We start from the raw sequence: 57,092 nt of genomic DNA, 5'->3' as shown, positions 1-57,092 counted from the left end.
CTTGCACCACGGCTTTGGCTTTCAAGGCCAAGATTCGCGCCACGCTGGCCTCGACCTGCTCAACGGCAATCAGCCCCTGTTTCACGGCCTGCGTCAGGGCCGCCACGGCGCCTTGCTGGCGCGCTAGCGTGTGTGACACCAGCGCGATATCCGCCCCAGCGGCAATCGCCTGCACCGCACCCTGCACCGTGCCATCGCCCGCGGGCCAGGCCGGATTGAGGGGACGGCGACCAATCGCATCCATCTCGAGGCAATCGGTAATGATCAGGCCCGCAAAGCCCAGCTCTTCGCGCAGCAGGCCGGTGAGCACCGCGCGCGAGAGTGTGGCCGGCGTGTTGGGGTCGGGCTCAATCGCCGGAAACACCACATGCGCCGTCATAATCGCATCTACTCCAGCCGCAATGGCCGACTTAAACGGCACCAGCTCCACGCTATCGAGCCGCGCGCGGTCATGCGGCACCAGCGGCAAGGCATAGTGCGAATCGGTGGCGGTATCGCCATGGCCGGGGAAATGCTTGGCGGTGGCCGCGAGCCCCGCGCGCTGAATACCGCGCAACGCCGCCAGGCCATACACGCTCACCGTGGCGGCATTTTCGCCAAAGCTGCGCACACCAATCACCGGGTTTTGGCGGTTATTGTTGATATCAAGGCTGGGGGCGAAATTAATATTGATCCCCAGCTGGCGCAGCTCATCGGCCGCGTAGTAATGCAGCTGCTCGCAATCGGCCGGGCTGCTGCCGCGCACCGCATGCGAGGCATAGCCCGAAGCATAGGCCATGGGCGAAGGCAACGGGGTCATGCCTTCTTCAATCCGCATCACCATACCGCCTTCCTGATCGATACCGATCAAGAGCGGTATCGTCGACACTTCGGCGTTGATTTCCTGCAGCTGCCGGCATAGCGCCGCCACCTGGCGGGGTGATTCGATATTGCGGCGGAACAAAATAAACCCGCCCACCCGCTGCTCACGAATCAACGCCGCGCTGGCGGCATCGACCGTCGTACCCGGCAGGCCCACCATCACCAGCTGGCCCAGTTGCGCTTGCAAGGTGGCACTGATCATCTGAAACATGCTTCACTCCCGGCGGCCAAACCGCCATTACGCCGGGCCTTAGGCCGCAGCAGATTGTGCTTGAAGATGGGCAAGCGGCATCACCCGAATGGGATTACCCGCCACGGCCAGATTGGCCCACAGCCAGTTCAGGTGCGCCACCAGTTGCGCTCCGCCGGCATGCGGGCGATCTTTGCTGGTATGCGCATCACTCACCACCGTTACCCGATACCCCAGGGAGGCAGCGCGCCGAACGGTCGTATCCACGCAGAAATCCGAGGCATACCCCGTGATCCACAACACCTCGATCTGTTCAGCGGCCAGCGTGGGCTGCAAGGTGGTGTCCAGAAAACTATCGGCCGAAGTTTTGGCAATCACCCAATCTGCAGGTAAACGCGCCAGCCCCGGATGCAGCGCCCACTCAGGTGAGCCCTGCGGCAAATCAGCTTCATGGTGCTGGATAAAGATCACCGGCAGCTGCCGCTGTCGCGCCAGCGCGATGGTGGCATTAATCTGCGCCAGCGTCGCGGCCCCGCGGGTGGCCGGTGGAGTTGATTCAATCAGCCCGGTTTGAAAATCAATCACCAGCAAAGCTGTCCGCATCTGTGCTTACCCGTAAAAAAGGGCAGCCGCGCTTGGCGCCTGCTGCCCTGAGTTCTGCTAATGCTCACACCAAGGTGAGCCGCCGCTTAGGCCGCCAGACGGCGCAACACTTCGTCGCGACCAATCAGCGCCAGCACAGCATCCACCGATGGCGTATTGGTAATGCCGCACACTTTGGCGCGCAGTGGCATACCCACTTGCGGCATTTTCACGCCTTGGGCTTTGACGAAGTCTTTGATAAACGCCCCCAGCGTCGCCGCATCCCAGCTCGCCAATTGCGCAGCTTCAGCGGCAAATACTTTCAGGCGCTCTTCCGACTCGGGGTCGAGATGTTTTTCCACGATCTCGGCGGTGGGCGTCAAGGCCTGATAGAAATACACTGCCTGCTCGGCCATCTCGACCAAGGTTTGGCTGCGATCTTTCAGCAGCGCGCATACCTCGGCCAGCGCTGGGCCGCCCTCGGTGGCAATGCCCTTGTCGGCCAGGAAACCGGCCACGCGCGCGGCCAGTTTGGCTGGATCGGCGGCCTTGATGTATTGGGCATTGATCCACAGCAGCTTGTCGCGGTCCATCCGGCTAGGGCTGCCGCTCACGTCTTGCAGATCAAACCACTCGACAAACTGCGCCATCGAGAATACTTCGTCATCGCCATGGCCCCAGCCCAGGCGGGCCAGATAATTGAGCAGCGCTTCGGGCAAGATACCCTGGCTGTCGTAATCCACCACCGACACGGCATCCCGACGTTTTGAGAGCTTCACGCCCTGATCGTTATGAATCATTGGCAGATGGGCAAACACCGGCACGGCGGCCCCCATCGCTTCATAGATCACGATCTGGCGCGGGGTGTTGTTGACGTGGTCGTCGCCACGAATCACATGGCTGATGCGCATATCGGCGTCGTCCACCACCACACAGAAGTTGTAGGTGGGCGTGCCATCCGGGCGAGCGATAATCAGATCATCCAGCTCGTCGTGGCTGATTTCGATGCGGCCTTTGACTTGGTCTTCCCACACCACCGAGCCACCGATGGGCGTTTTGAAACGCACTACGGGTTTGATATCGGCAGGGATAGCGGGCAGCGTTTTGCCCGCTTCGGGACGCCAAGTGCGATCGTAGCGGGGCTTTTCGCCTTTCGCTTCCGCCGCGGCGCGCTGGGCTTCCAGCTCTTCCTTGCTGCAATAGCAGTAATAGGCAGTACCATTGGCAAGCAATTGCGCGATGACTTCTTTGTAGCGCTCCATGCGCTGCATTTGGTAGAACGGGCCTTCGTCGTAGCCCAAGCCCACCCAGTGCATGCCATCGAGAATGGCGGCGACTGATTCAGGGGTGGAGCGCTCCAGATCCGTGTCTTCGATCCGCAGCACAAACTGGCCACCGTGTTTTTTGGCATACGCCCACGAGAACAAAGCGGTACGCACACCACCAATATGCAGCAGGCCTGTAGGAGATGGCGCGAAACGGGTACGAACGGTCATGGCGACTAATCCGGCAAATTCCAAAGGCGCTATTGTAATGCAAAAGCGCGTGCTCGCCGCCACCTGCCAAAACAAAGGGCGATACACCCAGGATGTATCGCCCTCTAGACTATATATTGATTGGCTTAGCGCACAATACTCTGCATGTCATTCCCAGCCATCGCCAAGCGCTCGGGGCGATTGGGCTTGAGTGTACTGTTAATTTCCAGCGGCAGGTTTTCTGGATTCAGCACCACCACGGTTTCCGAGACCACGGGCAGCACGGTTTTGCTCGGCGCTTCAAAGCGCGCGAGGATGTCGTAATACGATTGCAGGCTTTCCACAAAGATCACCGGCTCGCCACCGCGGGCGTAGCCATATTTCAGCGTGCTGAAGTATTCGGGCTTGCGCAGCAGCGGCAGTACCGATTTCACATCCGCCCAGCTGTTGGGGTCTTTCTTCATCCGCACCGCCAGCGTGCGCGCATCAATCAGATGGCCCATGCCGATGTTGTAGGCGGCCAGCGCCAGCCACGTGCGATCAGGCTCGGGCGCGCGATCAGCCAGGGTGTCTTTCAAGAGCTGAATATATTTGGCGCCGCCAATAATGCTCTGATAGGCATTGGTGCGATCGACATTCATGCGCTGCGCAGTTTCATTGGTCAGCATCATGATGCCGCGTACGCCGGTGGGCGAGACCGCTTCAGGGTTCCAGTGCGACTCTTGGTACGACAGCGCCGCGATCAGGCGCCAATCCAGCCCGGTGGTGGCTTCGGCTTCTTTAAACCATTTTTTATAGCGGGGCAGCGTGTTTTGAATGCGCCCCAGATAGGCCAGCGCATCGAGCTGATCTACGCGATTTACGTGCCCGTAGTAACGATCCAGCAGACGCCGCAGCGAGCCATCGGCCAATTGCGTCTGGAAAAACTCGCTAATCTTGGCCTGCAGCTCGGTATCTTGCTCCGGCATCACCCACGCCAGCTGTTGCCGGCTGGCAATCTGGCTGGAGGTCATGATATTCGGGTAGTAGTTTTGCGCGACTTCGGCCGCATGCGAATCCACGAGCGCGAATTCCAGCTTGCCTTGCGCCACTTGTTCGATCAGCGCTTCGCTCTCGCCCGCGCCCACCACTTCCCAATGCAGGGCTGGGGCCGTTTGCTTCAGCTTTTCCAGTGCCGGCACATACTGCGGCAAGGTGCTGAGCGTCGCCAAGCCTTCCTTGATCGCTTTCAGTGCGGTTTCTTCGCTGGTTTTACCGCTGAACACCAGCCGCGCTTCCACGTCCTGATAAGGCGTGCCATAAATCAGGCCAGAAACCTGATCCAGTGGGCCACCCACGGCCAGATGCGCCTCACGGCGCTGCAGGCGCGCCAGCATATCGCTGTAGCTGCTGCTGACCTGGAAACGCACTTTCAGCGCGTTGCGTTCGGCAAATTTGGAAATCAGGTCGTATTCCAGACCGGCATAGTTACCCTCGGCGTTCACATACAGTGACGTCGGGCCGTTTTGCACCAGCACGATGAGTTCTTTCGAGTCTGCCCACGACAATGCGCGCTGCGCCGGAGCTTGTTCCATCTCCCCGCAACCAAACAGTAACAATGTGGACAGTGCTAGCAAAAACCGCTTCATGCCTTCCCTTCGCTAAATTCGAACGGACGGATTTTGCCTGCATGCCCTTGAAAATACAAACAAAAATCCCTGCCAAACATTACCATTGGCTAATAAAGCCAGTTTTCCTACCGGCAAAAAGCAAGACAAAATCAAAATCAGAGAAATAAATAAGAAAGCAAAAGCAAATTTCTTGTAATTATTTATTGTCAGCCTGGACAGCAAGACGGAAAGCGCAGCGACCTGCAGCTTGGGCGGCGGTGAGCGTGAATGACAACGGCAAGGGCGAAGATTGCTAGCCAAACTGGTGATTGCTGGCTTTGCTGACGGAAACTGCGCGAAAAGTCAGCCTCACTTACATGATGTAAGCATTTTACGACTTGCCAAGCCGGCGCATTTACGCTTGCAAGACCGACAAACGGTAGCTCCTTGACAGGGCTGTCAGGGAGCTTTTTTTCGGTAAAAAAATGTACGAGCGCGAAAAAAAGACCTTTCGCCTAGGCAAAACAGCGATTTTTTGCTTATTTTTTAGGCAAAAATGGGTAAAAACAGCCGATCACCCGCAGTGAGCGCGCTCACACCCGGCGAAACTGAGCGCTTATTTTTGGCAATATTTCGCAAAATCGGCCCGCACCACCTGCTGGCGCTGCTGCATCTTCTGGATATCGTAGGATTTGTTATTGGCTTTACCGGTTAAACGCCGGGTAATCAGCTCATCTTCCTTCGCGAGCTTGGCGCAGCGTTGCGCTTCGAGCGCCGCCAGCTTGGCCGGATCGGCCTGATAATATTGTGGTGTCGAATTGGCCTGCGCGAACGCGCTCAGGCACAGTAAAGACAGACACAGACGACGCAGCAACATGCGGGGCAACTCCGGCAAAAAATAGAATTAAATAATACGCGAATTTGGCAGGCACTTCGCCCCGCCCTGCGCCGGGCTGTACTTAGGGCAAACGCGCCAGAGCCGCCTGCCACTCAGCGGTGAGCGCTGGCCGCGGCAAAGGCTGGCCATCCCAGCTTGCCACCGGCAATAAACCCGATAGCGAATTACACAGCCACAGCCCTTGCAGGCCGGCCAGCTCGGCGCGCGAAATCGGGCGCTCACTCACCGGCCAGCCCAGCTCAGTTGCAGCGCGCCAGCTTTGCGCCCGCGCCACGCCGGCGACCCCGGCGCTATCTAAGCGCGGGGTGCACAGCACGCCATCCAGCAGCACCCACACATTGCTCATCACCCCTTCGATGAGCAAGTCTTCGCGATCAAAGAGCAAGCCTTCGTAAATGGCCGGATCCTGCCATTCGCGGCGGGCCAGCACACTCTCAAGCCGATTCAGGTGTTTGATGCCAGCCAAGGCTGGCTGCCAGCTGGCGCGAGTGGTGCAACTGCGCACCGCCACGCCAACCTGCGCGTATTCAGCTGGGTAGCTCGGCAAAGGGCCGAGCTGAACAATCCGGTTCGGGGTTAAATCCGCGGGCGCGGCATAGCCACGGGCGCTCTCGCCACGGGTGAGGATAATTTTCGCGGTTGCGTCTTGCGGGCCCTCGGCTAGTAATTGCTGCAACTCTGCGCGCAGCAAAGACGCGGGCGGGCATGCAATCCCAAGGCAAGCCGCATCGGCCGCCAGCTTGGCCATCTGCTCGGCCCACCAGCAGGGTTGGCCTGCTACGACTTTAATAGTGCGAAAAACGCCGTCGCCATATTGCAGGCCGCGATCGGCCAGATGAATGTGCTCGGCTGGCTGGCCATTGAGCAAACGCCGCAGCATGGTTTTATCCTTCAACGCCCAAGGCGCGTAATAGCCCGCGCGCTTTGTGGCGGGTTTCCAGTAATTCGCGCTGCGGATCGGAATCCGCCACAATGCCGGCGCCACAGCGGAAATATAACTGCTGGCCGCGCTGGATAAAGGTACGGATCAGGATATTCAAATCCATACTGCCATCGCGATTGATATAGCCCAGCGAGCCGGTGTAGCCCAGCCGCGGCCGATCTTCCAGCTCGCGAATAATCTGCATGCAGCGCACTTTGGGGCAGCCGGTAATCGTGCCGCCGGGAAACAGCGCGCGCAAAACATCTGCCGCAGTTATACCCGCCCGGGTATAGGCCCGGATATTAGATTCGATATGGTGCACAAAGGCATACGTCTCGACGGCCATCAGCTCATCGACTTTCACGCTGCCAGGTACGGCGATCCGCCCCAGATCATTGCGTTCCAGATCCACCAGCATAATGTGCTCGGCACGCTCTTTGGGGGTATTAAGGAGTTTCTCTTTCAGCCGCGCGTCTTCCTGCGGATCGGGCGAGCGGGCAAAGGTGCCGGCAATGGGTCGCGTTTGCACCACGCCGTCGCGCACACTCACCAGCCGCTCGGGCGAGCTGCTAACAATCTGCGTCGTGCCTAAATTCAAATACGCCGAAAACGGCGCCGGATTGGCCACACGCAAATGCGCAAACACATCCAGCGGCGCACCGGCGGCCAGCGTAACATCCCAGCCGCGCGAGAGGTTCACCTGAAACACATCGCCGTCATAGATATATTGCTTGGCCCGCTCGGCACCGCAGATAAACGCCTCGGGCGCGTCTTCGCTAATTGCGGCAATCTGTAAAGGCTGGGCTTGCCAGGCCTGAGCGCTGGCGAGCAAGGCCTGCAACTGCGTTAATTGTTCGGGTGTTTCGGCGATCAGCGTAGCGCGCTGAGTTTCCCGCTCGATCAACACCGCCGCCGGGCAACGCAGCAAGGCGCCCAATGGCGTGGCGGCAAATGCCTCGCCGGCGCTGGCGTACTCACGCGTGGGCACGCTCGGCTCGAAGGTTTCCAGTAATTCATAGCCGGCGTAGAGCAACCAGCCACCATGAAACGGCCATGGGCTTGGCTCCACGGGCGCGATTGGCAAGGCCGCCAAGTCGGCCACCAGCTGGGCGCCTTCATCGGCGGCATACAGCCGCTGGCTTTGCGGTAAAGCCGGCAGAATATCCCAGCCCTGGGTGCGGGCTGATTGCAAAATAGCCGGAAACGCCTGCGGGTGGCTGGCCACCAGCGCCTGCAAATCGGGCACCTGATCAAGAGGGGAAGTGTAAACAGCGTGCATGCGCGCATTGTAATGGCAAAGCGGCGCGCGGACGATACGGATCTTCCGCGCGGCAACAGCGTAACCTGCGCCCAAGGCATGCGCTAGGGGCTTGCGAAAGCGCCCGCTCGCCACCACACTCCCATCATCTGTGCTAACTCTGGAGCGCCCGATGCCACTCAGATTCGCCCTTTTCGCCTGCCTGCTCGCCCCAAGCCTCTGGGCCGCCGAGCCCGCGCCGGTGCGCAGCGTGCCGCAATTGGCACTCGAGCGCTACGCAGGCCAGTGGTATGAAATTGCCAAACTGCCGATGTTTTTTCAGCGCCAATGCATGAGCAACACCACGGCCAATTACAGCTTAAACCCCGATGGCTCGATCAAGGTGGTCAATCGTTGCCGCAAAGAAGACGGCAGCGAAATCGATGCCACCGGCCGCGCCACCGTGGTGCCCGGCAGCCAAAATGCCCAGCTGGAGGTCAGTTTTTTCTGGCCATTTAAGGCCGACTATTGGGTGATTGGCTTGGCGAATGATTATCGCTGGGCGGTGGTGGGGCAGCCCTCGCGTAAATACTTGTGGATCTTGGCCCGCACCCCGCAACTGAGCGAAGCCGATCTGCAAGCTGCGCAACAGATCGCGGTGAGCCAAGGCTATGATTTACGCGAATTAAGCTACACCCCACAAACTAAGGGTATAGCCACCGAGGGTACAAAATAAAAGGATCTGTGAGCAATACACTACCCAGTGTATTGCTCACCCAGCGAGTTGATCGCCCTAGCTGGCCGCCTTAGGCGGCCTGCCGATCGAGTGCATCGGCGGTATTGAGCAGTGATTCCATCGCGCGCTCGAACAGCGGCGCTTGCTCCAGCCAGCGGGCCCGGCCCGTTTTGAGCAGACGCTTAAACACATTCACGCCCAGAATCGATGGCGGCGCGTCATCGCCCAAGCGCAATAGCAAGCGGGTTTCGTTCGGGCTCATCCAGCACAGCTGGGCAGGGCGCAGCTGCCCGGTTAGATTGATTTCCAGCGGCACCCCATCCCGCAGGCGGGCAAATAGCGCTTCGTTGCTCAGCTCTTCCGGCTCGTTGGCCGCAACAGTACCCTGCACTACCGAGGCCAGCGCAGCTTCGGCCGCCTGATCCATAAAGCCGATTTCGGCTTTCAGCTCGGCAATGGCCTGATCGAGCAAGACCGGATTCACCTGTTCCAGCTCTTGGCTCGGCGCTGCGTCTTGCGGGTCTTTTGCCTGCTCGCTGATGTAGTCGGCCATCTGCGCGCGCAACTGCGCCATCGAGGGCACTTCCAGCGCGGTGCTTAAAGTGCCGGCAATCGCGGCGCGATGGGCATCGATCAGATAGCTTTTAAAGCTTTGTTGCTGCGCAGCCGACCACGGGGTGAGTTTTAAGCCTTCACTCAAAACGCCAATCAGCCGCGGAATCATGCCTAGCAATTGCTGTCGGTCTTCGCGCTCGATTTTCGGCGCGATGCTCCAGAGTAATTCCGGCACAAAAATCCGAAAGCGCAATGCTTGCACTTCATCGGTGCGCTCCGCATGCTCGATCGCATACGGCCACAGATTGATCAGAAAATCCTGCAATAGCGCATCAAGGGTAAAGGGTGCCAGCGCTTGCGCGGTTTGCGCGGTGATACGGGCGTAGCGCAGGGTGCGGCTTTCGGCGTTTTCAATCGCTTGGCTGGCGCGTTGGGCGGCATCGTCCAGCGCACGCAATTCGCGGGCGATGAATAGATCCAGCTCATCCAGCATGCGCGCAAATAGCTCAACGCTTTCATCATCGTTGCCCAGCAGTGCTTCGATAATGCGACGAATTTCGCCGGTAATCCGCTCGGCTTTGGGGTCGAGCTGCTGCAAGCCCTGAGCAATCGAGCCAATGCGATTGACGAGCAAGCGGGCCGGATGGTGTTTTTGCGAAAACAGCGCCGGGTCTTGCAGCGCCGTTTTCAGCACCAGCCATTGCAAGCGCCCCAGCTGGGCGCGGATTTCGGCCGGCACTTGGCTGTCGCGCAAGATAAACTCAAACAGCATCCCCACCACATCAATAATCATCTGTTCATTGATGTCTTGGGTGGCTTCGGTGAGCTCAGTACGTTGTTCCAGAATCAGGTTGCGCACCTGACCCTGCGCATCCAGCGGCGCCTCTTCGGCTTGGCCATGCCGCAGCTGGCTAATTGCCGAATCCAGCGTGGCACTGACCACCTGTCGGCCTTGCTGCATTGGCATATGTCCTGCCAGCAGCTGCCGAATCGAACTACCGATTTGTCGCACCGAGCCTAACCAGCCCGCCACCACCCGGCCAGCTTGCGCCGCCAGATCTTGGCCGGGTGAATAGGCCGGCTCTTCATGCGGATACAGAGCGTGCTGGCGCATCATGTCCGACCATTGCTCCAGCCGGGCACTGGCCCACGCCCCGGTTTGCACCGGTGCCGATTCGTTGGGTGGCAAATAGCTGCCATCCATTTGCGAAACAGGCCCACTGGCAAAGCCATTGGCTTGGCTGGTGTCGACCTCGGTGCCATGATCGAGCCGTGGTGCGGCATCAGCCTGTAGATCGGCATTCGTCATATGCCGCATCTGCTGCGGATCGGGTAGCTGGCGCACTTTGAGTTGCAGTTGCGCGGCAATACCATGTGCCGCCAGCAGCTCATTGAGCCCGGCGTAAAGTTCTGCCACATGCTTTAGCAGTTGCTCGGCAATGGTATCGCACAGTGGCTCTTGTAATTCGGGCTCAATGTGTAATTGCTCCAGCGCGCGAGTGAGCGAGCGGGATAATAAATAGGGGCGGAACGGGTTTTCACGCTCATTGATGTCATCCTGCCCAAACAGGATGGCCATGCGGATATTCAGATCGCGCAGCTGCTCTTCGGCCGCGTTGCGCAGGCGGGTGGTGAGTTCATCGATTTTGAGCTCACCATCAAATTCGCCCGCATCCACCAGCGACAAACTGGCACTGGCAAACGAGGCGCTAAAGGATGGTCGGAAAGTGCTGTAGGCCGTTTGAAAACTGCGGTTCAGCAATTGCTCCAGCCCATCGGCCAGCTCGATTTTCCATCCCGCCTCACGCGTCATCACTGCGGCGCGGGCGTCGAGCATTTTGCGCTGTTCGCTCAAACTGGTAGCGCGATCCGCTTTGATAAACAGCGCATCGGCCGTTTGCGTCAGCATATCGGGCAAGAGTAAACCGTAGGCGCGTAAAAAAGCCGCGCGCGTAGCGGTTAAGAGTTCATTCCTATCCATACCTATCCATTTTTTGCGCAGCGAAACGAGGATGGGATAGCCCCGTATTTTGTGTTGTAGCCCGTTTCGCTGATTTTCTTGTCATTTTTTGAGTGCGCCAAGATTGTAAGGAATCCAGATTGCAACTTGCATGTATTGCACGCACTAACCGACCAATGGTATTCGACCATAGGCTGAACGGCAGGGCAATAAAAAAGCCGCTCAAAATGAGCGGCTTATTGGCAATGATACCAAGCTGATGCGGGAATCAGATTTTGCGGAACACCAGCGTACCGTTGGTACCACCAAAACCAAAGCTATTCGAGATGGCGACATCAATCTTCATCTCGCGGGCGGTATTGGCGCAATAGTCCAGATCGCAACCGGCTTCGAGGTCTTGCTCGAAAATATTGATGGTAGGTGGCGATACTTGGTGATGCAAGGCCAGGATCGAATACAAGGCCTCAACCCCGCCTGCCCCGCCCAACAAGTGGCCAGTCATGGATTTGGTAGAGTTCACCACCACGTTTTTGGCGTGATCACCCAGCGCAATCTTCAGCGCATTGGTTTCGTTCGCGTCACCCAGTGGCGTTGAAGTGCCGTGTGCATTCACATAATCCACATCGGCGGCGTTCAGGCCAGCATCACGCAGGGCGTTTTGTACGCCGCGCGCCGGGCCATCCGCATTCGGTGCGGTAATGTGGTGCGCATCCGAGCTCATGCCAAAGCCAACCAGCTCGGCATAAATCTTCGCGCCACGTTTTTTCGCGTGCTCGTATTCTTCCAGCACCAATACGCCGGCGCCCTCGCCCATCACGAAACCATCGCGGCCTTTATCCCATGGACGTGATGCCGTTGCCGGATCATCGTTGCGCGTTGACAGCGCTTTCATGGCAGCGAAACCACCGATCCCCAGCTTAGAGATCGCGCCTTCCGCACCACCGGCCACCATCACGTCAGCATCACCGTACTGAATCATCCGCATTGAATCCCCGATACAATGCGCGCCGGTGGTACACGCCGAAACGATACCGTAGCTCGGGCCTTGATAGCCTTTGATGATCGACACGTGGCCGGCAATCAGATTCACCAGCGAGCCGGGAATGAAGAACGGGCCAATTTTACGCGGGCCGCCGTGCACAACGTCTACGCCTGTGTTTTCAATCAGGGGCAGACCACCAATGCCGGAACCGATATTGACACCGACCCGGGTTTTGTCCAGATTGGCCACGTCATCCAAGCCCGCGTCGGCCACGGCCTGCAAGGCTGCGGCGATACCGTAATGAATGAACACGTCCATGCGACGTGCATCTTTCGGGCTGATGTATTGGCCAATATCGAAATCTTTCACTTCACCAGCGATCTGACACGCCAGATCGCTCGCATCAAAACGAGTGATCATGCCGATGCCGGATTTGCCGGCCAGCAGGTTGGCCCAACCCGTAGCAACATCATTGCCGACGGGGGACACTTGACCCAAACCGGTAACAACTACTCTGCGTTTAGACACGTGGGGGTACTCCGCTTAGGTTTGCCGGGCTTGCCGGCTAACACAGAATGCTGATCGCGCCAGCCAAGACTGGTTCAAACAGCTGTTTCTGCGCCAGATAAAATAAAACCCCCGCTACGGCTAGCCATAGCGGAGGTCTGGAATCACCGAGATTACTTGTTCAGGTGGGCGTTAACGTAGTCAACGGCTTGTTGAACAGTAGTGATTTTCTCAGCGTCCTCGTCAGGGATCTCGCACTCGAACTCTTCTTCGAGGGCCATAACGAGTTCAACGGTGTCGAGTGAGTCGGCGCCGAGGTCGTTTACGAATGAAGAATCAATCTTAACGTCAGTTTCAGGCACGCCCAGTTGCTCAGCAACAATCTTCTTCACGCGCTGTTCGATGTTTTCCATGGATTTAGTTCCCAAGCCTTAATTAGCTTAATTCAGAAAAATGCGTTCGCATTCTACCAAAAATTTGGCGCTGCAAACAGTTACAAGGTGCAATAAGTCGCAAATTTACCTGTTTTCCGGCAAACGTGCTACCGCAGTTGCGGTTATTTTAGTTGCACTTCATCGGCTTAAACCGCAAACGGAGGCGATTCTAACCGATTAATTCATAAACATCCCACCATTTACGTGAATGGTGTTGCCGGTGATGTACGCTGCCTTGTCCGAGGCCAGGAAGCCCACGGCATCGGCGATGTCTTGCGCGTCGCCCAAGCGACCCAGCGCAATATTGGCAATCAGATGCGCTTTTTGCTCGTCCGGCAGACCACGGGTCATGTCGGTGTCGATAAAGCCTGGCGCAACCGCATTCACCGTCACACCACGGCTGCCGATTTCTTTAGCCAGCGATTTAGTAAAGCCAAACAGCGCGGCTTTGGCGGCGGAATAGTTGGTTTGCCCGGCATTCCCGGTTGCACCAACGACTGAAGCGATATTGATAATCCGGCCCCAGCGCGCTTTCATCATATTGCGCATCACGGCTTTGGATAATTTGTAAACCGGCTTCAGATTGGTATCCATGATGGCATCCCACTCTTCGTCTTTCATGCGCATCAGGAGGTTATCACGGGTGATCCCGGCGTTATTGACCAAGATCGCAATCGCCCCGAATTCTTTTTCGATGTCGGCCACGATGGCGTCACATGCACCTTCTTCGGTCACATTCAGGCGTTTACCCGCGCCGGTCGCGCCGGCTTCTTTCATGTAGGCGCTGATGGCTTCTGCGCCACTATCGCTGGTGGCCGTACCCACCACAATTGCGCCCATCCGGGCCAGTTCCAGTGCAATGGCTTGGCCGATTCCGCGTGAGGCACCTGTCACCAGCGCCACTTTACCTTGCAAACTCATCTTTAGCTCCCTATTGGGGGTATCACTCTACAGACCAATTATTTCAATCCATACAGAGCAATACCCTAAGTATTATTCAGCGCTCAGCAAAGCGTCCAGCGCAGCACCATCCACCAAGGCGACCGAATTAAGCTCTGGAGCGATCCGTTTATTCAGACCCACCAATACTTTACCCGGGCCGCATTCTGCCACTAGATCAACGCCGTCGGCGACCATTTTCTGCACCGTTTCGACCCAGCGCACCGGCTGATACAGCTGACGCACCAGCGCATCACGAATCTGTTCCGGATTGCTGTAGCTCGCCACATCTGCGTTGTGCAACACCGGAATCACCGGCGCTTGCAACTCGATGGTGGCCAGTTTCGCCGCCAGTTTCGCCGCAGCTGGACGCATCAGATCACAATGCGAAGGCACCGATACCGGCAACAGCAGCGCACGTTTAGCACCGCGGGCTTTACACGCCTCGCAGGCCCGCTCGACCGCCGCTTTATGCCCGGCAATCACCACTTGGCCAGGCGAATTGAAATTCACCGCCTGCACCACTTCGCCCTGCGCGCTTTCCGCGCAAGCGGCGATGATGTCGGCGTCGGCCAGATTCAAAATCGCGGCCATCGCGCCGGTATCCGCTGGCACGGCTTCCTGCATGGCTTCGGCCCGCAGGCGCACCAGCTCCAGCGCGTCGCCAAAACTCAGCACTTCGGCCGCCACCAGCGCACTGTATTCGCCCAGGCTATGCCCGGCCAGGACGGCGGGCTGTGCGCCACCACGGGCCTGATAGGCACGCCATGCGGCCACACCCGCGGCCAGCATCACCGGCTGGGTATTCACAGTGGCGTTCAGCGCTTCGGCCGGGCCGTCGCTGACCATGGCCCACAAATCTTGCCCCAGCACGCTGGAAGCTTCATCAAATGTGGCTTTCACAATCGGCATTTCTGCCCAGCCGGCCATCATGCCGACAGCTTGCGAACCCTGACCCGGAAAAACAAAAGCCAATGACATCGCTCACTCCTTGGTTGTGGCGGGCTAACCCACCCTAAAACAATTGTTTGAAACCCAATAAAAACGGCGCTGATGGCGCCGTTGGATTTAGTACTTGGCCAGAATAGCGCCCCAGGCAAACCCGCCGCCAATCCCTTCCATTAACAGGGTTTGGCCGCGCTGGATTTTGCCAGTGCGGATGCCATGATCCAGTGCCAGCGGAATCGAAGCCGCCGAAGTATTGCCTTGCTGAGCCAGCGTAACAATCACATTGTCCATGCTCATGCCCAGATGTTTGGCGGTGGATTCGATAATGCGCACATTGGCTTGGTGCGGCACCAGCCAGTCGATATCGCTCTTTTGCAAGCCTGCCTCAGCCAGCGTAGCCTCGGCCACATCGGCCAGCGCCCGCACGGCGAATTTGAAGACGGCATTGCCTTCCATATAAATCCACGGCTCACCATCGAGCACGCCTTGTTTCGGGCGCGCCGCGGTTTTCAAGATGCCGTTATAGCGGCCATCGGCGTGCAGCTTGGTCGCCAGAATGCCCGGCTCAGCAGACGCCGTGAGCACCACCGCGCCCGCGCCATCGCCAAACAAAATGCAGGTGGCGCGATCTTGCCAGTTAATTAGATTAGAGAGCTTCTCGGCCCCCACGACCACCGCGCATTTAGCCGCGCCGCTTTTGATCATGGCATTGGCCGTGGTCAGTGCATAGGCAAAGCCCGCGCAGACGGCCTGCACATCAAAGGCTGGAAAGCCATGCAGACCGAGTTTGTCCTGCAACAGACATGCCGTTGATGGAAAAATATTATCCGGCGTGGTGGTGGCTACGATCAGCAGATCGATGTCTTCCCGTGCGATGCCAGCGCTTTCGATGGCCCGCTCCACGGCGATCAGGGCCAGGTCGGAAGTTAACTGATCATCCGCTGCGATATGGCGGGCCGAAATCCCGGTCCGGCTCACAATCCACTCATCGCTGGTATCCACCGACTGCGCCAGCTCGTGGTTGGTGAGGATGCGTTCTGGCAGGTACGAGCCCGTGCCGGCTATGCGGGAATAAATCACAACGCCCCCTTGGCTTTATGCGTTCGGAACAGCCGCATCTGCGGCTTGAAGGTGCTGCAGCTCTTGCTGCACCTGATCGGTAATACGCTGAATCAGACCGGCGCGGGCTTCCTCAACGGCCTGAGCCAGCGCCCAGTAAAATGCCACTGAATCGGCACCGCCGTGGCTTTTCACCACGATGCCGCGCAAGCCCAGAAACGACGCGCCGTTATAGCGACGCGGATCGAGCTTGCGTTTAAATCCTTTCAATACCGGCATGGCCACCATGGCCATCAGCTTGCTGAGCCAGCTGCGGCTAAATTCGGCTTTCAGATAGGTACTGAACATTTGCGCCACGCCTTCAGAAGCCTTGAGCGTGATATTGCCGGTAAAGCCATCACAGGCCACCACATCCACGGTGCCCTTGTAGATGTCATTGCCTTCAACATAACCGGCAAAATTCAACCGGGTTTGTCGCAATAGCTCGGTGGCGGCCTTCACCACTTCATTGCCCTTGATGTCTTCCGAGCCAACATTCAAGAGGCCCACCGTTGGGCTAGCGCTTTGCTTGATCGCGCCATACATGGCTGAGCCCATGATCGCAAACTGCGTCAGCTGCTCTGGCGACGAATCGACATTCGCGCCCAGATCCAGCATCAGCGTTTCGCTGCCTTTCATGGTCGGCATCAGGCTGGCAATCGCCGGACGATCAATCCCCGGAATGGTCTTGAGCACAAAGCGCGCCGTGGCCATCAAGGCGCCGGTATTGCCGGCGGACACGCACGCATTGGCCTCACCCGACTTCACCAGATTGATCGCCACGCGCATCGACGAGTCTTTTTTGTTTTTCATGGCTAGCTGCGGCGATTCATCCATCGCCACGACTTCGGATGCCGGATGAATGCGCAGGCGCGGCCCCACTTCGACCTTGTGCGCGGTCAGCTCGGCGGCCAGCGCATCCGGCAGGCCCACCAACACGATATTCACATCGGGGTTATCGCGCAAAAAACGCAAGGCGGCCGGCACGGTAACATGCGTTCCGTGATCGCCACCCATGGCATCTACTGCAACGGTAATGTCCATCTGAAATCCCACCCAGTCTGACGCTACGTCCGACCGGAAAATACCAAGAAAAACCAGCGCCGAGGCTTTTCACACGGAAAAACTCAGGCTGGACTGGTCACCTCATCATGAGATGAGCGCACCAGTGTACTCGCTTGTGCTTGTAAAACGACGAACGGCGCAAGCGAGAGGTCTCACTTGCGCCGCTAGGCTAAGCAAAGCTTAGAGAGGCAATCAAAGCCGCGAATTACTCGCCTTTAGCCTTGATTACGCGACGGCCTTTGTAGAAGCCGTTTGGAGAAATGTGGTGTGGGCGATGAACTTCGCCAGTTGCTGGATCAACAGATACAGCTGGAGCTGACAGGAAGTCGTGAGCGCGGTGCATACCACGTTTAGAAGGTGATTTTTTATTCTGTTGAACGGCCATGTTAATACTCCTTAATACTCAGTTGTCATTCCGCTTTCCTGGTTTTCAACTGAGCCAGGACTGCAAACGGATTCGGTTTATCGCTCGCCAATTTGGCCAGCGCGTCTTTGTCACTGCATTGCGTATGCGTGGGCGCAATCGGCAAGGCCAGCAAGATTTCGTCTTCGACCAACGCCTCAATATCCAGCGCTGGATCAATCAGCATACCTTCCAGGTCTTCATCGATGGCTTCCGCCTCGTCGATGTCCGCCTCGCTGGTAAACTGAGTCAGTACGGTCTCGCTATGCAGCGGCCACGGCACCCCGGTCAGACAGCGTTGGCAGACCAACTGCAAATCACCTGTTACTTCCAAATAAAGCCACAAGCGTTGCAATCGATCCACGCCGCCTTCGATATGCCAGTGCACTTCACCTGACGTATCGGCCAGCTGATCGTGAAGGCGGGAAAGCTGGGCAAGTGGTATCGAACCCTTGAGTTCTTTAGCTTCTTGCGCAAATTCCGCGCTATGAATCACAGTCATCTTGGCTGCCGCGTAGAACCGGAAACCGCGCATGATATAATGCGCACCTACCCGTGTCAATTGCGCGTCGACCGCAAAAGGTGAACATTTCTTATGCAAAAACAAGCCCATCCTGCGCCCCGGCTGGTTCTGGCCTCGACCTCGGTTTACCGCAAGGAGTTACTTAGCCGTTTGGGCGTACCCTTTGAGGTGGCCGCGCCCGAAGTGGATGAAACCCCGCTGCCCGGCGAAACCGCCGCCCAAACCAGCGAGCGGCTGGCCATTGCCAAAGCACAAGCCCTGGCCGCGCGCTTTCCCGCCAGCCTGATTATCGGCTCTGACCAAGTGGCGCTACTGAATGGCGAGCAACTGGGCAAACCCGGCACGCACGCGCGGGCCGTGGCGCAATTGCAAGCCATGCGCGGGCAAAGCATTGATTTTCATACGGCCTTGGCCCTGCATAACACCGCCACAGGCCACACCCAGAGCGTGGTCGACATCACTCGCGTCACCATGCGCAATTATACCGACGCGCAGATTGAAAGTTATTTACAGCGCGAACAGCCGTACAACTGCGCCGGCAGCGCCAAAACCGAAGGTCTGGGTGTGGTGATGATCGCCAGCATCGAAGGCCGCGATCCGGCCGCCATCATCGGCCTGCCGCTGATCGAGCTGGTGAGCATGCTGAACGCCGAGCAGTTCGCCCTTCTTTAACCCCAAGGGTATTGCTCTGCAAGCAATATGAATCAATGCCCGCAGGGCAATACCCTTTAGCCAAGCGAAACCATCATGGCCGGCACCCTTTATTTAATTCCTGTACCGCTGGGCGGCGACACCCTTGAGCACATTTTGCCGCCCGAGGTGCTCCACATCGCCCGTACGCTGACGCATTTTGTGGTGGAAAACGCCAAAACCACCCGCGCGCATCTGAAGTTATTTGGCACTCCGCATGAATTACGCAGCCTGAGCATGGCCGAGCTCTCGGAGCACACCAAGCCACAGGAAGTCAGCGCCCTGCTGCAACCACTGCTCGATGGCCACGATGTGGGTCTACTCTCCGAAGCCGGCTGCCCCGGCGTGGCCGACCCGGGCGCGCGACTGGTGCAATTGGCGCATCAACGCGGTGTTCGCGTGATGCCACTGGTCGGGCCATCGTCCTTGCTACTGGCGCTAATGGGCTCGGGCGCCAATGGGCAGAAATTTCGCTTCAACGGCTATTTGCCGGCCGATGCCGGCCAGCGCCTGCAAACCATCCGCCAGCTGGAAACCATTTCCGCCAAAGAAGGCCAAGCCGAGCTTTTCATCGAAACGCCCTATCGCAATCCGGCGCTCTTTAGCGCGCTGCGCGATACCCTCAAGCCCGGCACCCGGCTCACCGTGGCCTGCGATCTCACCTTGCCCAGCCAGGAGATCCTCACACTGGATATCGCCAGCTGGAAAAAACGCCCCGAGCCGCAACTGAATAAGCGGCCAACGGTGTTTATTCTTCAGGCCTGAGCCAGCGCCGTAGCGCCGGCAGCATCGCCTGCCGCGGCGCGGATGTGAATATGTCCGCGCCAAGCTGAGCCACAGCCATTAAGCTGGCGCGCTCAGGAGAATCATCATGCCCAAACACCCTTTTCCGCTCATCCCAGCCAGCGCTTGCGCGCTGCTCTTTCTGGCCTTGATTGCTTTTTACCCGCAACTGGCATGGCTGGATGCGGCCGTTGGCCAAGCCCTCTATGGCGGTCACGCCGTAACGATTAGCGCGGCGCGCGGCTTGCAAGCCTTGGGTAGTGGCTGGGGTGTGGCTGCACTGGGCGCTGCGGCCGCGCTGGGCTTAATCCGGCATTGGCGCGATCGGCCGGCGGCATGGGGTTTGCTGGCAGCGCTGGTGGCCTGCGGCGCCAGCAATCAGCTGGCCAAGCTGTGGCTGGCTCGCCCCCGGCCGGAATGGGGGCCGCTACTGGCGCAGGCCAGTGGCTATTCGCTCCCCAGCGGGCACGCCATGGCCGCCAGCACCTTGGCCGCCGTGCTGGCCAGCATTGCCAGCCGGCATCGCCCCGCCAAACAAGCGCTGTGGTGGAGCCTGGCGGTGACCTGGGTTTTGGCCAGCTGCCTGGCCCGATTGGTACTGGGCGTGCACTACTTCACGGATCTACTGGCCGGCGTGGCGCTTGCCAGCCTGGTGGTGCTGGGCTTTCGGCAGTTTTATCTACAACAGGAACGGGGTATCTCGCTGTAGGCTCAGTGCTCAAAGCGATAGCGCTCAATACCCTGCTGTAGCTCACCACCTAGGCTACTGAGATCCTGCCCGATGCTGCGCATCGTGCTCACCCGCTCCATGCCATCGGCCAGTATCGCAAACAAGCCCTCCAACGCTTGCCGCTGCTCGTCCACACTGGCCAGCTGCGCCGCGATTTCGGCTGCAATCTGCCGGGTGGAAGCGCTGGTCTGCTCGGCGCTGCCGCTAATGGCCTGAATACGCTCGGTGGTCTGCGCCATTTGCGCCAAGCCGGTTTGGGTGCTGGCCATGATCTGGCCCATGGCTTGCTGATTGGCCTCGATCAACTTGGCCAGCCCCTGAATAATCAGATTGATTTCGTGCGTAGCTTCGCCAGTACGCTGGGCGAGTTTGCGCACTTCGTCGGCCACCACGGCAAAACCGCGCCCTTGCTCGCCCGCGCGGGCGGCCTCAATCGCGGCATTGAGCGCAAGCAGATTAGTCTGCTCGGAAATCTCGCTAATCGTGCCGGTAATGGCATGAATTTGCTGCCCCGCGGCAGCCAGCTGCACCACTTTATCGCTGGCCGCGGTGGCCTGCCCGGCAATGCTTTGCATTTCGGCTTCGCAGCTCATCACCGCCTGCAAGCCCTGCGCCGCCTGGCCGGCGGTGGCTTCCACCTGCTGCAGTATCTGCACCGACAACAGCTCGACCTGCAGCGAATTATCATTCAGCTGCTCGGTTACGGCGGTAACGGTATTGGCGCGCTGTTGGCGCGCCTCGCTAGCGGCCAGAATGCCATCCCCGGCTTGCGTCATCTCGCTGGCGGCCTGCCGCACGCCCTGTGCCAGCCGAAATAGCAGCCGCATTTGCGTCGTGAGCTGCTGCTGCAACACGACCAAGCTGGCTAGCACACTATGCTGATCCTGCCCGCGCAAGGCCGGTGGCGCGGGGCGTAATTCACCTTGCGCCAATTGCTGCGCCAGACCTTTGGCCTGTAAAGGATCGCCGCCCAAACGCTGCAACATTTCGCCATACAGCAACCACAGTAAGCCCGTCATCAAGAGTAAGCCCACCAAGCCCAGACCCAGCAACACCTGATCGGCAGTCTGCACCGCCGCACGCAGCTGGCTGGCCGTTTCACCGGCAAACTCATTGCCCTGCTTCACCACCGCATCAATACCGCGCCGATGCTGATCGTAGATGTTTTCCAGCCGCGCCAGCGCGGCCAACATCGCCGCCTCATCACCAGCTTTGGCGGCAGGCCAAAGCTGGCTGTGCTGCAGTTGCCAGAATTGCTCCCCCGCCGTTTTCGGCGCCCCGAGCAAAGCATTACGCAAAGTGGGATTAAAGCCTTCCTGCTCAGCCCAATAACGATTGCGCGTCTGGTATTCGCCCTCCAACCGTTGCAAGGTCGCCAACAGTGCATCACGCTCGGCAGCGGGCGCACGCACCAGCTGATGACTGACCAGCATGGCCTCCACCACATACAGCGGTGGCGGCAAAATATCGGCGACCACATCCTTGCCCAAGCCCATCCGATCAGCGGCAGCCGCCGTGCTATGCAATGTGCGATAAGCCATGCCGCTGAGCACCAACACCAGTACCAGCGATAAGGTCAAAATCAGCGCCAGAAAGCGCCGCAGGCTAAGTCGAGCCAACATGAATTCACTCCCACCTTGCAGTTTGACGGTGTACGTCAGAAAGACCCCATACAGAGTGTGGTAGTGCACTGCAACAGCAGTGTCAAATTCGTCCGTGCGCGGCCGGCACTAGCTCGAAAGCTCCGGCCACAATGGCAGAGTATAGCCCTGCGGCACTTCGCGCTCGGCATAGCGCACACCCAAGCCCAGCAAACGCACGGGCTTGGCGCCGCGTGTCCAGGCTTGCTGCAGCAATTGAGCGTACAGCGCCGGCGTAGGCTGCGGCTGGATGCATTCCATAGTGGTTTGGGTGAAGTCGTGAAATTTGATTTTCACAAAGGCTTTATGGGGGGTATCGGCCTGTGCGCGGCTCTGGCGCTGGCTAAAATCAGCATACAGGGTGGGTATCTGCGCTAAACACGCAGCCAGATCAGGCAAATCCTGCGCGTAGGTGTGCTCCACCGATAATGATTTGCGCTGTTCGCGCACCGCCACCGGCCGCTCATCCTGCCCGCGCGCCTGCCAGTACAGCGCCTCACCCAGCCGCCCCAGCACCCGCACCAGCTCGGCCTGCGGCCAGGCCTGCACATCGGCACAGGTATTAAGCCCCAGCTGGCTTAAGCGCGCGGCGGTGACCTTACCAATACCCCATAGTTTGCCCACCGGCAGGCTGGGCATAAAATCGGCGACATCCTCGGGCGTGATCACAAACTGGCCATTGGGTTTGCGCCAATCACTGGCGATTTTGGCCAAGAGTTTATTCGGCGCGATCCCGGCGCTGGCGGTGATGCCCACTTCAGCCTCGATCCGCGCGCGGATTTCCTGCGCCATCAACGTGGCGCTGCCCTGACAATGACTGAGCCCGGTGACATCGAGATAGGCCTCATCCAGCGATAGCGGCTCAATGCACTCGGTGTAGTCACAAAAAATCGCCTGCACCTGCTGTGAGGCGGCCTTATAGCGGGCAAAATCGTGCGGCAGCAGCACCAGCTGCGGGCACAGCCGCAAAGCCGTGCGGGTCGGCATGGCCGAATGCACACCAAAGCGGCGGGCGGGATAATTGCAGGTGGAGATCACCCCGCGCTGATCGGGCGCGCCACCAATCGCAATCGGCTGACTGCGTAATTCGGGCCGGTCGCGCATTTCCACCGCCGCGTAAAAGCAATCGCAGTCGATATGAATAATTTTGCGCACACCCGCCTCCGCGGCCAAAAACCAAAGTGTACGATCGTTCACCTTATTGGGCAAGCCATGCTGCCGCTGATCAGCCCGGCGGGCACCCTACCGCCCCGGGTGCGTCCAAGCTATTGATAATACAAGTGCTGCTGTTTGCCGGAGTGGATCATGGCTTCCTCAATATCCCCGCTAAGCTTGAATACCAGTGCCGCCCAGATCGAACGCGGGCGGGTCAATGTCCGGGTGGCCAGCGCCACCACGCCACAGGAAAAAGTCGACCTCCGCGGCGAAAGCCCCAGCGCGCCGCTCACCTACAGCAATCCGAAAAACCCACGCATTGTGCCGCCCGATTTAGAAACCCTGCTCACCGAATCGGCACGAAAAGTGGATGAAATGCTCAATCTGATTCGCCCGCTGGTCGAGCAGCAGGGCCTGCAGATCAATCTGGTGGCTAGCGGCCAGCAGCGCCTGCAAGTGGATCAGGACACCATCGATGCGGCCAAGGCCGCGATTGGTGAAGATGGCGAATTCGGAGTGCGCAAAGTGGCCGAGCGGATTTTAAGCTTTGCCAAATTTGCGATAGGTGATGATCCAGCCCAGCTGGATAAAATCGAAGCCGCTGTCGCCGATGGCTTTGCCGCCGCCAAGCAGGCGCTGGGCGGTACGCTGCCCGAGATTAGCGAGCAAACCTTCCAAACCATCAAAGATGAATTTGCCCGCTGGCGCAGCGAAGGCATTCCGGCCGGCGATACCGTGAGTTTGCCCCGCGCCAGTAGCGATACCCCTGCCAGTACCAGCCCTAATACCATCCAAACCAAGGCTTAGCAAGCTATACCCCAGAGCAAAACAGACCGCCATGGCGGTCTGTTTGGTTTGATGCTGTCCGCGACTGCTGGAAAGCAACGGCTGCTGAATCAGCGATAGATGGTTTTGCTACGCACGATGTAACTCAACCTTGGCCAGCTGAGGATGGATCGGCTGCGAATCACTCCGCAAATCGATCAGCGGCGCGACCGCTTAGCCCAGCTGCACTTCGATATTGTCGATCAGCCGCGTAGTCCCGAGGCGAGCGGCGATCAGGATCACCAGCTGTTTATCCCCGGCGGCCGCGGGCTTGAGGCTAACCGCGTTGCGGGTTTCCACATAATCAATCTCATGCCAGCCGCGCACCCGCAGATCGGCCACGGTTTCGATGGCCAGCTTGGAATAATCGCGCTCGCCCGCCTCAATCGCCCGCTTCATCCGGCTGAGGTGGTAATACAGCCGCGGCGCTTCGGCGCGCTGGGCTTCATTCAGATAACCATTGCGCGATGACAGCGCCAGCCCATCTTCGGCGCGGCCCGTATCCACCGGCACAATCCGAATCGGCATATTCAGGTCATTCACCATGCCCTGAATCACCGCCAGCTGCTGGTAATCTTTTTTGCCAAAACAGGCGACATCGGCCTCAACAATATTAAAAAGCTTGCTCACCACCGTGGCTACGCCACGGAAATGGCCGGGGCGGAAGGCGCCACACAGCTCATCGGCAATCGCTGGCGGGTTCACCTGATATTGCTGAATCACATTCGGGTACAGCTCTTTTTCATCCGGCGCGAAAATCACGTCCACCCCGCCATTGACGGTGATCAGCGCAGCGTCGGCGTCCAGCGTGCGCGGGTAGCGCTCAAAATCTTCGCCTTGACCAAATTGCAGGCGATTAACAAAGATACTGACCACGGTATGCGCCGCCCGACGGCGTGCTTCCTGGATCAGCGCCATATGCCCCGCATGCAAATTGCCCATGGTCGGCACAAAGGCCACGGTGCCCACGGTTTTACGCCACTCGCGCAGCTCGGCAATGGTATGGATGATTTTCATAAGTCAGATTTCGCAGGAGGAAAACAATCAATCGGTGCGGCCCGATAGGCGCTGACCGAAGCACAGGCGCGCAATTGGCGCACTAGCTCCGGCCACGGCTGGGCATACACACCGGGATACAGACATTCGCCCGGATATTGCACCGGATACGCCAGCTGTTCAAGCGGCGGACTAAATTGGGCGTACACGCCCGGTTTGCTATTGCCGCGCGCATCCAGTCGATACCAGCCCAACTCCGGCAAATACACGGCATTAAGGCCATGCAGGCAAAACGGAGCCGCCTCGCCCGACCAGGTCAGGCGCTGATAAACCAAGCTACAAGGAAGTTGATTGGCGCGCAGCAAGGCCGCCAGCAAATGGCTTTTGGCATAACAAAAGCCCGTGCCCTGGAGCAGGGTTTCGCTGGCGCTGACTGGCACTTCTTCGCGGCCAGCATCGACGCAATGGCTGATTTGATCGCGCACCCAGACAAAGCAGCGCTCGATCAGCAACCGCGCGGGCGGCTGATCGGCAGCTAGCTCGCGCGCTAGCGCTGCCACGGCTGGATGATCACCATCCAGCTCCGGGCTAAAGGCCAGATACGGCGCAAGTTGCGCAGGGCTGAGCATGGGCGGCAGGCTTGGAGACGCAGTGAGGCTAAATTAGAAACTATGCTCTTCGGCCGGGAAGCTCAGCGCCTTCACCGCTTTCACGTAGTTTTCTACCGCGCCCTGAATACTACCCACACCGGTCATGAAGTTTTTCACAAAGCGCGCTTTTTTGCCCGGATACACGCCCAGCATATCGTGCAGCACCAGCACCTGGCCATCCACCTGCACGCCCGCGCCAATGCCGATGGTCGGCACGTGCAGTGATTCGGTAATCTCGGCCGCGACGCTAGCGGGCACCATTTCCATCAGCACCATCGCAGCGCCGGCGGCTTGCAGCGCCAGCGCATCGCGCTTGAGGATTTCAGCTTCGGTTTCGGTTTTGCCCTGCACCTTATAGCCGCCATACACGTGCACCGATTGCGGCTGCAGGCCGATGTGGGCACAGACCGGAATTCCGCGCTGCACCAGGAAATCGACGGTTTCAACCATCACGGCGCCGCCCTCCAGCTTCACCATTTCCGCGCCGGCGGCCATCAGGCGGGCGGCGTTTTCGTAGGCTTGCGCATGCGAAATCTGATAACTGCCAAAGGGCAGATCGGCCAGTACCATGGCTTTCTGGGTGCCACGCACCACCGCCTGCGTGTGGTAAACCATATCATCCATGCTCACCGGCAGGGTTGAGCTATGGCCTTGCACCACATTGCCTAAAGAATCCCCAACCAAGAGGATGTCCACCCCGGCTTCATCCAGCAAGGTGGCAAAACTGGCGTCATAGCAGGTCAACATGGCGATTTTGGCGCCATCGAGCTTCATTTTTCGCAGGGTCGAAAGGGTAGTTTTCATGATGGGTAATCAAGCCGTTTCGTTGAAAGGGGCACTCATGGTGCGTTGCATGATCGTAATGGAGTCAGGGTGGAAAATCGACCCTTTTTGTGTCAGGGCTTGATCCTGATTCAATGTGGCGACAACCGCCCACCCGGCTTAGACCGGATCGAGGCGATACAGTGCCTGATCAATCACCTGCCCGATCAGGGCGGCCGCCGGCCCCAGACCGGGAATCTCCACCTCGGGGGCTATCTCTAGCAAAGGCAATAAAACAAAGGCGCGCTGATGCATACGCGGGTGGGGTATTTGTAGCTCAGGGGTATCAAGCTGCAGCGCGTCGTAGAGCACTACATCCAAATCCAGCGTACGCGGCGCGTTTTTAAAGCTGCGCTCGCGGCCTAGCTGTTGCTCAATCTGCAACAACGCCGCTAGCAGCGCCGTGGGTGCGAGCTCGGTCTGCACTGCACAGACGGCATTAATAAAATCAGGCTGATCGGCATAACCCACGGGCGCACTGGCATACAGCGAGGAGCCGGCCAGTAATTGGGTGTGCGGCAATTGCGCAATCGCGGCCATAGCTTGGCGCAATTGCGCAGCTGGGTCGCCCAGATTGGCGCCCAGCGCGATATAGGCAATGCTCATCCGGCTTACTCGCCCTGCCCGCCGCCACGGCGGCCATCTGGGCGGCGATGCCGCGTGCGGCGCCGGCGTTTTTTCTCGACTTCGCCACCTTTACCGCTGGCCACCGCTTCGGTCACCAGCACTTCGCGGGTGCCGTCGTCGCAAACTTGAAATTGCGTCCACCAGTCGGCCAGCTCTTTTTCTACCAGCCCGCATTCAGCGCGCAAAAGCAGAAAATCATAGGCCGCCCGAAAGCGCGGTTGCTCCAGCATGCGGAATGGTTTTTGCCCGCTGCGCTGCTCAAAACGTGGCTGCAACAGCCAGATTTCTTTCATGGCCGCGCTATAGCGGTTTGGAATCGACAAGCGCTTGGTGACTTTGGCTTCGACATCGTTCATGGCCTCGACCAGCGCCGGTACTTTGTGCTCACCCGCGGCCACTTTCTTTTGCCAGCCAGCTTCCACTTCATGCCAGAGCAAGGTGGCAAACAAAAAGCCTGCCGACACCGGTTTGTCCTCGGCCAGACGCTGATCGGTATTAAGCAGCGCCTGCTTCAGAAAGGCCGTGGTTTCCTTCTGGCTCATCAGTTTATCGAGCAGCGGAAAGAGCGGCCGATGCAGGCCGTAATTGCGCATGGCCTGCAGGCAATCCCAGGCCTTGCCCGAGAGCAAGACCTTCATCATTTCATCAAACAGCCGCGCGGGCGGAATGTTTTCCAGCAATTGCGCGTGTTCTTTAATCGGCTTGGCAGTGTCCGCTGCAATCTGTAAGCCCAGCTTCGCCGCCAAACGCGTAGCGCGCAGCATGCGCACCGGGTCTTCGTGATAGCGCTTGACCGGGTCGCCAATCATCACCAGCTGCTGTTTTTCCAGATCTTCCACCCCGTGGTGGAAATCGATGATTTCATCGCTATTGGGGTCGTAATACAGCGCATTGACGGTGAAATCGCGGCGCGAGGCGTCTTCTTCCAGCGTGCCATACACATTGTCACGAATAATGCGGCCAGTGGCATCGGTGGGCGAATCGGCGCTACCGCGGAAGGTGGTCACCTCGATGATTTCTTCGCCACCGCGATCGTAAAACGGCACGTGCACGATGCGAAAGCGCCGACCAATAATGCGCGAGCGGTGAAACAGATGCCGCACTTGCTCGGGTGTGGCGCTGGTGGCCACATCAAAATCTTTGGGCGATTTGCCGAGCAGCAAATCACGCACCGCGCCGCCGACGATATAGGCTTCATAACCCGCATCCTGCAGCTTGTCGCAGACTTTCAGCGCCCCGGAATGGAGCTGTTCACGGCGAATGCCATAGTGTTTGGCATGCAAAATGCGTTTACCCGGACGGCGTAGCACCTTGCCAATCAGTTTACGAATCATGGCGGTCTATTTAGCGAAAACGATGCGAAACCGTGCATTATACAAGTGCCCAGTGGCCTGCGTGTCATTTTCGGGATTAAAGGTGGCCCGCTGTGCGCCGCGGCCCGCCCTGAGAGCCGACTGTATCGTCTGGCAGAGGCGCCGACTGTGCTTAGCAAGCCCGCCCAGACCCCGTATGATGGCAATCCACCCATCGGAGCCCGCCATGCCGCAACTGCGCTATCAAGTAGTGAATGTCTTTGTGACCGACGAGCTGTGGAGCGGTAATCCGCTCGCGGTTTTTCAGCCAGAACAGCCTCTGGATGAGCGCACCATGGCGCGCCTGGGCCAGCAGATGAATCTGTCCGAAATTACCTTCACTGGCCCCAGCCTAGTGGCCGATGCCAGTGTGCGAATTTTCACGCCCAGCTACGAAATGCCCTTTGCCGGCCACCCGACTTTAGGCACGGCCTTTGTGCTGGGTGCCGGGCGCCAGCTGCTCACGCTGGAAACCCGTGCCGGGGTGATCCCGGTGGCGCGCGAGGGCGATTTGCTGACCTTGCAGGCCAATGCCCCGCAATATCGCGCCGGCCCTAGCGCCGAGGACATTGCCGCCGCGCTGTCGCTCGAAGCCAGCGCAATTGCCGGCACGCCACGTTTTGTAAACACCGGCAGCGAGCAATTGATTGTGCCACTCGCCAGCCCGGCCGCCGTGGCGGCTTGCCAGCTGAATCTGGCGCAATTTGAAGCCGTGGCCTGCAATCAGGAAGGGCGTTCGGGTGCGCTGGTGTGGGCGGCCGATCCGGCCGACCCAACGCGGATTATCGCGCGTTATTTCTGGAGCCAGCATGGCCAGGCCGCCGAAGATTTTGGCACCGGTTCGGCCTGCGCCAATTTGGGTGGCTGGCTACTGGCCGAAAACGCCGCCCTGCCCCTCAAGCTCGCCATGGAGCAAGGGCACGGCATCGACCGTATTGCCCGCTTGAGCTTACACATCAATGTACAGGGCGAGATACAGGTAGGGGGTAAGGTTAGGAGCATTGGCCACGGGGAATTCCAGCTGCCGGATTAAGCCGCAGCGACCATGCAGGTGCACGGCACCGAGCTTGCAATGCGCCGCCGGACAAACCACCACGGTGGGCTAATGTTCGCTGAGGCTTTGCTGTGCTTGCTGCAGCTGCCCGCACACCGCTGCCCACAAGGCCGGCCAGCGCGAATCTGCGGCGGCTGGCGGCGTGCGGGCTTGCAGCCAGGCCAGCGCGGCACTGAGCTCGGCATAGCCCGCCCCTTCACTGCGGCTCCATAGCCCCAGCCGGCGCACCACCGGCGCGGGCATACCCCATTGCGCCAGCAGCACCAGCGCCCCCCGGCTGTGGTGCGCCAAATCGCCGGCCAAACTGGTGCTGGCCAACAAGCAAGCCTGCGCCGCCCACTCAATGCCTTCCTGCTCAGCCGCCGGCACCGCCAGGCTCGCCGCTACGGCGCGCAAAAACAGTGCCGCGCTAAGTAAATCAGGGGTATTGCTCTCCAGCCATTCATCTGCATTGGCTAGCGAGGCATACCCCACATCACAAATACTATTGGCCGGTAGCAGTGTCGCCACCTCGGCCAGCGGGCGCAGGCCTAGCGCGCCGTTTTCGGCTTGATTCAGCTCCGCCAGCAGCAAGCAGGCCAGCTTGGGATTGACCTGCGCCAAGGCCTGCACACGCGCCGCGCTCAGCGGTTTAGTGGCTAAGCCCTGCCGCTGCCATGCCGGCACCACAGCCATAAAGCCTGCCGCCCGCTCGCCCTGCTGCGCCGCGCGCCGAAATTGCGCAGGCGTACAGCCATACCAACCGACAAAGGCACGCTCAAAGGCGCTGCGTTCGGCAAAACCCAGGGCAGAGGCAATGTCTTCCAGCCGCTGCTCGCCCACCAGATACTGCACGGCGGCACGGCGTTTTAATTCCAGCACCAGCCGGCTAAACGAGGTTTGCTCCGCGGCCAGTTGCCGCCGGTATTGCGCCACGCTCAGGCCCAGCGCTTTGGCCACGGTTTCTTGCTCGGCCAAACGCAAACGTTCGCCCGGCAGCAAATAGCGGCAAGTGCGCTGAGCCAAAGTGTCAGCCGCCTGCTGGGCTTGTAGCCCGGCCAGAAAATGCGGCTGCAAGGCGGCCCAGAGGCTGGCGCTGGCATTGGGCAGCGGGCGCTGCCACTGCGCAATCGGCCAGCTGAGGGCAAACGCAGGTGCTTGCCAGCTCAGGTTGTGCGGCAGATGCGGGGCGAGCTCCGCCGGCTGCACGGCCTGTGTCATCAACGCGGCCGCCAGCGGTGGCTGCGGCTCAGCCAGCAAATGCTCCAGCAAGCGCGCTAGCCAGACACAGATTGCCTCATAGCGCAGCAGCATCCCCAAGCGCTCGGCATGCAGCAGCGGGCGCAGCTGCAGGGTGAACTGGGTTTCGGTCAGGATCAGCGTCAGGCTGCCATCCGGAAACGACAACGGCCCCAGCTGCACAAGGGTATTAACCGCCTGCGCGACGGTATTGGCGCTGCGCAAAAAATACAGCAGCCCATTGCCCGCCCCCAGATCCAGCGCCGCCGCCACCTGCACCAGGATGTGCGGTGCGCCTGCGGCGTGCAGGTATTCATGCAATTGCAAAGCCAGCTCACCGGGCATTGTATCGCTACAGCTGGCCTCGACCCGACGCAGCCCAAAGCGACTTTCCAGCACCTGCAATACCTCGGGCCGGCTGGCCAGCAGCGGATACAGCGGCTGCAAATGGCGCAACTCGGGGGTGTGCAGCCCGCGCGGAAAAGTTGTGATCTGGCTCATAAAGCTGCCCGAATGTCATAAAAGTGAGCGCCATTATCATATCAGCATTTACTGATGATCCTTAAACTGCGCCGCTCGAACTTAACCTGACCATAGAACAAGACAATGATGTGCGCATTCAAACGATTATGGCCCAGCCTCGCCTTGCTAAGCCTGCTCGCCGGCTGTGGCGGTGGTGGCGGTAGTAACAGTGGCGGCAACGTCGGCACTGGCAGCCCGAGCGCCACTGCCGCGCCAGGTGGTAGCAGCGGCCCAACCCTCAACCAAGTGGATAACAGCGGTCTGCAGCAACCGGCCACCAGCCCACTGGTCTTGGCGCTGCAAACCGGCAACCCCAATTTGCTCAGCGCCGCCGATCAGCCCACGCTCTTGCAACTGGCTACCCAGCTGGCCGAGCGCTATCAACAGCAGCAAAGCCGCGCACTGACCAGCATTTTCGGCGGTGGCACTCTTGATCTCAGCGTGAATTTCACGACCAATAGCAGCGAAATCGGCATTGCTCAGCCCACCGTGGCAACGCCACTGTTATTGGCCGACGATGGCAGCGGCATGGCAGCGATTGCCCAGTATGGTCGGGGCCGGGGGATGGGCTATGGCGTGGACATGCTCAATTGGCAAGCCAACCAAAGCCGTGAAACCCAGCACAGCGCCTTTTTTACCCGCGCCATGCGCTGGCTGATCACCGGCAATGCCGACACGGCGCTGCCCAGCTTGGTGAAATACGCCGTCGCCGGCTATGACAGCAATACCGTCAGCCGCTGGCTCAGCCGCGCCGGCAGTACCGGCAACGCCATCAGCTGTGATCTCACCCAAAGCGGCAATAGCTGCTGGCAAAACGCCGATTTGCTGGTGTTTGGCAGTAGCGTGCGCAACGACCCAGCGCTGAGCAATCAGGTCCGCCAATATGTCGAGCAAGGCAAAGCGGTACTCTACCTGCACCCAAGCTGGACGGACTCGGCCGGTGGCCGTAGCGTACTGGCCGGCATGGGCATGAAGCTGGGTGATTATCCGGGCAATTACTTTGCCCCAGCCGCCGGCGTTTCGATCGGCAGTAGCACCACCCGCAGTGGCCTACTTGCGCGGCTCGATCAAATGAGCGGGCTGGTTGGCACTTTACGCGCCATGGGTCAGGCCAAACCGGCACTGCAGCTCAGTACCGATAGCAGCATCACCCAGCCGATTACCCAGCAATTTAATGCGCTGGCCAGCCTGCAAAGCCGTGGCGTGGATATTTTCCAGGAGCCCACCAGCGACTTGCATCGCCTGCTGGTGTTGTGGGCGGATCTGTATCGCAAAGATATTCAATACGGCAAGATCAACCGTGATACCGCTCCGGGCGATTTTCTGCGCACCTATGCTGCCGATTCATGGCTGGTATTTAACCGCGCCAACACGACGGTGAGCAAAGCTGGGCAGGGTGATTTTATGCCTGTGTCGGCGCAGAGCATGCCGGTAAGCAGTAGCGCGGAAACCATCGAAGTCACTATCGGCCAGAGTGGTGGCAATACCGCGATTGGCCGTGCGGCGATTCCGGGCAAACCGGTGTACATCGAAGTGGTGGATAACGGTGGCGCTAGCGCACTGAATATCCAGACCAACTACCTGCGCGCCTATGGCAACCCACTCACCGACTCGGTCAACGAGGGCTACAAACGCCCGCGCCGGCCGCATTCGTTTGCCATTCCACTGAAGGCCAGCGGCGAAACAACCTTTGTGACTCCATTTGGCGGGCCACTGTATCTGAATTACAGCGGCGCAACCGCTGGCCGCTCAGTAACGCTCAAAATCCGCGGCAGCGCCAAATATGCGCACTTCGATTTCACCAAGCCAAGCAATCAGGCCGAGATCGACGAGGCCATCGCGGCGATGCAACGCGCTGACTTTGGCTGGCAAACGGCCAAATTTGAAGGCGGTGAGATCCAGCAAACCATGTATTACGCCAAGCAGGCCATGGGTAGCCTCAGCCCGCAAACCTATGTGATTGATCAGATCAAAGGCCTGCTGTTCGATTCCAATCACCTGGCGAATGGCTTTAGCAATATGCCGATGAGCAGCACGGTGGCGAGTTTGTGCAGCACCTTTGGCTGGACCTGCGATGGCCCGCAGCATCGGGCGCCGAGTGTGCAGCATTTTGTCGGCTGGATTGCCGCTTGTGGCTACCTCTGCTCGGGTAACCCATCGGATGGCTTTGCCGGTATCGGGGGTACTGGCTGGGGGCACGCGCACGAATTGGGCCACAACACGGTACCCCGGGTCATGACCATTGAATTTGGCGGCAAAGGCTGTGTGGTGGAGTGCAATAACAATATCCTCGCCAGCATCCATATGATGCGGCAATACAAAATTGCCGGCATCGATACTGGCCATACCACCGATCATCCGGGCCTGTATGCCGATATTGTCGCCAACCGCGCCAGCGGACTGAGCGGCAATGCCAAGGTGATGGATATGCAAACCCGGCTTTGGGATATGGATAAGGGCCAAGACCCCATGCGCGCGGTGCATTTCCAGCTGGCCTTCCTGTTTAGCCGCTACCGCGCTGGCGAGAGCATTCCGAGCATGGAAAAAACGCTGGACTTCTTCACCCTGCTCACCAAAGGCAACCGGCTGGTGGACAACGCGTGGGAGAGCGGCAATAAATTTGCCATGAGCCGCTTTGCCAACAAAACCATCAGCAACCCCGACCTGCTGTATGTGTTGAGCTCCAAGCTGGTGGGCAAAGATTTACGGCAGATTTTTGCCATGTACGGCATCACCGTTGGCCAAACCGCGCTGGATTCAGTGGCCGATCTGGGGCTGGCCGTTTTGCCTGAGCAGTTTTATGCGCTGGCGCGCAATAAATACAATCAAGTTGGCAGCGGACAATGGCTCGATCTCTCGGCCAGCACGCCGGCTTATCCGTATTAATCCACCGCGCGCAGGCCGGCTAGCGGCCTTTGCCGCAACATCACCCCAGCTGGCTGGCCCGGCTGGGGTTTTTTATTGCGGCACAAGGCAAAAAACACCGGAACAAAGCCCGTATCGGGCGGTCAGTAGGGCTGGTTTCGGGCGTATAATCGCCTTTTCTGTCAACCTTCATCAGCAAAGATCATCCTCATGCGTCGTACCGCCCTCTCTTGCGCCCTGATCGGGACGCTGCTGGCCAGCTCACTGGCTCACGCTTTCGTACCGCCCGTACCCGAAATCGCCGCCAAATCGTATTACCTCTACGACAAGCAAAGTGGCCAAGTGCTCGCAGCTCGTGATCCGGATATGAAAGTCGAGCCGGCTTCCCTCACCAAGCTGATGACGGCCTACCTGACCTTTAAAGCGGTTAAGGCTGGCAAGCTCAAGCTCGACCAAACCCTGCTGGTATCCGAAAAAGGCTGGAAAACCGAAGGCTCGCGGATGTATCTCGATCCTAAAGTGCCGGCCACGGTTGATGATCTGATCAAAGGCATGATCGTGCAGTCGGGTAACGATGCTTGCGTGACTTTGGCTGAGGCGATTGCGGGCAGCGAAGAAGTCTTCGCCCAAATGATGAATGTAGAAGCCAAACGCCTGGGGCTGAAAGATTCGCACTTTACCAATTCCACCGGCCTACCCGACCCGGCGCTGCACGTCACCACCAGCGATCTGGCGCGGCTGGCGAATGCCATCATCAATGATTTCCCCGAGTTTTATCACATCTACTCGATCAAGGAATTCAAGTACAACAACATCAATCAGCCAAACCGCAATTTGCTGCTCTACCGTGACCCGTTTGTGGATGGCATGAAAACCGGTCACACCGAAAGCGCCGGCTACAATCTGGTGGCCTCCACCCACCGCGATAATCGCCGCCTGATTTCTGTCGTGGTAGGTACCGCCAGCCCGGAAGTACGTGCGGCCGAATCATCAAAATTGCTCAATTGGGGCACGCAGTTTTTTGAAACGCCCAAACTCTATGCCGCCAAACAGGCTGTGCAGCAAGTGCCGGTCTGGAAAGGCAAGGCCGATAAAGTGGACGTGGGCTTTATGGCCGATCAATTTATCACCGTGCCCAAAGGAGATGGTGCCAAGCTGAAAGTGGAGCTTACTAGCCAACAGCCGCTGGTAGCGCCGATCAAGGCCGGCCAAACCGTGGGCATGATGAAAATCTCGCTGGATGGCAAAGTGCTGAGCGAGCGCACCGTGGTAGCCGTGGCCGACGTGGAAGAAGCCAATATCTTTGGCCGCGCGTGGGATACCATCCGCCTGTGGTGGCATCAGCTGTTTAACTAAGCCTGCCGGCGGACAATAAAAAACCCTGTGTGATGCACAGGGTTTTTTATTGCGAGGCGAAACACCGTGTTATTGCGGTGACGCCGCAGCCCCATCCGGCTGGGTGGCCGGCGTGGTGGTCGAGAAATGAAATACCACCGCGTTGGCAAACATCGGGTCAAAGCCTTTTTCGATCATCACTTCGACAATCGACTGGGCCAGACAGCCACGCTGCAGATTTTCAATAATCCATGCCTGCCATTCTGGGGTGAGTTGGGTAAAACCGCTCATCGAAATTGCCTCTCCATCCGAATTTGGTACCGCGCTCAAGGTACTTATTATGTCTCTCCCGTGAGCTCAGCGCAGGCCCGTCGCCCGCTATCGTTGTAGCAAGGTCGCGAGCACTTTGTAAGGTATTGCCATTATTCATGCGATTGTCGGGCTTGTCACTTATTCTTACACGCCGCATGGCGGATAAGTTACGCCATTCACACCCGCCCGCTGCGGCGCTGGCTAGCCGCTGGGGCTTAGCCCCTTGATCGTGCAAGACAAACAGCGCAGGGCGAGTGTGTTAAAATCCCGCTTTTGATCGATCACCCCTTCACGGACGAGTTGGCATTATGGAACTTTCTGCACTGACCGCGCTTTCGCCGCTAGACGGCCGCTATGAAAAACAACTGGCTGATCTGCGCGCGCACTTTAGCGAATACGCGCTGATTAAAAATCGCGTTACCGTTGAAGTGGCGTGGCTCAAAGCGCTGGCCAGTGATGCCGCCCTGAGTGAAATCAAGCCTTTCTCGGCCGCCACCATTGCCGAGCTCGATAATCTGGTTGCGCAATTTAGTACCGAGCACGCGCTGGAAGTAAAAACCATCGAGCGCACCACCAACCACGACGTGAAAGCCGTGGAATACTGGCTCAAAGAGCGTCTGTCGGGCAATGCCGAAGTTTCTGCCGCCAGCGAATTCATTCACTTCGCATGTACTTCGGAAGATATCAATAATCTGTCACACGCCCTGATGCTCAAAGGCGCGCGCGAAACCGTACTGCTGCCTAAACTCGCCGAAATCATCACCAAACTGAAAGAGCTAGCGCACGAGCTGGCCGATGCCCCGATGATGAGCCGCACTCACGGCCAGCCAGCTACCCCAACTACCATGGGTAAGGAAATGGCCAACATCGCCTTCCGTCTGGAGCGCCAACTGGAGCGCATCAGCAAGGTTGAGCTGCTGGGCAAAATCAATGGCGCCGTGGGCAACTACAACGCCCACCTTTCGGCTTACCCTGGCTTTGATTGGGAAGGCTTCTGCCAGCGCTTTGTGGAAAGCCTCGGCATCACCTTCAACCCCTACACCATCCAGATCGAGCCGCATGATTACATGAGCGAGCTGTATGATGATTTCGCCCGCGCTAACACCATCCTGGTCGACATGAACCGCGACATCTGGGGCTACATTTCGCTGGGCTTCTTCAAACAGAAGGTCAACAAAAACGAAGTTGGCTCTTCTACCATGCCGCATAAAGTAAACCCGATCGACTTTGAAAACTCGGAAGGTAACCTCGGCATTGCCAACGCGGTATTGTTCCACCTGAGCCAGAAACTGCCGGTATCACGCTGGCAGCGCGACCTGACCGACTCGACCGTATTGCGCAATATGGGGGTTGGCCTGGGTTACTCGCTGCTGGGTTATGTGGCCGCACTCAAAGGTCTGAACAAACTGATGGCCAACCGTGATGCCATGCTGGCCGATCTGAACGACAACTGGGAAGTACTGGCCGAGCCAATCCAGACCGTAATGCGTCGTTTCGGGGTGCCAAATCCATACGAGCAACTGAAAGAGCTGACTCGTGGCAAAACCGGCATTAGCAAAGAAGCGCTGGCCGTGTTTATCGAAGGCCTGAACATCCCGCAACAAGCCAAAGATGAACTCAAAGCGCTGAGCCCAGCCAGCTATCTGGGTAAAGCCGAAGAGCTGGCGCGCCGCATCTAAGCGCCCAAACTGCCGCCAGCCCCGCGCTGGCGCAGTTAATAAACACAACACGGGCGCGTCAGCGCCCGTTTTGCTATCAGCTCCGATATAATCGGCACATCTTACAGCGTGCCGCAATGCGCCCCTGCGCAGCGGCCAATTCGAGGTTAAAACGGTGAAACGGAAAGTCATTGCAGGCAGTGCACTGGGCATCGTCCTACTGGGCGGCGGCTATTTCGGCGGCAGCTATGTGGCCGGCGACGCGGTGGAACAAACCATGCAAAAACAGCATGCCTGGATCAGCAATCTGCCCTATTTCATCGTAAAAGCGCATAGCTACGAAAAAGGCTGGCTCAGCTCTACCGAAACCACCACGCTGCAAGTCAACCCTGAGCTGTATCGCTTTATTGTCGAAAAAGAAGGCGAAACACTGCCGACGTTTGAAGTAACCTACACCAATCATATTCAGCACGGCCCGTTGCCGCTGCTCACGAAGCTCAACCCACTGCCCTACAAGGCCGTGGTCACCACCGAATTTAAATACTCGCCAGAAACGCAGAAATTCCTCACCAAGTTTTTCGGCGAACAAAAACCCATTCAGATCGAAAACCGCATCAGTTTTAACGATGATGGCGTGATGAAAATTAGCGTGCCGGGCTTTGATTACGAAGAAGCGCTCTCGGGCGTAAAAGCCAAATGGCAAGGCCTGAATGCCACGCTCGACTACGGCGGCGATTTTAATCGGGTGAAATTCGATCTCACCGCCCCCGGCCTCTCGGGGGAAGCCAAAGCCAAAGGTTCATTCGCTCTACAAGGTTTGAGCATCAACCTCAACCAGAGCAAAGGTGCCAACGGCATCATGATCGGCACCAATCTGGCCAAAGTCGGCCAGTTTGACCTCGATATGCGCGAAGGCAACCCGATCAAGCTCAAATTGGAAAACCTCGTTTACCAAGGCAAAGTGAACGAAAGCGGTGAATTCATCAACGGCAGCGCCCAGATCGATCTGAGCAAGCTCACGCTGAATGACAAACCCTATGGCCCGGCCATCATGATCGCCGAAGCCAATCACCTGCACGGCAAAACACTGGCCACCATCAGCGATGAGCTGACCAAGCTGCAAAAACAAAAGCTCAACCGCGAGCAGCTCACCGAAGCCCTCACCAAGCTCGCCCGCGAGCAAGGCCTGCCGCTACTGCAAAACGACCCGCAATTTGCGATCAAACAGCTGGAAGTCAAACTACCCGATGGCGCTATCAAATTTGCCGGCTCGGTGGGGCTTAAAGGCTTTGTGCCCGCCGACTTGGATAAACCGGTGGATTTGGTGAATAAGCTCGACGCCAAAGCCGATTTCACCATCCCGCGCAAAGTGGTTGAAACCCTGGTGATGTGGCAAGCGCGCAATATGTTTGCCAGCGCCAACCCCGATGGCGACGTTAGCCACGCCGACATCGACTATCTGGCCGGCCAATTTGTGGAAGGCCAGATCAGCAAGCTGGCCGAGCAAAACCTGATTCGGGTGAATGGCGATCTCTTATCCGCCAAGGCCTCGCTCAAAGGCGGCAAATTCATCCTCAACGATATCGCTGTACCGCTACCGTGGGATCAACCGGCCGTGGAACAGTAAACCGAAGTGAATGGATTAAAACAAAACCCGCGGCAACGCGGGTTTTTTGTCTACTAACGCAGCAACAAAGCCGCAGCTAGCAGGACGCGCGATCAATGACTTCGACAAACTCCGCCACAGTTCGCACCGCTAACCACCCATCATAAAAAAACCGCCGGCAACGCCAGCGGTTTTATATACCCATACATGGTATTGCCATTCAGGCTTTGAATATCAATAAATTCCAAGCAATACCCACACGATCAATTGCCTTACTGAATAATCCCACCACCCAGGCAAACTTCGTCACGGTACAGCACCATCGATTGCCCCGGCGTTACCGCCCATTGTGGCTCGTCGAATACCAGCTGCACGCCGCCTTCGATGTGCGTGAGGGTGCAGGCGCTGTCGGGTTGGCGGTAGCGGGTTTTGGCGGTGTAGCGGCCCTCGGCCGGGGTGTCGCCCAGAATCCAGGAGCAATCTTTCGCCACCACCACCGGATTAAGAAGCAGCGGGTGATCATGGCCTTGCACCACGATCAGCTCGTTCTTTTCCATATCCTTGCCGGCCACAAACCATGGCTCGGCGCTGCCTTTGGTGCCGCCGATACCGAGGCCCTGCCGCTGGCCGAGCGTGTAGTACATCAGGCCCTGATGTTCACCCATCACCTTGCCTTCCGGCGTGACCATCGCACCCGGTTTTTTCGGTAAATAGCGATTTAAAAATTCACGAAACGGCCGCTCGCCAATAAAACAAATACCGGTGGAATCTTTTTTCTTGGCGTTGGGCAAATTAATTTGCTCGGCAATCACCCGCACTTCGGATTTGAGCAAATCCCCGAGCGGAAATACCGCATGCGAAATCTGCTCTTGACTGAGCCGATACAGAAAATACGTTTGATCTTTGCTTTGATCGGCGGCGCGCAGCATTTCGGTGCGGCCATCATCACGCAGACGCGTTTTCGCATAATGCCCAGTCGCCAGTTTCACGCCACCAAGTTTGATCGCGTATTCCAGAAATGATTTAAATTTGATTTCGCTATTACACAGAATATCCGGGTTCGGCGTGCGACCGGCAGAATATTCGGTCAGGAAATGACTAAATACGCGGTCTTTGTATTCGGCGGCGAAATTCACAAGCTCGATATCAATACCCAACAGATCGGCCACGGCAATCGCGTCCATGCTGTCTTCTTTGATCGAGCAGTATTCGTCGTTATTGTCGTCTTCCCAGTTTTGCATGAAGACGCCATGCACTTCATAGCCCTGCGCTTTGAGTAAATGCGCGGTGACTGAGGAATCCACCCCACCAGAGAGGCCTACTACAATTTTGCTGCTCATGACTGCGTTCCATTTAATGCGGGGTCGTGATCAAAATCACGTAGAAGCTCAAGCGGATAGCGCCGCCCGGCCAGATAATCGTCGATGCAGGCCAGCAACAGTGGGCTGCGATGCTCGGCTTGCCGCGCCAGCACTTCATCGCGGCTCAACCACACGGCGGCTTCAATGCCTTCATCCGCCAGACCCAGCTGCCGCGCGGCATCGTGCGCGCCCAGCTCGCCGCTAAAGGCGTAGCGCAGGTAGGTGAGATCCGAGCCCGGCACGCTCCACTGGTAAATTCCTACCAGCGCGGTCGGAGTGAAATGGTAGGCGGTTTCTTCCAGCGTTTCGCGCTGGCAGGCGGCCACGATGGATTCGTTGGCATCCACATGCCCGGCGGGCTGATTGAGTTTGAGTGCGCCTTGAATGCGCTCTTCCACCAGCAAAAAGCGGCCATCTTGTTCAATGATGGCGGCGACGGTGGTATTGGGCTTCCACATCTTCGGGGCTTATCCTTGCGTCGACAAGCGCTTGATTTTACCTGATTTCCTCCCCCTACGGCCAGCCACCTCCGCCCAGCACAGCGGCGCAAAATTTAACAAAAATTCATTTGACGCTCGCCGCCTGCGGCGATTTAATAACTAACCAGTCAGTTATTAAGCACCAAATGATGACCCCTAGCCCTCGTAATCAACGCCGCAAAGCCGCCCGCCCCGATGAAATTATCGCCGCGGCGATCCAGCTTTTTCACCAAAAAGGCTTTACCGCCACGCGTATTGATGAAGTCGCCGCCGCCGCGGGCGTCACCAAAGGCACCGTGTATTTGTATTTCCCCAGCAAAGAGGCGCTGTTTAAAGCCGTGGTGCAAGAGCGCATCTTGCCCAATCTAGCGCGCATGCATGAGCTGGTGGCGCAATTTCGTGGCTCGCGCCGCGATTGCCTCAGCATGGTGCTGCGCGGCGTGGCCGAAGCGCTGGAAAACTGCGGGGGTAGTATTTCCAAGCTGATGATCGCCGAAGCGGGGAATTTCCCCGAGCTGGCGCGCTTTTACGAAACTGAGGTTATTGAACCCACTTACCAAACCCTGCGCCAGATACTCTCCGAGGGTATGGCCAGCGGTGAATTCAGAGAAATGGATTTGGTGCATATACCCCGCATCATTATCGCCCCCCTGCTGTACGCCAATATTCTGCGCCACACCTTTACCACGGCCGATTTGGGCCTGACCAATTTATTGCAACACGCCGAATGCCAGCTGGATCTGCTGATGCATGGCCTGCTGCGCCCTGCCGGAGAAACCGCATGAGCACACCCGAAGCTACTCCTCGTCAAACCAAAGGCCGATTGATTTTGGGCGGCATTTTGCTGCTGGCTGCCGGCATTATTGGCTATCGCCTGTGGTGGGCAAGCGGCCATGTCGGCACCGACAATGCCCAGCTCGAAGGCCATATTGTGCCGATTTCCGCCCGCGTGGGCGGCTATGTGCAAACCGTGGCAGTTAATGACAATCAGCCGGTGACCGCGGGCGGCCTGCTGGTGCAGCTTGATCCGCGCGACTATCACGCCAAAGTGCTGCAAGCGCAGGCCGAAGTGCAAAATGCGCTCAGTGCCTCCGGCGGACAACGTGGCGGTGGCGAGGCGCAAGCCAAGATCGGCGCGGCTAACGCCACCGCCGCCGCAGCAGCAGCGCAGCGCCAGGCCGCCGAGCAAGCGATTAGCGAAGCGCGCGCCAATGCCGAGAAAGCCCAAGCCGATCTGCGCCGCGCGCAAGAGCTCGCCGCGCAGAAAATGGTGAGCCAGGCCCAGCTGGATAACGCCCGCACTGCGCTGCAAGTCGCGCAAGCGCGTATCGCCACCCTGATCGCCCAGCAACGCGCCACCGCAGAGCAGGCCGCCGCCGCCGCGCAGCAAGTAGCGGTCTCCAGCGCCGGGCTCAAGTCCGCCGAAGCTAAAACGCTGGCCGCACAAGCGCAACTGGCGCTGGCGCAAAATCAGCTGACCGATACGCAAGTGAAAGCGCCGATGGCCGGCGTGGTGAGCAAGAAAAACGTCGAGCCGGGGCAGATGATTCAGGCCGGGCAAACGCTGATGTATCTGGTGAAAACCGATGATCTGTGGGTGACTGCCAATCTCAAAGAAACCGAAACTGCCGCCGTGCGCCCGGGCCAAAGCGTGGAAATCAAAGTCGATGCCGATGGCCAGATCCTGACCGGTAAAGTGGATTCATTCAGCGGCGCCACCGGCGCGCGCTTTACCCTGCTACCGCCTGACAATGCCACCGGCAACTTCACCAAAGTCGTGCAGCGGGTGCCGGTGAAAATCAAGCTCGACCCGCTACCCGCGGGCGCCAATCTGCGCCCCGGCATGTCGGTTGAAGTGACGATCCGGACTAAATAGCCATGAAAGCCATCTTGCCGGGCCTCTCGCGCTCGACCGACGATGCCAGCATCCACCAGCATCGCTACATTATTGCGCTCACGGTCACACTGGCCTGCGTGCTGGAATTACTAGACACCAGCATTGTAAACGTGGCGATCCCGCACATGATGGGTACGCTGGGCGCCACGCTGGATGAAATTACCTGGGTGTCGATTGGCTATGTGGTGGCCAATGTCATCGTGCTGCCGATTTCGGGCTTTTTGGGTAATTTATTTGGCCGACGCAATTATCTGGTGCTGTCGATTGGGTTGTTTATCGTGGCTTCGATCGCCTGCGGTAATTCCAGCTCACTACCCGAAATGGTGTTCTGGCGCATTGTGCAGGGCTTGGGCGGCGGCGGGCTGATCGCCACGGCACAAACTACCTTGTTCGAGGTGTTTCCCAGCAAGGAAATGGGCAGCGCCATGGCGATTTTCGGTATGGGCATTATGCTGGGGCCCATGCTGGGGCCCACGGTGGGCGGCTGGCTCACCGATCAATACAGCTGGCCATGGATTTTTTATATCAACCTGCCGCTGGGCTTGGCCGCCCTGCTGCTCACTTTGATTTATGTGCCCGAATCCAAGCTGCGCAAGGCGGTCACGCACATCGATTTTGTCGGCCTCGCGCTGATGGCCGGTGGGATTGCCGCGCTGCAATTACTACTGGAGCGTGGCGAGCGGCTGGAATGGTTTGATTCGTGGGAAATCGTGATTTATAGCGTCACCAGTATTGCTGCGCTGGGCGCGTTTATCATTCGCCAGCTCGAACATCGCCACCCGCTGGTCGATTTGCGCGTATGCCAAGATGTGCAGTTTTCGGCCGGCTTGGTAATTACCTTTTTGCTCGGTGGCGCGCTGTTTTCTACCGTGTTTATTTTTCCGGTGTATGTGCAAACCTTGATGGGCTATACCGCGTGGCAAACTGGCCTGCTGATTCTGCCTTCGGCACTGGCCTCGGGGCTAACCATGCCGATCTCGGCCAAGCTGGTGGCCAAAGGCATGCCACCGCGTATTTTAATTAGCCTGGGTGCCAGTATTTTCCTGGGCTCGATGTGGCTGCATCATGGCTTTACCACCCAATCGGGCGTGGGAGATTTCATGGGGCCGCTGATCTTGCGCGGCATTGGGTTGGGGATGATTTTTATGCCGCTCAATAGCCTCACCATGGCCAATTTGCAGCCCAGCCAGATCGGCAGCGCCACGGGCCTGTACAACCTCACCCGCCAGCTCGGCGGCAGCGTGGGCATTGCCTTATCGGCTACGTTCTCCACCAAGCTGATGCAAATGCACGGCGCGGCGCTGCTCGAGCATCTGGGCGGCTTTGCCGCACTGGAGCGCTTGGCCCAGCTCAAGGCCCGGCTGATTAGCACCGGCACGCCGGCGGCTGGCGCGGATACGCTCTCGCAGCTACTGCTGCAGCAAACGGTGAATAAACAGGCGCTGATGCTGGCCTATGATCAGCTGTTTTTGCTGTTTGGCATCGCCATGATTTGCGTGCTGCCCTTATTGCTACTGATGCCCAACAGCCAGGTGCGCGCCTCGGCCGACGCGGCCCATTAATCCATCACCGCGCCAAGCGCAAAAGGCGGCGGCAGTAAGGAGATTGGGTAAAGGGGATTAGCGCGTTTTATTCGGCCCGCGGCGGCCGCGCTGTTTGGGCCGCCCAGCCGGGCGTGGCCCTGCGCTCGCCTTGGCTGCGGGTTTGGGGGCGGGTGGCGCTGCGACTTCCAGAGTTTGAAACGTACCCAGCGCAATACCATCCAGGGTATAGCCCCCAATCGCATAACGAATGAGGCGTAGCGTTGGATACCCCACCTTGGCTGTCATTCGGCGCACTTGGCGATTTTTGCCTTCGCTGATGATGATTTCCAGCCAGCTGGTGGGAATATTCGCCCGCTCGCGGATCGGCGGCTGGCGCGGCCACAGGCCAGCGGGTTCATCCATCAGCCGGGCCCCCGCTGGCTGCGTGCGAAAGTCGCCCAAATCCAAGCCACCCGCGCGCAAAGCCGCCAGCGCGGCCTCGTCGGGCACGCCTTCCACCTGCACCCAGTAGGTTTTCGGCAGCTTGTGTTTCGGGTCGGTAATACGGTGAATCAGCCCGCCATGCGCGGTCAGCAGCAAGAGGCCTTCCGAATCGGTATCCAGCCGCCCCGCTGCATACACCTCTTTGATTGGCACATAATCAGCGAGGCATTGATGAGGGGGGCTGGGCGTGAATTGGCAAATCACGCCATACGGTTTGTTCAGCAAGATCAGCTGCGGCATGGGCGTTCAAAACAAGGGGGAAACCAGCGGCATAATAACCTACATCGTCGCCAAACGGCTTGGCAGAGCGCCGGCAAACCTGTGATAATAGTGCGTTTTTTCGCCCCTGCTGGCATAAAAATCAGGATAAAGCGGGGCGAGGCGTTTTTAATTGGCTGTATTTCACAGGAAATAGCACGATGAGTCTGATCAAAGTACCACAAGGCGGCGCGAAAATCGTTCCTAACCTCGCCACTCCTGACAATCCAATTATCCCTTTCATCGAAGGTGATGGTATTGGTGTGGATATCACCCCAGTTATGATCGATGTAGTCGATGCAGCTGTGAAAAAATGCTACGGCGACGCGCGTAAAATCCACTGGATGGAAATCTACTGCGGCGAGAAAGCCTCAAAACTGTACGCTGATGGCTCATACCTGCCACAAGAAACCCTCGATGCACTGAAAGAATACGTTGTATCGATCAAAGGCCCATTGGCTACGCCAGTTGGCGGCGGCATCCGTTCATTGAACGTGGCCCTGCGTCAAAACCTGGACCTGTATGTTTGCTTGCGTCCAGTACGTTACTTCGACGGCGTACCTTCACCAGTTAAACGCCCAGACCTCGTTGACATGGTGATCTTCCGTGAAAACACAGAAGACATCTACGCCGGTATCGAGTGGGATGCCACTTCTGAAGGCGCGAAGAAAGTTATCGAATTCCTGCAAAAAGAAATGGGCGTGAACAAGATTCGCTTCCCGGAATCTTCTTCTATCGGTATCAAGCCAGTATCTAAAGAAGGTACTGAGCGTCTGGTTCGCAAAGCGATTCAATACGCGATCGACAACAACCGTAAGAGCGTTACCTTGGTTCACAAAGGTAACATCATGAAGTTCACCGAAGGTATGTTCCGCACTTGGGGCTACGAGCTGGCCAAGAAAGAATTCGGTGGCGTTGAGATCGACGGCGGCCCATGGTTGCAACTGCCAAACGGCATCGTGATCAAAGACGTGATCGCTGACGCCTTCCTGCAACAGATCCTGTTGCGTCCAGCTGATTACGACGTAATCGCAACCCTGAATCTGAACGGCGACTACATTTCTGACGCTCTGGCAGCAGAAGTAGGCGGTATTGGTATCGCTCCAGGCGCGAACTTGTCTGACAACGTAGCGTGCTTTGAAGCCACGCACGGTACTGCACCGAAATACGCTGGCCAAGACAAAGTAAACCCAGGTTCACTGATTCTGTCGGCTGAAATGATGTTGCGCCACATGGGCTGGACTGAAGCTGCTGACAAGATCATCGAATCAATGGGCAAAGCGATCCAAGACAAGATCGTTACTTACGACTTCGCTCGCCTGATGGATGACGCGCAAGAAGTGTCTTGCTCGGCCTTCGGTAAAGCAATGATCGAACGCATGTAATTGCTGGCTACGCCTGCATAAAAAACCCCGCTTAGCGGGGTTTTTTTATGGGTGAAGCGCCAGACATAAAAAAGCCCGCCGAGCGGCGGGCTGATCTGACTACAGCAAGCAGACGCTTAGGCGGTCTGGATATTTGCTGCTTGCAGGCCTTTTTGACCTTGCGTCAGTTCGAAAGTCACGCGCTGACCTTCTTTCAGGGTTTTGAAGCCTGGCATATTGATTGCCGAGAAGTGCGCGAACAGATCATCACCACCTTCGTCCGGCGTGATGAAACCAAAACCTTTAGAATCGTTGAACCATTTAACAGTACCGAATGCCATAGCTAAGAACCCTGCAGACTTTAAAAATAATATTCCTGAAATATCGGCTTCACACTCAAATGAGCACGCCGAAAGGTAGCCTGCTAGAATTGCTTCCACCAAGCTTGCATCACTTTTTACGCGAGAATAACCATCGCGGTCAAGAGATGTCCCGATTAATAATTCACAGTGTCGCGCGGCGTTAACGCTTGAAAAAACAGCGGCGCGCGCCAAAATAGAAAGTGAAACTCCGGTAAGTGAACCCCATGGCCCAGACGTATCAGTTTGACACTGAGCTCCAAAAAGCAGACGTTCGTACCGCCCCTCCGCCGATGTGGCAAGTGGTGTTGCTCAATGATGACTTTACCCCGATGGACTTTGTCATTGACGTGTTGCAGCAGTTTTTCGGATTGGGAAGTGAGCAAGCCACTCGGATCATGCTGAAAGTGCACCACGAAGGTCGTGGTGTTTGCGGGACATACCCGAAAGACATTGCCGCCACCAAGGTGGCCGATGTAACGCAATACGCACGGGCGCACCAGCATCCGCTGCAATGCATCATGGAGGTGAAATAAAATGATCGCCCAAGAACTCGAAGTTAGTTTGCACATGGCGTTCATGGATGCGCGGCAAAAGCGCCATGAATACATCACAGTCGAGCATCTACTGTTGGCTCTGCTGGATAATCCTTCGGCCATTGAAGTGATGAAAGCCTGCGGTGCCAATCTGGAAGAGCTGCGCCGGCAGCTAGGCGACTTTGTCACCGAACACACCCCGGTGGTGTCGGGAACCAATGAAGTCGAAACCCAACCGACCATCGGCTTTCAACGCGTGATTCAGCGCGCCATTTTGCATGTGCAGTCTTCCGGCAAAAAAGAAGTCACCGGCGCCAATGTGCTGGTAGCGATTTTTGGCGAAAAAGACAGCCACGCCGTCTATTTCCTGCATCAGCAAGGCATCACCCGCCTCGATGTGGTGAACTTCATCGCCCATGGCATCAGCAAAAGCAGCCAAAGCGCGCCACAATCGGCGCCCAAAAGCGAACAAAATGAAGATGGCGACAATGAAACCCCAAGTGGTGGCGCGCTGGAAAACTACACCCAGAACATGAATCAGCAAGCCTTGGCGGGCAAAATCGATCCGCTGATTGGCCGCGATCATGAGCTGGAACGCGTGATCCAGATTTTGTGCCGCCGCCGCAAAAATAACCCGCTGCTAGTGGGTGAAGCTGGCGTGGGCAAAACCGCCATTGCCGACGGTTTGGCGCGCAAGATCGTCGAGGGCGATGTGCCCGATGTCTTGGCCGATGCCACCGTATACACGCTGGATATGGGTGCCCTGCTCGCCGGTACCAAATACCGCGGCGATTTTGAGCAACGCTTAAAAGCAGTCATCAAGCAGCTCTCCGAAGAGCGCAACGCGATTTTGTTTATCGACGAGATCCATACCTTGGTGGGCGCAGGCGCAGCCTCTGGCGGCACGCTGGATGCTTCTAATCTGCTGAAACCAGCGCTGTCGAATGGTTCGCTCAAATGCATTGGTGCCACCACCTACAGTGAATTCCGTGGCATTTTCGAGAAAGACAATGCGCTGTCGCGACGCTTCCAGAAAATCGATGTGGTTGAGCCGACGATCGAGCAGACCATTGAGATTCTAAAAGGGCTGAAAGATAAATTTGAAAGCCACCACGGTGTGAAATACACCGCCGCGGCGCTCACCACGGCGGCGGAATTGTCGGCTAAATTTATCAACGACCGTCATCTGCCGGATAAAGCGATTGATGTGATTGACGAAGCCGGCGCGGCGCAAAAAATCTTGCCGCGCTCGAAACAGAAAAAAACCATCGGCAAAGGCGAGATCGAAGACATCATCGCTAAAATTGCGCGTATTCCACCGAAATCAGTCTCTTCTGACGACAAAAACACGCTCAAAACGCTGGAGCGCGATCTGAAGAATGTGGTGTTCGGGCAAGAAAAAGCCATCGAAGTGCTCGCCACATCGATCAAGATGGCGCGCGCTGGCCTTGGTAACCCGCAAAAACCGATTGGCTCCTTCCTGTTTAGTGGCCCGACTGGGGTTGGTAAAACCGAAGTGGCCCGCCAGCTCGCCTATACCATGGGCATTGAGCTGATCCGCTTTGATATGTCCGAATATATGGAGCGCCATGCGGTTAGCCGACTGATCGGCGCGCCTCCGGGCTATGTGGGTTTTGAACAAGGTGGGCTGTTGACCGAAGCCATCAATAAGCACCCGTATGCGGTCTTGCTACTGGATGAGATCGAAAAAGCGCATCCGGATATCTACAACGTGCTGTTGCAGGTGATGGATCACGGCACGCTCACCGATAACAACGGCCGCAAAGCCGATTTCCGCAACGTGGTGATCATTATGACCACCAATGCGGGCGCAGAAATGCTGAATAAATCGGTGATCGGCTTTACTGCCCGCAAAGAAACCGGCGACGAAATGCAGGAAATCAAGCGCATGTTCACGCCGGAATTCCGCAACCGGCTGGATGCCATCATTCCGTTTGCGCCGCTGACGCACGAAATCATTCTGCAGGTGGTCGACAAATTCCTGATGCAGCTGGAAGCGCAGCTGCACGAGAAGAAAGTCGACGCGCATTTCTCACCGGCGCTGAAAGACTATCTGGCCCAGCATGGTTTCGACCCGCAAATGGGCGCGCGCCCAATGGCCCGCCTGATTCAGGACACCATCCGCAAAGCGCTGGCCGACGAATTGCTGTTTGGCCGGCTGGTGAATGGGGGCGAAGTTACCATCGACATCGACGACAATGGCAAGGTATCGCTCTCCATCCCTGAAAAAGAAATGGCCCCAGCCTAATACCCACACAGGGTACTTTCTGAAGATCATCTGCAAATGCCAGTAATAAAAAACCCGCCAGTTGGCGGGTTTTTTATTGGGGTGCAAATACTGATTGCTGGGGTTTATTTCTGCACCACGGTCACCAGCTGCGCTGGGGTTGGCGCCGGGAAGGCCGCCAGGGTTTCCAGAATGGCGCGATTGGTATCGAAATACACTTGCCAGTAATGATCATTGTGGCAATACGGGCGCACCGCCAGCACAGGGCCTACCAGCTGGAAATCCAGGATTTCCACTTCCACTGCAGGCTCAGGCAGCACATTGGGTACTTGAGCAATGCGTGCTTTCAGCGCCGCAATTGCTGCGGGCGCATCTGCCGCCCCTGACAGTTGGGCTTTCAGATCTACACGGCGATAAGCGTTGGCGCTGTAGTTGGCAATGTTGTCGCTAAAGATTTTGTTGTTGCCAACCACAGTCAAGACGTTGTCGGGCGTCATCACGGTGGTGGCAAACAAGCCCACTTCGTGCACGATACCGGTTACGCCGCCGGCGCAAATCATGTCGCCAACTTTAAAGGGCCGCAACACAATCAGGAACGCACCACCAGCAAAGTTGGCCAGCAAGCCCGACCAAGCCATCCCGATCGCCACACCCGCCGCGGCCAGCAAGGCAGCGAAGGTGGTGGTTTGAATACCGAAGTAGCCCAGAATACCGATCACCAGCAAGACATTCAGCAACACCGTAACGGCCGAGCCCACATACCGCAATACGGTTGGGTCCACTTTTTGCCGCGAAAGGCCGCCTTGCACAAAGCGCACCACCACCCCGATCAACCAACGGCCAATCACCCAGAAGGCAATCGCCGCGAGGATTTTCACCCCGAATTCGGCCACATAGCCCATGATCAGATCTTGATACTTATTCACCAGACTTGAATCCATTGACGCTCTCCTTATGAAATGCTGATAGCAAGCCAACAAATCATACCGTAGGCATCAAGAAAGCCAAATGAAAACGGGGATGGTGTTACCCGCGTGGATGGTGTTGCTGGTGCAGTGACTTCAGCCGCTCGGCAGCCACCTGGGTGTAGATCTGCGTGGTGGTAATATCGGCATGCCCAAGCAGGCTTTGCACCACCCGCAAATCAGCGCCATGATTGAGCAAATGCGTGGCAAAGGCATGCCGTAAAACGTGCGGGCTGAGCTGACTGGCCGCCACACCCGCCGCGGTGGCATATTGCTTGATGATGAACCAGCAACCTTGCCGCGTCATCGCTTCGCCACGCTGATTCACAAACAGGCACGGCTCGCTGGCGTGTTTCACCAGCAGTGGGCGCGCGGTTTGCAAATAGCGCTCCAGCCACTCGCTGGCCACCTCGCCCAGCGGCACCAAACGTTGCTTATCGCCCTTGCCGTGCAATACCCGCAGATAGCGCTCACGCAGATGCAACTGGCTCAGCGGCAGGCTTACCACCTCGCTCACCCGTAAGCCGGTGGCGTACATCAATTCGAGCAGCGCGCGATCACGCAAGCCAGCAGGGGTATCCAAATCGGGGGCGTCCAGCAACGCTTCGATGGTGTCTTCGGGCAATGATTTGGGCAGCGGTCGCACCCGCTTGGGCGTGACCAGCTCGGCACAGGGATCGAGCGTCAGCCGCTCTCGGGCCAGCCAGTACTGATAAAACTTGCGCAAACTGGCCATCCGCCGCGCAAGGCTCGCCGCTTTCAAATCCCGCGCCTGCCGCGCCAGAAAAGCCTGCACGGTATCGCGATCAACCTGCAATACATCATGTTGCCCGCGCTCCTGTGCCAGCCATTGCGCCCAGATCAGCAAATCGCGCCGGTAGCTGTCAATGGTATTGCGCGCCAGCCCTTCTTCCAGCCAGATTCCATCCAAAAACGCATCAATCAGAGCAGTAGTGGCGGCCACAGCGCTGGCCCGCTCGTCTGCCACACTGACATCAGCATCACTCGCTGCATCCACCATCAGTGCACGCCCTCGTGCGCCAGCAGCCAGCGCTTGATCGGCAACCAGTCGCGCCCATCCCGCTGGGCGTTAAAACCGCCTAACCCCTTGGCGCCAAGAATCCGATGGCAGGGAATAATCACCGGATACGGGTTTCGCCCACAGGCGGTGCCCACCGCCAAGGCGCTGGATTGCAGCTCGCGCGCCAGCTCGCCGTAGCTACGCGTTTGCCCCACCGGGATACGCTGCATCGCAGCCCACACCTGCTGCTGATGCGCAGTACCGACACTCAACAAGGGCAAAGTAAAAGTGAAATGCGGGTCACGCCAATACGCCTCCAGCTGGCGCACGGCCTCTTGCAAGATCGGGCCAGTAGGCACCACCGCTGGCGGCGCCTCGAGCAGAAACTCCACCCGCAATAGCGCCTGCGCATTGGCCCACAGGGCAAGGCCCCCAAATGGGGTGACCAGCTGGGCAAAATCGCTCGCCTCAGCCAGATACCCCATGCCGTATTGCCCGCTAGAGCTTGTATTATTTAGATTCAAAAGAAATACCCCTACTCAGCATACAGCGCGGCATGCAGTGCAGTGAGCAAGCGCTGGTTATCGTCCTCGCTCAACTCCCAGAACATCGCCCCGGCTAGCCCCTCTGCGCGCGCAAAGGCGCCTTTTTCGGCGATGGAGATTTCATCTTCATAGCTGATAAAGGTATCACCATCGTACAGCCACGGCGCCCGCGCGACCGGATCACGCTGTTGCTGCCAGCGCGGATCGCTCAGCAAGGGGCGAATTTTGGCAAAGCCCGGCGCCGCATTGCTGCCGGCCTGCCCAGCTGCGCCCAAACCGGGTGCCGCCACACCTTGCAGGCTGCGGCCGTAGAATGGGCAACCCAGCACTAATTTCTCGCGCGGCACGCCATTGGCCACATACAGCGCCACCGCCCCCGCCGCACTATCGGCCGTGGGCTCATGGGCAGGTGGGTATAAATTGGCATGATGGCCGGCCCGCGTGGCCCAGCCATTGTAAAAATCGTAGGTCATCAGATTAATAAAATCGCAGGCCGCGGCCACCGGCCCGATCTCCACCCCATCGAGGTAATACTGCCCCGCGCCCGCGGCGATGCTCAGCAAATACGGGCGCGCTGCCGGTCGGGCGGCGCTGCGCGATTCGGCATCGAGCGCCTGGCGAAATTCTTGTAGCAGCAGGGTGAAGTTTTGCCGATCTTGCGGCCGGGCGCGAATGCCGGCCATATCGTTGCTGGGATATTCCCAATCCAGATCAATCCCATCCAGCCCATAGCGGCGGATAAAGGCCAGACCCGAAGCCACCAGCTTGGCGCGCGATTCGGCGGTAAGCGCGGCATCGGAGAAACCATCGGCACTCCACCCCCCCACTGAAATCAAGATCTGCAATGCCGGATTGCGCGCACGCAGCGCGAGCATTTGCTGCATCACCGCCTCTTGCTGCGCCAAGGCGGCGGCATCGCCACTGAATGCGCCCGGCAAATCAAGCTCTCCATCGCGAATCACCGCAAAGGCATAGCAAAGATGGCTCAGTTTTTCGACCGGCAATGACTCAAAAGCATACGGCTCCCAAGTGGCCAGATAGGCCAGCAGCATCGGCATTGCAGCTCCTTATCAGGGTATCACCCTGCAAGCATTATCAAAATTAGCTTAGATGGCAATACCCCAAATAGGTATTACAGCGCAGCAATCACGGTCATTTCCACCAGATAACGTGGATCGGCCAATTTGGCCTGCACCGTGGCGCGCGCGGGGGTGTGGCCGGCCGGCACCCAGGCAGACCAGGCCTGATTCATAGCATCGTAATCAGCCATATCGGTAAGGAAAATTGTCACCTGCAAAATTTTACTTTTATCCGAGCCCACTTCGGCCAGTAGCTTATCAATGCAGCCCAGCACTTCTTCGGTTTGCCCGAGGGCGTCTTTATCAAGGTTTTCGGCAATCTGGCCGGCAAGATACACGGTATTGTTGTGCACGACGGTTTCGCACAGACGAGGGCCAACGTGATAACGCTGAATCGATGACATCATGACATTCCTTGTGAGAATAAAAAGCGAACGATGAAAAAAGGCGAGCCGCAGCTCGCCCGGATAAATTGGCTGGCTTAAGCCACGGCCCGCAGCCTGAGCGAGAAGTCGGCCAGCGCCTTAATCCCGCTGGCTTCGGCGCGTTGGCACCAATCCTGCAGCTGCTCAACCAGCTCGGCGCGGGTCAGCGTTGAGCGCTCCCAAATGCGGGTCAGCTCTTGGCGCATCTGATACACCTGTGTGAGCACCGCGCTTTGCGCCAGCAGTGCCTGCAAGCTGGTTTGCTCCGCCACCGGAGTATCTTTGGCATCTTGTTTCAGCCAGATTTTCATTTGCCGCACCGGGTTGAAATTGAGCGCTGGCAAGCTGGCATTAGCGCGTAATTGCTCGATTTCACTGGCCACGGTGGCCTTTAAGGTGCGCGCGTAGCTGGCGGCGATGGCGTAACGATTGGCGATCACAGCCTGAACGGCCAGCTCGTCAAACACCGGCCGGGCTGTGCCTTGCTTGAGCTTGGGCGCTACTTTGCGCACAGTGGCCAAGCGGCAGAAGGCCAGCGTGCGGATATACAGCCAGCCAATATCAAACTCAAACCACTTATACGACAGCTTGGCCGAGGTACCGAAGGTGTGGTGATTGTTATGCAGCTCTTCGCCGCCGATCAAAATCCCCCACGGCAGCAGATTGGTGGAAGCATCTTCACATTCGAAATTGCGATAGCCCCAGAAGTGGCCAATACCATTAATCACCCCGGCTGCCATGATCGGAATCCACATCATTTGCACGGCCCAGATCCAAATGCCATTCACACCAAATAGCAGCAAATCCAAGACCGCCATCGTCGTTGGGCCCCAGACGCTATGTGGGGTATACAAATGGCGCTCAATCCAGTCATCGGGCGTACCGTGGCCGTATTTTTGCAGCGTTTCCTGATTTTTGGCTTCGGCGCGATACAGCTCCCAGCCTTCCCAGAAGACTTTTTTTAGCCCCAACACCTGAGGGCTATGCGGGTCTTCGGCGGTTTCACATTTGGCATGATGCTTGCGGTGAATGGCCGCCCATTCCTTGGTGATCTGAGCCGTAGTTAGCCAGAGCCAGAACCGGAAAAAGTGACTGATCAGCGGATGCAAATCCAGCGCGCGGTGCGCTTGGTGGCGATGCAAAAAGATCGTGACCGCGGCAATCGTGATGTGTGTTAAACCCAGCGTAACGAGGATATATCCCCACCACGGCAAATCAATCCAACCATTCAACCAAGACATACTTCTTATTCCTCAAGCCGGCCACCGATGGGTGGCCTCTGTGCTGATTTTACGCAGAAACCTCAGGTGCTGCAGAATTCTTCGGCGCCTCTGCCGGCTGGCCGGCAGGCGGCAGGATCATGACATCGCGCCGTGGATAAGGGATCTCGATGCCATGGGTTTTAAAGGCACGCCAGATACTCAGATTGAGCTCGGATTTGAGTCCCATCTGCCCGTTTTCAGGGTCGGCCAGCCAGAAACCCAGCGTGAGATTAATCCCGCTATCGGCAAAAGCCGTGACAAACGCCCCCGGCGCGGGGTGCGGCAGAATACGTGGATTGTCTTTAGTCACATCCACCATAATCTTCATCACCAGCTCTAGATCGGAATCATACGCCACCGATACCGGCAAGCCGACCCACACCGAGCGATCGTTATACGATTGATTAACCACGGTTTGGGTAATCAGCGTGTCATTCGGCACCAGCGACTCTGTACCATCCGCCGCTTTGAGCACGATATAGCGCGAAGTGAGGCCGCTGATCACACCTTGGCGGTTATCCACGGTAATCAGGTCGCCCATTTTGATGGAGCGATCCAGCAAAATGATAAAGCCCGACACATAATTCGAGGCGATCTTTTGCAAACCAAAACCCAAACCCACACCCAGCGCACCACCAAACACCGACAGTACCGTGAGATCGATGCCCACCAGCGAGAGAGACAGCAACACGGCCAGCACCACCAGCACCGAGCGCATCACCTTCACCAGCACCACGCGGACGTTCATTTCCATCACATCGGTGGCCATTAAGCGGGCTTCAATCGTGCGCCCAGCCCACATCGCCAGCAACAAAGTCGCCCCTACTGAGAGCAAGCCTTGTAACACGGTGAGCACCGAAATATGCACTTTGCCGGCGTTGAAACTGATTTCATCAAGGGTTTGCAGCACTTCCGGCAGAATACCGACGACATGCAAGACATACAGTCCCCAGATCACCAAGGCGATGTATTTCTCCCACTGCTGCACCCATTTGGCATCTTGGAAAACGCGGCGAATCACATACACCAGCAGCCGAATATTCACCATCGCCAGCATCAGCAAATTGGCCACCCGCAGCAGCGAATTCACATGCCCTTCCAGCAGCGATAAGGTTAAATTGCTAACACTCACCAAGATCAGCGCGAGCACGGGAAAAAGGATGCGGCGCAGACCATCTTCACCCGTTTTCCAGCGCATGCCCGCAATGGTCGAAGAGCGCAAAATACGGCGCGATACCCCGTAGGCCAGCCCCCAGCACAAGAGCAGCAAAATGCCCTGCGTAATGATCTGCGGGTGTGTAAAACCAAGCTGATTCACATCATGAATCAGCTTGGCTAAGAGATTATGCCGTTCGAGCTCCATTTAGGCCCCCCGGATTTTTTGCAGGGTTTGCGTGGTTGAAGTCGCAAAACGGAATGGAATCGAATGCACCGCGCCACCTCGCGCGAGCACTTCACGACTTCCTACCATCGCCTCGGGAGCCCAGTCACCCCCTTTCACCAAGACATCCGGCTGCACCATCTCGATCAGATTGAGCGGAGTATCTTCATCAAACCAAGTCACCAGCGTCACCGACTCAAGGCTAGCCATTACGGCCGCACGGTTTTCCAGCGGATTAATCGGGCGATCATCACCCTTCCCCAAGCGGCGCACCGACGCATCCGTATTCAGCGCGACCACCAGGCTGCCGCCCAGCGCGCGGGCTTGCGCCAAATAGGTAACGTGGCCGCGGTGCAGAATATCAAAGCAGCCATTGGTAAAAACCACTGGTTTTGGCAAGGCTGCCAAATGCGCCACCAAATCAGCAGGGGCGACTATTTTTTGTTCAAAGTCGGGCGTGGGATAGTTTTGCATCGTATTCTCATCGGCCGCATCAAGGGCCAGCAGTGCATCAATATCCGGCATTATAAGGAGAGGGCGATGCCAGTGATAGCCAAGAGCGATGTTAATTGTTGAAGGAACTTCTGCGATGATGGGCTAATGAGCAATCCCAATCGAATAGATGCAAATCAGTGCCGTCATTTACCTGCATGATAGAGGGTATCTGCTCAGAGCCTATTATTTACAAAGCCTCCAGCAGAATACTCTTCATAATCTTCAAATGGCATCTGATAAAACAAAGCCCAGCTGCGCTGGGCTTTGTTTTGGGGTTGGGTTTGCGCCGCTGGCTTGGGGGCGGCCGGTTCGCGGCACTGCTGTCTGTCGTGGGTTTTGTGTTGGGCTTCGCTTTGCTTCTGTTCTGCGCTCTTCCACTTCCGCGGCCCAAAGCAAAAAGCCCAGCTCTTCTGAGCTGGGCTTCTTTAGGGGAGTCTGGCAATGACCTACTTTCACACGGGAACCCGCACTATCATCGGCGCTGAGGCGTTTCACTGTCCTGTTCGGGATGGGAAGGAGTGGGACCACCTCGCTATGGTCACCAGACATAACTGGTTGAGTTAACTGTGTGCGCTTGGCGCTTACAATCACTCGAATTCGATAGAAGAAGTATTTTACTCTTAATGTTCGATCTTGGGTCGATCAT

Annotated in this window: 53 protein-coding genes and 1 rRNA gene (1 of these 54 running past the window's edge); 16 read left to right on the top strand and 38 right to left on the bottom strand. The window is 57.7% G+C overall.

What is annotated here, in order from left to right:
• From nagZ to G482_RS0109375, 7 genes are all read right to left on the bottom strand, one after another.
• Nucleotides 1-1,072, bottom strand: partial view of a beta-N-acetylhexosaminidase gene (nagZ, locus tag G482_RS0109410; RefSeq protein WP_028449827.1) — the 5' portion only. 530 nt of this gene lie to the left of the window's left edge; 1,072 of the gene's 1,602 nt are visible here — the first part of the coding sequence; it begins with the start codon at nt 1,070-1,072; its stop codon lies beyond the left edge, outside the window.
• 39 nt (nt 1,073-1,111) lie between these two features.
• Nucleotides 1,112-1,654: an isochorismatase family protein gene (locus tag G482_RS0109405; RefSeq protein WP_028449826.1), complete on the bottom strand. Its 543-nt coding sequence runs from the start codon at nt 1,652-1,654 to the stop codon at nt 1,112-1,114.
• 86 nt (nt 1,655-1,740) lie between these two features.
• Entirely contained in the window at nt 1,741-3,129 is a 1,389-nt protein-coding gene (gltX, locus tag G482_RS0109400; RefSeq protein ID WP_028449825.1) for a glutamate--tRNA ligase, read from the bottom strand.
• 125 nt (nt 3,130-3,254) lie between these two features.
• Complete coding sequence (gene mltF / locus G482_RS18015) at nt 3,255-4,736, bottom strand: membrane-bound lytic murein transglycosylase MltF (protein ID WP_051258888.1); 1,482 nt, start codon at nt 4,734-4,736, stop codon at nt 3,255-3,257.
• Nucleotides 4,737-5,313: 577 nt separating this feature from the next.
• Nucleotides 5,314-5,574, bottom strand: a complete 261-nt coding sequence (locus G482_RS0109385; protein WP_028449824.1) for a hypothetical protein — start codon at nt 5,572-5,574, stop codon at nt 5,314-5,316.
• Between the two features lie 82 nt (nt 5,575-5,656).
• On the bottom strand, nt 5,657-6,475 hold the full coding sequence (gene pabC / locus G482_RS0109380) for an aminodeoxychorismate lyase (protein ID WP_034619404.1): 819 nt from the start codon (nt 6,473-6,475) through the stop codon (nt 5,657-5,659).
• A gap of 4 nt (nt 6,476-6,479) precedes the next feature.
• Nucleotides 6,480-7,796 carry an aminodeoxychorismate synthase component I gene (locus G482_RS0109375; RefSeq protein WP_028449822.1) on the bottom strand — a complete coding sequence of 439 codons (1,317 nt, stop codon included), beginning with the start codon at nt 7,794-7,796 and terminating at the stop codon, nt 6,480-6,482.
• Between the two features lie 151 nt (nt 7,797-7,947).
• Between G482_RS0109375 and G482_RS0109370 the strand changes: the two genes are divergently transcribed.
• Complete coding sequence (locus G482_RS0109370; RefSeq protein WP_034619402.1) at nt 7,948-8,490, top strand: lipocalin family protein; 543 nt, start codon at nt 7,948-7,950, stop codon at nt 8,488-8,490.
• Nucleotides 8,491-8,560: 70 nt separating this feature from the next.
• On the opposite strand, the gene G482_RS0109365 is transcribed toward G482_RS0109370, so the two are convergent.
• The 9 genes from G482_RS0109365 to G482_RS0109330 all read right to left on the bottom strand — a co-directional run bounded on the left by G482_RS0109365 (nt 8,561) and on the right by G482_RS0109330 (nt 17,883).
• Nucleotides 8,561-11,026, bottom strand: coding sequence for a DUF1631 family protein (locus G482_RS0109365; RefSeq protein WP_034619400.1), 2,466 nt, complete (start codon nt 11,024-11,026; stop codon nt 8,561-8,563).
• Nucleotides 11,027-11,273: 247 nt separating this feature from the next.
• A complete protein-coding gene (gene fabF / locus G482_RS0109360; RefSeq protein ID WP_028449819.1) occupies nt 11,274-12,515 on the bottom strand; it encodes a beta-ketoacyl-ACP synthase II in 1,242 nt (413 codons plus the stop codon).
• A gap of 152 nt (nt 12,516-12,667) precedes the next feature.
• Nucleotides 12,668-12,907 (bottom strand): acyl carrier protein, encoded by a 240-nt coding sequence (acpP, locus tag G482_RS0109355; protein ID WP_028449818.1) that lies wholly within the window; start codon nt 12,905-12,907, stop codon nt 12,668-12,670.
• Between the two features lie 198 nt (nt 12,908-13,105).
• Complete coding sequence (gene fabG, locus G482_RS0109350) at nt 13,106-13,849, bottom strand: 3-oxoacyl-ACP reductase FabG (protein WP_028449817.1); 744 nt, start codon at nt 13,847-13,849, stop codon at nt 13,106-13,108.
• Between the two features lie 72 nt (nt 13,850-13,921).
• The gene (fabD, locus tag G482_RS0109345; RefSeq protein ID WP_028449816.1) at nt 13,922-14,848 is read right to left on the bottom strand and encodes an ACP S-malonyltransferase; all 927 of its coding nucleotides are present in this window, start codon (nt 14,846-14,848) and stop codon (nt 13,922-13,924) included.
• A gap of 87 nt (nt 14,849-14,935) precedes the next feature.
• Complete coding sequence (locus G482_RS0109340; protein ID WP_028449815.1) at nt 14,936-15,895, bottom strand: beta-ketoacyl-ACP synthase III; 960 nt, start codon at nt 15,893-15,895, stop codon at nt 14,936-14,938.
• A 15-nt stretch (nt 15,896-15,910) separates the two neighbouring features.
• Entirely contained in the window at nt 15,911-16,957 is a 1,047-nt protein-coding gene (plsX, locus tag G482_RS0109335) for a phosphate acyltransferase PlsX (protein ID WP_028449814.1), read from the bottom strand.
• Nucleotides 16,958-17,183: 226 nt separating this feature from the next.
• Nucleotides 17,184-17,363, bottom strand: coding sequence for a 50S ribosomal protein L32 (gene rpmF, locus G482_RS20070; RefSeq protein ID WP_081986560.1), 180 nt, complete (start codon nt 17,361-17,363; stop codon nt 17,184-17,186).
• 25 nt (nt 17,364-17,388) lie between these two features.
• Nucleotides 17,389-17,883 carry a YceD family protein gene (locus G482_RS0109330; RefSeq protein ID WP_028449813.1) on the bottom strand — a complete coding sequence of 165 codons (495 nt, stop codon included), beginning with the start codon at nt 17,881-17,883 and terminating at the stop codon, nt 17,389-17,391.
• A gap of 93 nt (nt 17,884-17,976) precedes the next feature.
• On the opposite strand from G482_RS0109330, the gene G482_RS0109325 reads away from it, so the two are divergent.
• The 3 genes from G482_RS0109325 (at nt 17,977) to G482_RS19585 (ending at nt 20,086) form a co-directional block, all read left to right on the top strand.
• Nucleotides 17,977-18,576, top strand: a complete 600-nt coding sequence (locus tag G482_RS0109325; protein ID WP_028449812.1) for a Maf family nucleotide pyrophosphatase — start codon at nt 17,977-17,979, stop codon at nt 18,574-18,576.
• A gap of 75 nt (nt 18,577-18,651) precedes the next feature.
• Nucleotides 18,652-19,359: an SAM-dependent methyltransferase gene (locus G482_RS0109320; RefSeq protein WP_028449811.1), complete on the top strand. Its 708-nt coding sequence runs from the start codon at nt 18,652-18,654 to the stop codon at nt 19,357-19,359.
• A 106-nt stretch (nt 19,360-19,465) separates the two neighbouring features.
• A complete protein-coding gene (locus tag G482_RS19585; RefSeq protein ID WP_051258886.1) occupies nt 19,466-20,086 on the top strand; it encodes a phosphatase PAP2 family protein in 621 nt (206 codons plus the stop codon).
• Nucleotides 20,087-20,088: 2 nt separating this feature from the next.
• Here G482_RS19585 and G482_RS0109310 read toward each other — a convergent pair whose 3' ends face one another.
• Together G482_RS0109310 and dinB are read right to left on the bottom strand one after the other, a co-directional pair.
• Complete coding sequence (locus G482_RS0109310; protein ID WP_034619397.1) at nt 20,089-21,729, bottom strand: methyl-accepting chemotaxis protein; 1,641 nt, start codon at nt 21,727-21,729, stop codon at nt 20,089-20,091.
• 108 nt (nt 21,730-21,837) lie between these two features.
• Nucleotides 21,838-22,902 (bottom strand): DNA polymerase IV, encoded by a 1,065-nt coding sequence (dinB, locus tag G482_RS0109305; RefSeq protein WP_028449809.1) that lies wholly within the window; start codon nt 22,900-22,902, stop codon nt 21,838-21,840.
• A 150-nt stretch (nt 22,903-23,052) separates the two neighbouring features.
• Here dinB and G482_RS18005 point away from each other — a divergent pair, with 150 nt between their 5' ends.
• Nucleotides 23,053-23,709 carry a hypothetical protein gene (locus tag G482_RS18005; protein ID WP_156905384.1) on the top strand — a complete coding sequence of 219 codons (657 nt, stop codon included), beginning with the start codon at nt 23,053-23,055 and terminating at the stop codon, nt 23,707-23,709.
• A gap of 192 nt (nt 23,710-23,901) precedes the next feature.
• Here G482_RS18005 and panC read toward each other — a convergent pair whose 3' ends face one another.
• From panC to pcnB, 5 genes are all read right to left on the bottom strand, one after another.
• Nucleotides 23,902-24,744 carry a pantoate--beta-alanine ligase gene (gene panC, locus G482_RS0109290; RefSeq protein WP_028449808.1) on the bottom strand — a complete coding sequence of 281 codons (843 nt, stop codon included), beginning with the start codon at nt 24,742-24,744 and terminating at the stop codon, nt 23,902-23,904.
• Nucleotides 24,741-25,352, bottom strand: coding sequence for a transglutaminase-like domain-containing protein (locus G482_RS0109285; protein WP_028449807.1), 612 nt, complete (start codon nt 25,350-25,352; stop codon nt 24,741-24,743). Before G482_RS0109285 ends, panC begins: the two co-directional genes overlap by 4 nt.
• Nucleotides 25,353-25,385: 33 nt before the next feature.
• On the bottom strand, nt 25,386-26,177 hold the full coding sequence (panB, locus tag G482_RS0109280) for a 3-methyl-2-oxobutanoate hydroxymethyltransferase (protein WP_028449806.1): 792 nt from the start codon (nt 26,175-26,177) through the stop codon (nt 25,386-25,388).
• Between the two features lie 138 nt (nt 26,178-26,315).
• Complete coding sequence (gene folK / locus G482_RS0109270) at nt 26,316-26,801, bottom strand: 2-amino-4-hydroxy-6-hydroxymethyldihydropteridine diphosphokinase (protein ID WP_028449805.1); 486 nt, start codon at nt 26,799-26,801, stop codon at nt 26,316-26,318.
• A gap of 5 nt (nt 26,802-26,806) precedes the next feature.
• Entirely contained in the window at nt 26,807-28,156 is a 1,350-nt protein-coding gene (pcnB, locus tag G482_RS0109265) for a polynucleotide adenylyltransferase PcnB (protein ID WP_028449804.1), read from the bottom strand.
• A gap of 205 nt (nt 28,157-28,361) precedes the next feature.
• Here pcnB and G482_RS0109255 point away from each other — a divergent pair, with 205 nt between their 5' ends.
• Nucleotides 28,362-29,207 (top strand): PhzF family phenazine biosynthesis protein, encoded by an 846-nt coding sequence (locus G482_RS0109255; RefSeq protein WP_028449802.1) that lies wholly within the window; start codon nt 28,362-28,364, stop codon nt 29,205-29,207.
• A 69-nt stretch (nt 29,208-29,276) separates the two neighbouring features.
• On the opposite strand, the gene G482_RS0109250 is transcribed toward G482_RS0109255, so the two are convergent.
• Nucleotides 29,277-30,947 (bottom strand): helix-turn-helix domain-containing protein, encoded by a 1,671-nt coding sequence (locus G482_RS0109250; protein ID WP_028449801.1) that lies wholly within the window; start codon nt 30,945-30,947, stop codon nt 29,277-29,279.
• 105 nt (nt 30,948-31,052) lie between these two features.
• Between G482_RS0109250 and G482_RS0109245 the strand changes: the two genes are divergently transcribed.
• Both G482_RS0109245 and G482_RS0109235 read left to right on the top strand, forming a co-directional pair.
• Nucleotides 31,053-33,854 carry an ImpA family metalloprotease gene (locus G482_RS0109245; protein ID WP_028449800.1) on the top strand — a complete coding sequence of 934 codons (2,802 nt, stop codon included), beginning with the start codon at nt 31,053-31,055 and terminating at the stop codon, nt 33,852-33,854.
• Between the two features lie 189 nt (nt 33,855-34,043).
• Entirely contained in the window at nt 34,044-35,189 is a 1,146-nt protein-coding gene (locus G482_RS0109235) for a D-alanyl-D-alanine carboxypeptidase family protein (RefSeq protein ID WP_028449799.1), read from the top strand.
• 69 nt (nt 35,190-35,258) lie between these two features.
• Here the strand turns inward: G482_RS0109235 and G482_RS0109230 are convergent, their stop codons facing one another.
• Nucleotides 35,259-35,459 carry a hypothetical protein gene (locus G482_RS0109230; RefSeq protein WP_028449798.1) on the bottom strand — a complete coding sequence of 67 codons (201 nt, stop codon included), beginning with the start codon at nt 35,457-35,459 and terminating at the stop codon, nt 35,259-35,261.
• 329 nt (nt 35,460-35,788) lie between these two features.
• Here G482_RS0109230 and purB point away from each other — a divergent pair, with 329 nt between their 5' ends.
• Both purB and G482_RS19580 read left to right on the top strand, forming a co-directional pair.
• Complete coding sequence (gene purB / locus G482_RS0109225) at nt 35,789-37,159, top strand: adenylosuccinate lyase (protein WP_028449797.1); 1,371 nt, start codon at nt 35,789-35,791, stop codon at nt 37,157-37,159.
• 154 nt (nt 37,160-37,313) lie between these two features.
• The gene (locus tag G482_RS19580) at nt 37,314-38,765 is read left to right on the top strand and encodes a YdgA family protein (RefSeq protein ID WP_028449796.1); all 1,452 of its coding nucleotides are present in this window, start codon (nt 37,314-37,316) and stop codon (nt 38,763-38,765) included.
• Nucleotides 38,766-39,016: 251 nt separating this feature from the next.
• On the opposite strand, the gene mnmA is transcribed toward G482_RS19580, so the two are convergent.
• On the bottom strand, nt 39,017-40,084 hold the full coding sequence (mnmA, locus tag G482_RS0109210; protein WP_028449795.1) for a tRNA 2-thiouridine(34) synthase MnmA: 1,068 nt from the start codon (nt 40,082-40,084) through the stop codon (nt 39,017-39,019).
• Complete coding sequence (locus G482_RS17995) at nt 40,081-40,563, bottom strand: NUDIX hydrolase (protein ID WP_034619394.1); 483 nt, start codon at nt 40,561-40,563, stop codon at nt 40,081-40,083. The genes mnmA and G482_RS17995 overlap by 4 nt, the downstream gene beginning before the upstream one ends.
• Before the next feature lie 167 nt (nt 40,564-40,730).
• Between G482_RS17995 and G482_RS0109200 the strand changes: the two genes are divergently transcribed.
• From G482_RS0109200 to G482_RS0109190, 3 genes are read left to right on the top strand one after another with little or no spacing between them, the layout of a single operon-like run.
• Nucleotides 40,731-41,369 (top strand): TetR/AcrR family transcriptional regulator, encoded by a 639-nt coding sequence (locus tag G482_RS0109200; RefSeq protein ID WP_051258884.1) that lies wholly within the window; start codon nt 40,731-40,733, stop codon nt 41,367-41,369.
• Nucleotides 41,366-42,460: an HlyD family secretion protein gene (locus G482_RS0109195; protein WP_051258883.1), complete on the top strand. Its 1,095-nt coding sequence runs from the start codon at nt 41,366-41,368 to the stop codon at nt 42,458-42,460. Before G482_RS0109200 ends, G482_RS0109195 begins: the two co-directional genes overlap by 4 nt.
• Before the next feature lie 2 nt (nt 42,461-42,462).
• On the top strand, nt 42,463-44,043 hold the full coding sequence (locus tag G482_RS0109190; protein WP_051258882.1) for a DHA2 family efflux MFS transporter permease subunit: 1,581 nt from the start codon (nt 42,463-42,465) through the stop codon (nt 44,041-44,043).
• A gap of 57 nt (nt 44,044-44,100) precedes the next feature.
• On the opposite strand, the gene G482_RS0109185 is transcribed toward G482_RS0109190, so the two are convergent.
• Complete coding sequence (locus G482_RS0109185) at nt 44,101-44,748, bottom strand: pseudouridine synthase (RefSeq protein WP_028449791.1); 648 nt, start codon at nt 44,746-44,748, stop codon at nt 44,101-44,103.
• A gap of 179 nt (nt 44,749-44,927) precedes the next feature.
• On the opposite strand from G482_RS0109185, the gene icd reads away from it, so the two are divergent.
• On the top strand, nt 44,928-46,151 hold the full coding sequence (gene icd, locus G482_RS0109180; RefSeq protein ID WP_028449790.1) for an NADP-dependent isocitrate dehydrogenase: 1,224 nt from the start codon (nt 44,928-44,930) through the stop codon (nt 46,149-46,151).
• Nucleotides 46,152-46,267: 116 nt separating this feature from the next.
• On the opposite strand, the gene G482_RS0109175 is transcribed toward icd, so the two are convergent.
• On the bottom strand, nt 46,268-46,471 hold the full coding sequence (locus G482_RS0109175; protein ID WP_028449789.1) for a cold-shock protein: 204 nt from the start codon (nt 46,469-46,471) through the stop codon (nt 46,268-46,270).
• 245 nt (nt 46,472-46,716) lie between these two features.
• On the opposite strand from G482_RS0109175, the gene clpS reads away from it, so the two are divergent.
• Nucleotides 46,717-47,025: an ATP-dependent Clp protease adapter ClpS gene (gene clpS, locus G482_RS0109170; protein ID WP_028449788.1), complete on the top strand. Its 309-nt coding sequence runs from the start codon at nt 46,717-46,719 to the stop codon at nt 47,023-47,025.
• Nucleotide 47,026: 1 nt separating this feature from the next.
• Nucleotides 47,027-49,294 carry an ATP-dependent Clp protease ATP-binding subunit ClpA gene (gene clpA, locus G482_RS0109165; protein WP_028449787.1) on the top strand — a complete coding sequence of 756 codons (2,268 nt, stop codon included), beginning with the start codon at nt 47,027-47,029 and terminating at the stop codon, nt 49,292-49,294.
• Nucleotides 49,295-49,398: 104 nt separating this feature from the next.
• On the opposite strand, the gene G482_RS0109160 is transcribed toward clpA, so the two are convergent.
• The 9 genes from G482_RS0109160 to rrf form a co-directional block, all read right to left on the bottom strand.
• The gene (locus G482_RS0109160) at nt 49,399-50,214 is read right to left on the bottom strand and encodes a mechanosensitive ion channel family protein (protein WP_028449786.1); all 816 of its coding nucleotides are present in this window, start codon (nt 50,212-50,214) and stop codon (nt 49,399-49,401) included.
• 85 nt (nt 50,215-50,299) lie between these two features.
• A complete protein-coding gene (xerD, locus tag G482_RS0109155) occupies nt 50,300-51,259 on the bottom strand; it encodes a site-specific tyrosine recombinase XerD (protein ID WP_051258881.1) in 960 nt (319 codons plus the stop codon).
• Nucleotides 51,259-51,783, bottom strand: a complete 525-nt coding sequence (locus G482_RS0109150; RefSeq protein ID WP_211227597.1) for a methylated-DNA--[protein]-cysteine S-methyltransferase — start codon at nt 51,781-51,783, stop codon at nt 51,259-51,261. Before G482_RS0109150 ends, xerD begins: the two co-directional genes overlap by 1 nt.
• An 11-nt stretch (nt 51,784-51,794) precedes the next feature.
• A complete protein-coding gene (locus G482_RS17990) occupies nt 51,795-52,862 on the bottom strand; it encodes a glycoside hydrolase family 18 protein (protein ID WP_051258880.1) in 1,068 nt (355 codons plus the stop codon).
• A gap of 74 nt (nt 52,863-52,936) precedes the next feature.
• Nucleotides 52,937-53,287 (bottom strand): RidA family protein, encoded by a 351-nt coding sequence (locus tag G482_RS0109140; protein WP_028449783.1) that lies wholly within the window; start codon nt 53,285-53,287, stop codon nt 52,937-52,939.
• 77 nt (nt 53,288-53,364) lie between these two features.
• A complete protein-coding gene (locus G482_RS0109135; RefSeq protein WP_028449782.1) occupies nt 53,365-54,549 on the bottom strand; it encodes a DesA family fatty acid desaturase in 1,185 nt (394 codons plus the stop codon).
• Between the two features lie 49 nt (nt 54,550-54,598).
• On the bottom strand, nt 54,599-55,933 hold the full coding sequence (locus G482_RS0109130; protein ID WP_051258879.1) for a mechanosensitive ion channel family protein: 1,335 nt from the start codon (nt 55,931-55,933) through the stop codon (nt 54,599-54,601).
• Entirely contained in the window at nt 55,934-56,425 is a 492-nt protein-coding gene (gene rfaE2, locus G482_RS0109125; protein WP_028449780.1) for a D-glycero-beta-D-manno-heptose 1-phosphate adenylyltransferase, read from the bottom strand.
• Nucleotides 56,426-56,879: 454 nt separating this feature from the next.
• Nucleotides 56,880-56,992: ribosomal RNA gene (rrf, locus tag G482_RS0109120) — 5S ribosomal RNA — on the bottom strand.
• Nucleotides 56,993-57,092: the final 100 nt, after the last annotated feature.

It is taken from the genome of Chitinibacter tainanensis DSM 15459 (assembly GCF_000429785.1).
Classification (GTDB): Bacteria; Pseudomonadota; Gammaproteobacteria; order Burkholderiales; family Chitinibacteraceae; genus Chitinibacter; species Chitinibacter tainanensis.
This window is presented reverse-complemented; position numbering and strand designations above follow the sequence as displayed.

What these genes read in the sequence shown, in the direction of transcription:
- G482_RS17995 (WP_034619394.1), bottom strand. Translation starts at nt 40,563, where the DNA reads ATGTGGAAGCCCAATACCACCGTCGCCGCCATCATTGAACAAGATGGC.
- rpmF (WP_081986560.1), bottom strand. Translation starts at nt 17,363, where the DNA reads ATGGCCGTTCAACAGAATAAAAAATCACCTTCTAAACGTGGTATGCAC.
- G482_RS0109190 (WP_051258882.1), top strand. Translation starts at nt 42,463, where the DNA reads ATGAAAGCCATCTTGCCGGGCCTCTCGCGCTCGACCGACGATGCCAGC.
- G482_RS0109140 (WP_028449783.1), bottom strand. Translation starts at nt 53,287, where the DNA reads ATGTCATCGATTCAGCGTTATCACGTTGGCCCTCGTCTGTGCGAAACC.
- G482_RS0109135 (WP_028449782.1), bottom strand. Translation starts at nt 54,549, where the DNA reads ATGTCTTGGTTGAATGGTTGGATTGATTTGCCGTGGTGGGGATATATC.
- panC (WP_028449808.1), bottom strand. Translation starts at nt 24,744, where the DNA reads ATGAAAATCATCCATACCATTGCCGAGCTGCGCGAGTGGCGTAAAACC.
- mnmA (WP_028449795.1), bottom strand. Translation starts at nt 40,084, where the DNA reads ATGAGCAGCAAAATTGTAGTAGGCCTCTCTGGTGGGGTGGATTCCTCA.
- G482_RS0109310 (WP_034619397.1), bottom strand. Translation starts at nt 21,729, where the DNA reads ATGTTGGCTCGACTTAGCCTGCGGCGCTTTCTGGCGCTGATTTTGACC.
- gltX (WP_028449825.1), bottom strand. Translation starts at nt 3,129, where the DNA reads ATGACCGTTCGTACCCGTTTCGCGCCATCTCCTACAGGCCTGCTGCAT.
- xerD (WP_051258881.1), bottom strand. Translation starts at nt 51,259, where the DNA reads ATGGTGGATGCAGCGAGTGATGCTGATGTCAGTGTGGCAGACGAGCGG.
- G482_RS17990 (WP_051258880.1), bottom strand. Translation starts at nt 52,862, where the DNA reads ATGCCGATGCTGCTGGCCTATCTGGCCACTTGGGAGCCGTATGCTTTT.
- G482_RS0109130 (WP_051258879.1), bottom strand. Translation starts at nt 55,933, where the DNA reads ATGGAGCTCGAACGGCATAATCTCTTAGCCAAGCTGATTCATGATGTG.
- clpS (WP_028449788.1), top strand. Translation starts at nt 46,717, where the DNA reads ATGGCCCAGACGTATCAGTTTGACACTGAGCTCCAAAAAGCAGACGTT.
- pabC (WP_034619404.1), bottom strand. Translation starts at nt 6,475, where the DNA reads ATGCTGCGGCGTTTGCTCAATGGCCAGCCAGCCGAGCACATTCATCTG.
- mltF (WP_051258888.1), bottom strand. Translation starts at nt 4,736, where the DNA reads ATGAAGCGGTTTTTGCTAGCACTGTCCACATTGTTACTGTTTGGTTGC.
- G482_RS0109250 (WP_028449801.1), bottom strand. Translation starts at nt 30,947, where the DNA reads ATGAGCCAGATCACAACTTTTCCGCGCGGGCTGCACACCCCCGAGTTG.
- G482_RS0109235 (WP_028449799.1), top strand. Translation starts at nt 34,044, where the DNA reads ATGCGTCGTACCGCCCTCTCTTGCGCCCTGATCGGGACGCTGCTGGCC.
- G482_RS0109330 (WP_028449813.1), bottom strand. Translation starts at nt 17,883, where the DNA reads ATGACTGTGATTCATAGCGCGGAATTTGCGCAAGAAGCTAAAGAACTC.
- G482_RS18005 (WP_156905384.1), top strand. Translation starts at nt 23,053, where the DNA reads ATGGCTTCCTCAATATCCCCGCTAAGCTTGAATACCAGTGCCGCCCAG.
- G482_RS0109195 (WP_051258883.1), top strand. Translation starts at nt 41,366, where the DNA reads ATGAGCACACCCGAAGCTACTCCTCGTCAAACCAAAGGCCGATTGATT.
- clpA (WP_028449787.1), top strand. Translation starts at nt 47,027, where the DNA reads ATGATCGCCCAAGAACTCGAAGTTAGTTTGCACATGGCGTTCATGGAT.
- G482_RS0109405 (WP_028449826.1), bottom strand. Translation starts at nt 1,654, where the DNA reads ATGCGGACAGCTTTGCTGGTGATTGATTTTCAAACCGGGCTGATTGAA.
- G482_RS19585 (WP_051258886.1), top strand. Translation starts at nt 19,466, where the DNA reads ATGCCCAAACACCCTTTTCCGCTCATCCCAGCCAGCGCTTGCGCGCTG.
- G482_RS0109285 (WP_028449807.1), bottom strand. Translation starts at nt 25,352, where the DNA reads ATGCTCAGCCCTGCGCAACTTGCGCCGTATCTGGCCTTTAGCCCGGAG.
- G482_RS0109320 (WP_028449811.1), top strand. Translation starts at nt 18,652, where the DNA reads ATGGCCGGCACCCTTTATTTAATTCCTGTACCGCTGGGCGGCGACACC.
- G482_RS0109230 (WP_028449798.1), bottom strand. Translation starts at nt 35,459, where the DNA reads ATGAGCGGTTTTACCCAACTCACCCCAGAATGGCAGGCATGGATTATT.
- G482_RS0109175 (WP_028449789.1), bottom strand. Translation starts at nt 46,471, where the DNA reads ATGGCATTCGGTACTGTTAAATGGTTCAACGATTCTAAAGGTTTTGGT.
- acpP (WP_028449818.1), bottom strand. Translation starts at nt 12,907, where the DNA reads ATGGAAAACATCGAACAGCGCGTGAAGAAGATTGTTGCTGAGCAACTG.
- purB (WP_028449797.1), top strand. Translation starts at nt 35,789, where the DNA reads ATGGAACTTTCTGCACTGACCGCGCTTTCGCCGCTAGACGGCCGCTAT.
- G482_RS0109185 (WP_028449791.1), bottom strand. Translation starts at nt 44,748, where the DNA reads ATGCCGCAGCTGATCTTGCTGAACAAACCGTATGGCGTGATTTGCCAA.
- fabG (WP_028449817.1), bottom strand. Translation starts at nt 13,849, where the DNA reads ATGAGTTTGCAAGGTAAAGTGGCGCTGGTGACAGGTGCCTCACGCGGA.
- G482_RS0109245 (WP_028449800.1), top strand. Translation starts at nt 31,053, where the DNA reads ATGATGTGCGCATTCAAACGATTATGGCCCAGCCTCGCCTTGCTAAGC.
- folK (WP_028449805.1), bottom strand. Translation starts at nt 26,801, where the DNA reads ATGAGCATTGCCTATATCGCGCTGGGCGCCAATCTGGGCGACCCAGCT.
- icd (WP_028449790.1), top strand. Translation starts at nt 44,928, where the DNA reads ATGAGTCTGATCAAAGTACCACAAGGCGGCGCGAAAATCGTTCCTAAC.
- G482_RS0109365 (WP_034619400.1), bottom strand. Translation starts at nt 11,026, where the DNA reads ATGGATAGGAATGAACTCTTAACCGCTACGCGCGCGGCTTTTTTACGC.
- G482_RS0109255 (WP_028449802.1), top strand. Translation starts at nt 28,362, where the DNA reads ATGCCGCAACTGCGCTATCAAGTAGTGAATGTCTTTGTGACCGACGAG.
- G482_RS0109200 (WP_051258884.1), top strand. Translation starts at nt 40,731, where the DNA reads ATGATGACCCCTAGCCCTCGTAATCAACGCCGCAAAGCCGCCCGCCCC.
- G482_RS0109325 (WP_028449812.1), top strand. Translation starts at nt 17,977, where the DNA reads ATGCAAAAACAAGCCCATCCTGCGCCCCGGCTGGTTCTGGCCTCGACC.
- panB (WP_028449806.1), bottom strand. Translation starts at nt 26,177, where the DNA reads ATGAAAACTACCCTTTCGACCCTGCGAAAAATGAAGCTCGATGGCGCC.
- pcnB (WP_028449804.1), bottom strand. Translation starts at nt 28,156, where the DNA reads ATGATTCGTAAACTGATTGGCAAGGTGCTACGCCGTCCGGGTAAACGC.
- G482_RS0109160 (WP_028449786.1), bottom strand. Translation starts at nt 50,214, where the DNA reads ATGGATTCAAGTCTGGTGAATAAGTATCAAGATCTGATCATGGGCTAT.
- fabD (WP_028449816.1), bottom strand. Translation starts at nt 14,848, where the DNA reads ATGTCATTGGCTTTTGTTTTTCCGGGTCAGGGTTCGCAAGCTGTCGGC.
- G482_RS0109385 (WP_028449824.1), bottom strand. Translation starts at nt 5,574, where the DNA reads ATGTTGCTGCGTCGTCTGTGTCTGTCTTTACTGTGCCTGAGCGCGTTC.
- G482_RS0109375 (WP_028449822.1), bottom strand. Translation starts at nt 7,796, where the DNA reads ATGCACGCTGTTTACACTTCCCCTCTTGATCAGGTGCCCGATTTGCAG.
- G482_RS0109370 (WP_034619402.1), top strand. Translation starts at nt 7,948, where the DNA reads ATGCCACTCAGATTCGCCCTTTTCGCCTGCCTGCTCGCCCCAAGCCTC.
- plsX (WP_028449814.1), bottom strand. Translation starts at nt 16,957, where the DNA reads ATGGACATTACCGTTGCAGTAGATGCCATGGGTGGCGATCACGGAACG.
- rfaE2 (WP_028449780.1), bottom strand. Translation starts at nt 56,425, where the DNA reads ATGCAAAACTATCCCACGCCCGACTTTGAACAAAAAATAGTCGCCCCT.